Source organism: Bradyrhizobium sp. OK095 (assembly GCF_900109945.1).
Lineage (GTDB): Bacteria > Pseudomonadota > Alphaproteobacteria > Rhizobiales > Xanthobacteraceae > Bradyrhizobium.
Window position 1 is genome coordinate 282,726 of sequence record NZ_FOBX01000007.1, and the last position, 55,999, is coordinate 338,724.

Genomic DNA, 55,999 nt, shown 5'->3' on the forward strand with positions numbered 1-55,999 from the left:
CCCGGCGCTGGCCGCCTGCCCCGACATCTTGGCAATGCCTAGAACGCCGCTGACCTCGTTGGGATTGCCGTTTCCGACAAACAGCGAGCCGAGGAACTTGAAGGTGCTGGTGATGATGAACCAGACCTGCTCGACCCCGATCTTCAGCGCCTCGCCGACACCGACCGGAGCGGTCGAGGTCTCACCGGCCTGCGACTTGTGCTCGACACCGAGCACACCGACACGGTGGCTGTTGCCGAACGGATCCTTGCGCTCGAGCAGCGCCGGCGTCGCGGTCAGCGCGACGATGGCGCCGTCCCGCTTCACCTCGAACGCAAGCGCCGCACCAGCGTTCATGGCAACGATTCGCTGCATGTCGGCAAAGCTCTCGATCGGCTTGCCATCGATCTGGACCACGACGTCCCCGATCTTGAAGCCGGCCGTAGCCGCAGCGCCGTCGACAACGACGCCGTCGACGCGCGCGATCGTGCTCGGCTTGCCGTAGTACAGCGCCATGCCGGCGAAAATCAGCGCGCCCAGGATGAAATTGGCGATCGGGCCGGCGGCGACGATGGCGGCGCGCGGGCCGACCTTCTTGTGGTGGAAGCTGCCGGCACGCTCTTCGGCCGTCATGGCCGCGAGCGTCTCGGAGGACGGGGTCGAGGCCTCGCTCTCGTCGCCGAAGAACTTGACGTAGCCGCCAAGCGGGATCGCCGAGATCTTCCAGCGGGTGCCGTGGCGGTCGTTGAAACCGACCAGCTCAGGTCCGAAGCCGAGCGAAAACGTTAACACGCGAACGCCCGCCCAGCGTGCGACCAGGAAATGGCCGAGCTCATGGAAGAACACGACGATCGTCAGGACGAACAGGAAGGGAACCGCGTAGCCGAGCAATCCATGGCTCAACGTATTGAAACTATGGACGAAAAAGTCAATCATCGAATTCCCTCATCCAGCGCCGCAAGGCCCTGGCCCCGAACCATCTAGGATGCCTTTAAGGCAATTTGAGGCAATAGGGCGGCAGCTCTATTTCGCGAAACATGGTCAACGGCGATTGCATCATCCGCGGAGGTCATGGGGGCCTGGTTCCCGCCCCGGATCCAGTCCTCGAGCGTCGCCTCCACCAGCCGGGCGATGGCGCCGAACCGGATCTTGCCGGCGATGAAGGCGGCAACCGCGACCTCGTTGGCGGCGTTGTAGACGGTGGTCGCCCCCTTCCCGGTCCGGAGCGAATCGTAGGCCAACCGCAGTCCTGGGAACCGCTCGAAATCCGGTGTCTCGAAGGTCAGCTGGCCGATCTTGGCAAGGTCGAGCTTGGCCGCCGGTCCCTTGATCCGGTCCGGCCAGCCGAGGCAATGGGCGATCGGCGTGCGCATGTCGGGCGAGCCGAGCTGGGCCATCACCGAGCGATCGGAGAATTCCACCATGCCGTGGATGATCGACTGCGGATGCACGAGCACGTCGATCTCGTCGGGCGAGAGCGCGAACAGATAGGACGCCTCGATCACCTCGAGGCCCTTGTTCATCATTGAGGCGGAATCGATCGTGATCTTCTGGCCCATGCTCCAGTTCGGGTGCTTCAGGGCCTGCTCGAGGGTCGCCTTCTCGATGTCGGCGGGCTTCCAGGTGCGGAACGGACCGCCCGAGGCCGTGATGATGACGCGGACCAGCTCGTCACGATTGCCCGATGCCAGCGCCTGGAACAGCGCGTTGTGCTCGGAATCGGCCGGCAGGATGCAGGCGCCCGCTTTCGCCGCGCGCTGCATGAAGAAATCACCGGCGCAAACCAGGCATTCCTTGTTGGCGAGCGCGACATGCGCGCCGCGATCGACCGCTGCCAGCGCGGGCTTCAGTCCGGCCGCGCCGCTGACCGCCGCCATCACCCAATCGGCGGGACGCGCACCGGCCTCGATCACCGCGCTTTCGCCGGCGCCGCATTCTGTGCTCGTTCCCGCAAGTGCCGCCTTGAGGTCGGCGAATTTGGAGGCGTCGGCGATCGCGACGAAGCGCGCGGAAAACTCCCTTGCGAGCTTTGCCAGCGCCTCGACATTGCTGTTCGCCGTCAAGGCTTCGACGCGGTAGCGCTCGGGCGAGGCGCGCAGCAGATCCATCGTGCTGTCGCCGATCGAGCCGGTGGCGCCGAGAACCGTGACGCTGCGGACGGTCGACGCCGCAGCCTTGTTGTTACGCAATGGGACCGCGCTCATATCCTCACCAAACCATAAGACCGCTTCCGGCGCTATGCACACCATGGCGGAGGAAGCCGATAATCCATGCCACCAGGATGGCGGCGACAAAACCGTCCAGACGGTCCAATAATCCGCCATGGCCGGGAATTAAGTGACTGGAATCCTTGACATCGAAGCGCCGCTTCACCGCGGATTCGAACAGATCACCGCAGGCCGAGACCACCGACAGGATAGCGCTGACGAGCAGAAGCGGAACCAACTTTCCGATCCCGCAAGCGGCAAAGCCGGCGGCAACCGCAAGGCTCGCCGTGAAGCCTCCGAGCGCTCCGGACCAGGTCTTCTTCGGGCTCACACGCGGCCACAATTTCGGTCCGCCAATGCTGCGGCCGGCGAAATACCCCCCGATATCGGTCGCCCAGACCACCAGCAGCACGAACATCAGCGCCGCAAAACCGCTGATGAGATCCTTTCGCACCAGGATCGAGGCCAGCAGCGCCGCCGACGCATAGGCAAAGCCGGTGGCTGCCCAGACGAACTTGCCGCGCGCGATCAGCGTCACGATCGCGCCACCGACGCAGCCGACGACGACGGAGGTCTTGAGCGCGCCGAAGGCGACGGAGGCCCCCATCATGGCGATGACGACCGTCCCTGCCCCGGTCAGCGCGGCCGAGCCTGCGCCCACCACCATCAGCCATTCCGCGAACAGCCCGATCGAGACCAAGGTCACGACAAGCGCCCACAGCCAGCCACCGGCGTAAGCGGTCGCAATGGTCAGCGGCGCCAGCACCAGCGCTGCGAGGACCCGCATCACCAGATTGCTCGGGGCAGGCTTGGCGCCCGCCGGTGCGACGTCGGGTTCGCTCACGAGGCGGTTTTCGCGACCAGGCCGCCGAAACGGCGTTCACGCCTGGCAAATTCGGCGATCGCGCTTTCCAGCGTCGCCTTGTCGAAATCGGGCCAGTGGATCGGCACGAAGACGAGCTCGCTATAAGCAGCCTGCCACATCAGGAAATTGGACAGCCGCTGCTCGCCGCTGGTGCGGATGATGAGATCGGGGTCTGGAATGTCGGGCGCATCGAGATGCGCCCCCAGCGTGTCGGCGTCGATCGAAGCAGGATCGCGCCTGCCCTCGGCGACCTCGCGCGCGAGCTTCTGCGCCGCTTTCGCGATCTCCTGCCGCGAGCCGTAATTGAAGGCGACGACGAGCGTCAGGCGCGTGTTGTCGCGCGTCAATTCCTCGGCCTCGTTGAGCAGCGCGCAGATGTCACCCTCGAGCCCATCGCGCTCGCCGATGATGCGGACCTTGACGCCGTCACGATGCAGGCTCGCCAGATCGTTGCGGATGAAGCGGCGGAGCAAGCCGAAAAGATCGCCGATCTCGCTCGCCGGGCGCGACCAGTTTTCCGAGCTGAACGAGAAGATGGTGAGATAGCGGATGCCGAGCTCGTGCGAGGCGCGCACCACGCGGCGCAGCGCCTCGACGCCGCGGCGATGCCCTTCCGCACGCGGCAGACCGCGCGCGGCCGCCCAACGCCCATTGCCATCCATGATGATGGCGACATGCGCAGGCGCGTCGGACCGGTCGGGTCCTTCCGTTGCGGGCGCGGTGGCGTTGGACATGATGGCGGCCTTAGACGGTCAGGATTTCTTTTTCCTTGGTGGCCAGCAGCTGGTCGATCTCTGTGATGGTGCTGTCGGTCGCCTTCTGCACCTCGTCGGCGTGACGCTTCTGATCGTCCTCCGACATCTCGTGATTCTTCTCGAGCTTCTTGAGCATATCGAGGCCGTCGCGGCGGACATGGCGCACGGCGACCTTGGCGGCTTCGGCGTATTTGTGCGCGACCTTCACCAGTTCCTTGCGGCGTTCCTCGTTGAGCTCGGGAATGCGCAGGCGCAGCACCTGGCCTTCGGTCGCCGGCGACAGGCCGAGATTGGAATCGACGATCGCCTTCTCCACCGGCTTGACCATCGTCTTGTCCCAAACCTGCACCGAGATCATGCGCGGCTCCGGCACGCTGACGGTGGCAAGCTGGTTCAGCGGCATGTGGCTGCCATAAGCTTCGACCTGGACCGGGTCGAGCATCGAGGCCGAGGCGCGGCCCGTGCGCAAACCGCCAAGCTCGTGCTTGAGCGATGCGACGGCACCCTGCATGCGACGCTTCACCTCGTTGAGGTCGAAATTACCCGTGGGCATCACGTTTCTCCTTCAAAATCCCGGCGACCTCTCCGCGCCCCGCCTTTTGGGGCGCGCCAGGTGAGCCGTCAGCCGGCGACGATGGTTCCGTGGCCGACGCCACGCAGTACAGCGCCGATCGAGCCCGGCTCCGCGATCGAGAACACGATGATAGGCAGCGACGTCTCGCGGGCAAGCGCGAAGGCGGTCGCATCCATCACCTTGTAGCCGCCCTCGATCGCCTGCGAATGCGTCAGGCGGTCGAATCGCGTGGCGGTCGGATCCTTCTTCGGGTCGGCCGAGTAGACGCCGTCGACATTGGTGGCCTTCAGCACCACCTGGGCACCGATCTCGGCCGCACGCAGTACCGCGGTGGTGTCGGTGGTGAAGAACGGATTGCCGGTTCCGCCGCCGAGCAACAAGATCCGGCCCTCGGCGAGGTATTTGTGCGCCGCAGTGCGGGTGAACAGCTCGGAAATCTCTGGCATGACGAAGGCCGACAACGCCCTCGCCGGCGCGCCCTTACGCTCGATCGTCGCCTCCAGCGCGAGGCAGTTCATCATGGTGGCAAGCATGCCCATGGTGTCGCCGGTCGTGCGCGACACGCCGCGCGAGGAGACCTCGACACCGCGAAAGATGTTGCCGCCGCCGATCACGACCGCAACCTCGCATCCGAGCTGACGGGCGGCGATCAAATCGTCCGCAACCCGGTCCATGGTCGGCTGATCGATGCCGAAACCCTGCTGTCCCGCGAGATACTCGCCGGACAGCTTGATCACGACGCGACGATAGACCGGATCAGTCATGAGCACTTTTCCTCGTCCGGGCGCCGCTTCCGGCGGCGCGCCGGAAGGAACGTTCCAGCGCTTACTTCTTGCCGCTGGCCGCAGCGACCTCGGCCGCGAAGTCGCTTTCCTGCTTCTCAATTCCCTCACCGAGAGCATAGCGCACAAAGCCGGCGATCTTGATCGCGCCGCCGACCTTGCCTTCGGCTTCCTTCACCGCCTGCGCCACCGACTTGCCGGTGTCGTGGATGAAGGCCTGCTCGAGCAGGCAGACTTCCTTGTAGTAGGTCTTCAGACCGGACTCGACGATCTTCTCGATCACGTTCTCGGGCTTGCCCTGCTGGCGATATTTGTCGGCGAGCACGTCCTTCTCGCGCTTGACGACCGCCGGATCGAGGCCGGTCGGGTCGAGCGCGAGCGGATTGGTGGCCGCGATATGCATGGCGATCTGGCGACCGAGCGTTGCGAGCTCGTCGGCCTTGCCCGGCGATTCCAGCGCCACGATCACGCCCATCTTGCCGGCGCCGTCAATGACGGCACCATGGACGTAGTGCGACACCACGCCCTGGCTCACTTCGAGGGAAGCTGCGCGGCGCAGCGTCATGTTCTCGCCGATGGTGGCGATCGCGTCATTGATCGCGGTCTCGATCGTGACGTCGCCGACCTTGGCGGCCTTGATCTTCTCGACATCGGCGCCGACGTCGAAGGCGACCTGGGCGACCATCTTGACGAGGCCCTGGAACTGGCCGTTGCGCGCGACGAAGTCGGTCTCGGAGTTGACCTCGACTACGACACCCTTGGTGCCCTTGGTCAGCGCGCCGATCAGGCCTTCCGCGGCGACGCGGCCGGACTTCTTGGCGGCCTTCGACAGGCCCTTCTTGCGCAGCCAATCCTGCGCCGCTTCCATGTTGCCGTCGTTTTCGGTCAGCGCGGCCTTGCAGTCCATCATGCCAGCGCCGGTCGACTCGCGCAGCTCCTTGACCATCGCAGCTGTGATCGTTGCCATCGTTGAAAATCCTTTTTGCCTGCCGGTTCGCCGCGGCGCGGCCCGATCGCCCCGCCGCGGTCCATCTCAGGAATTCGCGTCAACTGAATGAAATGGTGGCCGGAGTTGATCCGGCCAACCCATCGCTCTTTTTGACTATTCCGCTTCCGCGGTCAGCGCCTTGGCCTTGGCGACCCACGCATCGGCGCGGCTGGGGAGACCAACCTCTTCGCCGATCTTGTGCGCGGTGGCGTGATCGAGCTCGGCGAGCTGCCAGAAATGGAAAATACCGAGGTCGTTGAACTTCTTCTCGATCTCGCCCGACACGCCCGGGAGCTTCTTGAGGTCGTCGGAGGTGCCGCGCGGACCGGCAAGGCCCTGGAAGCCGCTCGTGGCCGGCAGCTCTTCTGCGACCGGACGAACCGATGCGCCGACGTCGACGCCCGAATCGCCTTGAGCGCGCGAAATGCCATCGATCGCAGCGCGCGCGATCAGGTCGCAATACAGCGCGATGGCGCGGCCGGCGTCGTCATTGCCCGGCACCACATAGGTGATGCCCTTCGGGTCCGAATTGGTGTCGACGATCGCGGCGACCGGGATGTTGAGCCGCTGGGCTTCCTGGATCGCGATGTCTTCCTTGTTGGTGTCGATCACGAAGATCAGGTCGGGCAGACCGCCCATGTCCTTGATGCCACCGAGCGAGCGGTCGAGCTTGTCGCGCTCGCGCTGAAGCGTCAGGCGCTCCTTCTTGGTGTAGGAGGAGGCATCACCGCCGGCGAGCACGTCGTCGAGGTGACGCAGGCGCTTGATCGAGCCCGAGATCGTCTTCCAGTTGGTCAGCGTGCCGCCGAGCCAGCGCGAATTGACGAAGTACTGCGCGCAGCGCTTGGCAGCGTCCGCGACGCCGTCCTGCGCCTGGCGCTTGGTGCCGACGAACAGGATGCGGCCGCCCTTGGCGACGGTGTCACTGACCGCCTGCAAGGCCGTGTGCAGCAGCGGCACGGTCTGGGCGAGGTCGACGATGTGAATGTTGTTGCGGGCGCCGAAAATGAACGGTGCCATTTTCGGATTCCAGCGGTGAGACTGGTGGCCAAAGTGCACGCCGGCTTCGAGAAGCTGACGCATAGTGAAATCGGGTACTGCCATCGTTCTAATTCTCCGGTTGGTTCCTCCGGAAGCGTGTGAGCAAAACGGAGCGTTGTCGCCCCGGCTGCCACCGGACGGCCTTGTGAGCCATGCTTCCGTGTGAGATGGCGCGCTGTATAGCGCCATTTCGGCCAGAAGCAAGGAAATAAGGCCTTTCGGGGCTTTTACCGCCCGCGAAAGGCCCAATCCGGCATTTCCGCCCTGCCCGCTAGCACTTTGGCTGGTTGGGCGGGCATTTTTTTGGGGCCGCAGGGCGTGGTGGTGGCGCGGCCGGCCGCGGCGGCGGGGCTGCAGCCACCCGGGGCGGCGGTGGCGGCGCCGGACGGGCCACAGGCGGTGGCGCGGGCCGAGCAGCTGCGACCGGCGGCCGCGGTGGCGGCGCAGCCATCCGCGGCGGCGGCGGAGGCGTCGGCCTTGCAACCGCCTGCGGACGCGGCGCTGCCGGCACCGGCTTTGCGGCCTGTACGGGCGGAGGTGCGGCCCGCTGATTCTGCGGCTTGATCGGTTCCCGCGCAGCGACCGGCGGCGGCGACGTCGTCGGTTTCACCGAGGTCACGGCCGGCTTGCCCGCCGGAGTGGTGGTGGGCGGGGTCACCGCCGGCTCATGCGCCAGTGATTTCGCATGCGGATCCGGGCCACCGACCGCCGGGGTCTGCGCCGCGGGCGGCTTGGAGCTCAGTGTGGTCGCGGCGTTGGCCGGCGCCGTCGCCGTGTTGGGATGGGCCTGCGGCAGGCCGTTGGCGGGCGCCGTGGCCGTGGGCGCCAGCCGATTCGGCGCAGCTCCGATTGGTGCGGCCGGCGTGTTCTGGGTCCCCGGAACCGGCAGCACGTGGCCAGCCGCCGGCGGTGCCGTCGGCGGCGCGACCGCGGTCGGCGTGGCGTTGACCGGCTTCACGAGCATCGCGGCCGGCTTTGCCGTCGGGTTGCTGACCAACGCCGCCTGGCTCGGCTTGAGCTGCTGGTTCGGATTGGCCTGGATCCCCTGAGCCTGCTGCTTCACGGCCGTCGGCACCTGCGTCATCCCGGACGCGCGCCCGGGCCCGTTCGCTGCAATGGCTGCAGCCGCGGCGGCATTGCCGGCCGGCAACGGAGCCGGCGGCTGGTTGATCACAGTGTTGATGACCGTGGTGTTGTGGATGTTCTGGTAGATGATGTTGTTCGGCGGCGGCGCGACATAGACCGGCGCCCTGACGAACACCGGGATCGGCACGAACACCGGCTGCGGCAGCACGAACAGCCCGACGACGGCGAGCGGCGGAGCCAGCACGATGAAGTCCGGCGGCGGCGGCGGCAGGTAATAGACCGGCGGCGGCGGTGGCGGCGCAAAGCCGAACACGGGATCACCGAACAGCAGCACCGGACGGTCGACATAGACCACCTCCTCCGGGGGCGGTGGCGGCACGTCATAGTCGATCATCGCAAAAGTCGGCGGCGGCTCGACCGGCGCGGTGAGGATGGCGAGACGGCGACGCGCATCGCCCGCATGCGGGCCACGCGAATAGCGGCGCAGATACGACCAGTACGCTTCCGGCGTGTCGGTGCGGTAGGTCCGCCGCCAAGTGATCGCCTCGCGCCGCGCCGCGACGATCGCCATCACGCGCCTGGACATCGGATCATTCGGATAGGCCCCGAGAAACTCCTCATAGGCCGGCAGCGTGTCGCGTTGGAGCGCGGCGGCATAGGCATCCTGCACGCCGAGATCCCGAATCGGCTTGCTCCTGATAGCGGCGACCTGGTCCGGTGCCGTCTCCGGCGGCGCGTCGGGCCCGCGCTCGAAGAACGAGAATGGCGCCGAGATCTTCTGCTCGTTCCAGGGCACCTGCGCGCCCTTGCTGGCTTCGTTGACGCGCAGCCGGAGGCGGTCGAAGACCTCAGCCAGCGGCAGGCCGCCGGTGCGGATCATCTCGGCCAGCGACTGCGCATAGATGCCGTACGGGCCGGGCTCGTCCGGTGCCACCGTGCCGGGCGCGGCATTGAACGCGATCAGCATGTTCGGATCGGGCTCGACCAGCGCCAACCCGCTCGCGATCGGCTGGCCGCCCTCGATGAAGGGCTGCGCGCGCGCGGCATCGAGCACGACGATGTTGGCCTTGAGCGGAATGGAGGCGAGCTGGCGCGCATAGTCGCTGATGCGCAAGCCTTCGGTCGGAATGTCGGTGTCGCGCGCGATGTTGGAATCGACCGGGATGAAATAGTTCTCGCCGGCAAGCTGCACGCCATAGCCGGCCAGATAGATCATCGCGACGGTGCCCGGTCCAGAGGCCTGCGCCTTCTGGATGAAATCGCGAAGACTCTTGCGCAGCGTGTCGCCGTCGAGATCGCGCGCGCCGACCACGTCGAAGCCCGCCGCCTGCAGCGTCTGCGCGATCAGGCCGGCATCGTTGGCGGTGGTCGCCAGCGGCGATTTGGCATAGGCGCCGTTGCCGACCACGAGCGCGATGCGCTTTTCCTGCTGCTGCGCGCGCGCCGGATCTGGCGCGCCTGCGGCGAGGAACAGGATCGGCAGGAGAAAACAGAGGAAGGCCTTGTTGGTCCCACGCATGGCTTGTGCCCGCTTTTGTTGTTGAGGTGCCACCGCGCATGAGACGCGCGGCCGGCTGAATGACACTTGAACGAAAAGCGCCGATTGAGGCGGCGGCATGGCGCCCCCGCCCCTGTCAAACCCCTGTGTCAGGCCTGCGTAAGCCTCGCGACCGCACTGCGGCGCGAGCCCCCTCGGGTCGTTCAGCCCTGCGCGATCAGATCGACCGTGCCCGTCGTGAGCCGATAGATGCCGCCGACGACCTTCAGCTTGCCCTGCTCCACGGCGGCATTGAGGATCGGCGCGGCCGTCTTCAGCTTGGCGATGTTGTCGATCACGTTCTGCCGGATCGCCTTGTTGAGGACGTCCCCGCCCTGCTGCATCGCAGCCTTGGCGGCGGGTGCGATCGCGTCAACCAGCGAGGGAATGTGGCCCGGCGGCGGCTTGTCGTCCTTGATCGCTTTCAGCGTCGCATCGACCGCGCCGCAGGCATCATGGCCGAGAACCAGGATCAGCGGTGCGCCCAACACCGCGACCGCGTATTCCATGCTGGCAATGGTCTCGGTGCCGGCGAAATTTCCGGCAACGCGGCAGACGAAGAGATCGCCGCGGCCGGTGTCGAAGGCGTATTCCGGCGCGATGCGCGAATCTGCGCAGCTCAGCACGGCGGCGAACGGATTCTGTCCGCCGGCCAGTGCCTCGCGCTCGTGCTTGAAATCATGCCGCCGTGATACGCCCGAGACGTAGCGCGCGTTGCCATCCATCAATCGTTTCAACGATGCGTCGGGCGACAGCACGTTCTGCGGCTTGGGCGGCTGCTTGGTTTCCTTTGCCAAGGCGCCGTTGGCGAAAACCCCGCCGGCGAAGGCCATGCCAAACGCAGCGGCGCCAAACAGCATCGCGGACCGCCGTGACGGCGCGATGTCTTGATGCAGAGATTCATGATGCAGAGATTCAGAGCACTTGTCGCACATGTGACGTTTCCCCAGGGACTATGGACGAATGGAAGCGTCGCGATGATAGGTGCGCTGGTATGAAGAAACCACCAATGACGATTGATGCAACTGATGATTGCTGCAACGCGAACGATGCTGCAAAGCCGAAGCGGTCGTTCGCCTCGCGCGCGGCGACTGCATAGAGCTGCGCCCACCTGCATATATTCAAGATCGGCTGCTAGAGCATGATCCGAAAAAAGGGCAGCTATTCTGTCTCACGACAAACGCGCCAGGCGTTTGCGCGGAGATCATGCTCCAACAATGATCCCAAGCACGATGATGATTATTCCAGATATCATCACGGTTTAGATCTGCTGCACGTCCACCACGCCCGCGACCGCCTTGATGGCGCCGGCGATCTGCGGCGAGACCTTGAAGCGGCCGGGCAGCTTCATCTCCACCTCGGTCTCAAGATCGAGCATCATCACCAGCGAGACCTCGCCGTCGCCGTTGGAGCGCGGCGCAATCCCCGGGCTGCCGATCTTCGGCGCGGCACCGTTCGACGCGGCGGCGTCGGGACCGGCGAGGCGCTTGGCGATCGAGTCCAGCGACTTGGTATCGCGCACGAAGATGCGCAGGCCCTTCTGGGTCTTGGCGGCGGCGTCATCGAGCGGCTCGGCATGCAGCACGCGGGCGCGGACATCCTCGCCCTGCAATTCTGCGCCGAGCTGGAGCAGCACGGCCGCACCCGGCTCCAGCACGTCGCGATATTGCGCGAGCCCTTCGGAAAACAGCACCGCCTCAAAGTGACCCGTGGGATCGGAAAGTCCCATGATGCCCATCTTGTTGCCGGTCTTGGTGCGCCGCTCCATGCGCGACACAACGGTGGCCGCGACCTTGCCGGCGGTGGCGCCGGTCTTCACCGCGCGCGAGAACTCGGCCCAGCTCTGCACGCGCAGGCGCTTCAGCACCGTCGCATAATCGTCGAGCGGATGTCCCGACAGGAAGAAGCCGATCGCATCATACTCGCGGCGCAGCCGCTCGGCCGGCAGCCACGGCTCGATCTGCGGCAGCATGATGGTCGGCGCATCCGCCGAGCTGCCGAACATGTCGTTCTGGCCAATGGTCTCGGCCTGATGCGCCCGCTGGCAGGCAGCCAAAATCGAGTCGGCACCGGCGAAGACGCGGGCGCGGTTCGGCTCCAACGTGTCGAAGGCGCCGGCGGCGGCAAGACTTTCGATGATGCGCTTGTTGACCGCGCGCGGATTGACCCGCGCGGCGAAGTCGGCGAGCGAGGTGAACAGCCCCTTCTTCGTCCGCTCCTCGATGATCTGCTCGACGGCCTGAATGCCGACGCCCTTGAGCGCTGCGAGCGCGTAGTAGATCGTCTTGTCGCCGACCTCGAAGGTCGCACCGGAGCGGTTGATGTTGGGCGGCTCGAGCTTGATGCCGAGGCGCTGCGCCTCGGAGCGGAATTCGGAAAGCTTGTCCGTGTTGTTCAGATCGAGCGTCATCGACGCCGCGATGAACTCGACCGGATAATGCGCCTTCATGTAGGCGGTGTGGTAGGACACCAGCGCGTAGGCCGCCGCGTGGCTCTTGTTGAAGCCGTAATCGGCGAACTTCGCCAGCAGCTCGAAGATGGTATCGGCCTGCGCTTTCGGCACGCCGTTCTTCACCGCGCCCGCGACGAAGATCTCGCGCTGCTTCTCCATCTCGGCGCGGATCTTCTTGCCCATGGCGCGGCGCAGCAGGTCGGCGTCGCCGAGCGAATAGCCGGACATCACCTGCGCGATCTGCATCACCTGTTCCTGGTAGATGATGACGCCGAAGGTTTCCTTCAGGATCGGCTCCAGCACGGGATGCAGATATTCCGGCTCCTCGTCGCCATGCTTGCGCAGGCAATAGGTCGGGATGTTCGCCATCGGACCCGGGCGATACAGCGCGACCAGCGCGATGATGTCCTCGAACCGGTCGGGGCGCATGTCGACCAGCGCGCGACGCATGCCCTGGCTTTCAACCTGGAACACGCCGACCACCTCGCCGCGCGCCAGCATCTGGTAGCTTTCGGCATCGTCGATCGGCAGCGTCGCCAGATCGACATGGATGTCGCGCGGCTTGAGCAGTTTGCAGGCGACGTCGAGCACCGTCAGCGTCTTCAGGCCGAGGAAGTCAAATTTGACGAGGCCCGCCGGCTCGACCCATTTCATGTTGAACTGGGTCACCGGCATGTCCGACTTCGGATCGCGGTACATCGGCACGAGTTCGCTCAAGGGGCGATCGCCGATCACGATGCCGGCCGCGTGCGTCGAGGCGTGGCGGGTCAGGCCTTCGAGGCGCTGCGCGATGTCGAAGGCACGCGCCACCACCGGGTCTTCATCGCGAAACGCCTGCAGCTTCGGCTCGCTCTCGATCGCGGCAGCCAGCGTGACGGGCGCGGCCGGATTCTGCGGCACCAGTTTCGTCAGCTTGTCGACCTGCCCGTAAGGCATCTGCAGCACGCGGCCGACGTCGCGCAGCACTCCGCGCGCCTGCAGCGTACCGAAGGTGATGATCTGCGCGACCTGGTCGCGACCGTAGCGCTCCTGGACGTACTTGATCACCTCGCCGCGGCGGTCCTGGCAGAAATCGATGTCGAAGTCCGGCATCGAGACGCGTTCGGGATTGAGGAAGCGCTCGAACAGCAGGCCGAACTTGATCGGATCGAGGTCAGTGATGGTCAGCGCCCACGCGACCAGCGAGCCTGCGCCGGAGCCGCGGCCCGGCCCGACCGGAATGCCTTGGCCCTTCGCCCATTTGATGAAGTCGGCCACGATCAGGAAGTAGCCCGCGTACTTCATGCGCATGATCACGTCGAGCTCGAACGCCAGGCGCTTGCTATAATCTTCGTCCGTCATGCCCTGCGACAGGCCGTGCACGCGCAGGCGGTTGGCGAGCCCCTCCTCCGCCTGACGCTTCAGTTCGGCCGCCTCGACGGCGGCAGCATCGGAGCTTGCGGCGGCGCCGACCGTGAAGAACGGCAGGATCGGCTTGCGCGTCATCGGGCGGAACGAGCAGCGCTCGGCGATCTCCACCGTGGACGCCAGCGCCTCTGGAATGTCGGCGAACAGCACCGCCATTTCCGCACGCGTCTTGAAACGGTGATCGGGCGTAAGCTGCAAGCGATCGGTCTCGGCGATCAGCCGGCCGCCGGCGATGCACAGCAGCGCATCATGCGCCTCGTAATCGTCGGTCGACGCGAAATACGGCTCGTTGGTCGCGACCAACGGCAGGCCTTTGGCATAGGCGATGTCGATCAGGGCGCTCTCGACGCGCCGCTCCTTGTCGAGATTGTGACGCTGCAATTCGATATAGAGCCGGTCGCCGAACAGATTGGCGAGACGCTCGCAGCGCGCGGCCGCAACCTCAGTCTGGCCGCTCGCAAGCGCGAGCGAGATCGGCCCGTCGGGGCCGCCGGTCAGTACGATCAGGCCTTCGGTCTCTCCGTCGAACCAATCGAACTTGATGAACGGCGCGTGGCTGTCGGGCGATTCGAGGAACGCGCGGGAATTCAACCGCATCAGACTGCGGTAACCGCGCTCCTGCGCGGCCAGCAGCACCACCCGCGAGGGCGGAAGCGCGTTGCGCGCGTTGGGATCCTGGTCGCCGAAATCGATCGCAAGCTCGCAGCCGACGATCGGCTGGATGCCGGAGCCCGCCATCTTGTCGGAGAACTCCAGCGCGCCGAACAGATTGTCGGTGTCGGTCAGCGCCAGGGCCGGCTGGTGATCTTTCTTCGCAAGCTCGGCGAGCTTGGCGATCTTGATCGAGCCCTTGAGCAGCGAATAGGCCGAGTGAACGTGAAGGTGGACAAATCCGGCGCTCGGCATGGTCGGCTGACGGCCTCTTGCAGATGTGATGGAGCGGTCGCCGGCTCCAGGAGATCACGGGGACACCCCCTCCCGGCCGACTCGCCTCACAATGGTGGGGCGTCACGCTGCGAGAGTCCACGCCGGAGCGGTTGATCAGCCGCGTCGTCCCGCTTTTCCCCAACCGGGCCAGCATGGAGCTGCGGAATCAGAGCTGGGGTATGACTTGCGCCCAGATTGCGATCATCCCGACGAACAGTGCGATCGACGCCAGGGCTGCGGCTTCTTCCACGAAAATCCTGAACATGGCTTGCTCCATCACTAGAACGTATGAAGAACATTGTTCTCATTTCGTTCTCGGGAGTCAAGCGCTCTCGCGCACCTCAAAATGCGATGGTTAACTCGCTGAATTCACGCATAAAAAAGCCCCGGCGCAAAGGCCGGGGCTTTTCGCAACCGCTTCTTGCGAAGCGATCAGTCTCAGTAACGGCCGATGATCGGGCCGCCGAACTTGTAGTTCAGGCGGACGAGACCCATGTCGACATCCTGCTTGATGCTGTCGGTCTTCAGACCCGCGAAGGTGACGTCCTTGTCGGACAGGAAGATGTGGTTGTACTCCACACCCACCGACCAGTTCGGCGCAAAACCGTATTCGAGGCCGGCGCCGACGGTGCCGCCCCAGCGGGTGTCGCTGTTCGAAGCGAGCAGACCGCCAGTGGCGGTGCTGAACGCCTCGTTCTTGACACCGACGACGGCCGCGCCGCCCTTGGCGTACACGAGCACGTTGTTCCAGGCGTAGCCGACCTGACCGGTGATCAGACCGAACGAGTCGATCTTCGTCCGGTTGCGCTGAGCCAGCAGCGAGCTGGTGTTGTCGCCGGTGAAGTCAGCCCAGTTGCCCTGACCTTCGACGCCGAACACCCACTGGCCAGCCTGCCAGCGATAGCCGACCTGGCCACCGACCGTGCCGCCGGTCGCATCGTGCGAGCCTTCGCGGCCCACGCCAGAGAGATCCCAGGTGGTGCGAGCCGAAGCGCCGCCGCCGTTGATGCCGATGTAGAAGCCGCTCCAGTCATAGACCGTGGCGATCATCGCAGGCGCCTTGGTGTAAGGCCGCGCAGCGAGGTCGGCAGCAAGCGCCGGTGCAGTCGCGCCGAGCGCGACGAGGCTCACAGCAGCAAGCAACAGATTCTTGTTCATTTGATTCCCGTTCCAGTTTCGTCGTTAGGCCCCCGGGCCGTGGCGTCGTCATAACAGCGCGCGACGGAATTGCTGTAACCTCGACGCAACAGTCACAGCCAAAGGCCCCGAGCTTCATGAATGAAGATTTAGAAAGACGCACTGGAAACCCTTTGAAACAAGAGTTTTCAGCAATTCCAATGTCGATTACACGAGATACACTGCATGCGCGCGTAACATCGTCGCGCGCACGATCGTGTGATTGGAGAAATTGAAATGCGTGCATTGTTTACCCTCCCCATTGTCGCCACACTTTCGCTCGCAATCGCCACATTCGCGCTGACGCTGAGCACAAGCACGCCTGCACGCGCATTCGGTTCGCATCACGCGTTCTGCCTCACCGGCGATGAATGGCCGGGCTTGAGCAATTGCACGTTCGACACTTATGCGCAGTGTCAGGCGAGTGCCTCGGGACGCGCGCTCAGCTGCATCGCAAATCCGTATTTCGCAGGTGAGAGCGATGATCCCTACGCCTATCAGAATCGTCCGCGCGCGCAGTCGCCGGGCTACTATTTGCCGCGCTGAGATGCGCAGCGCCCATCTCGCGCTCGTCGCGATCGGCCTGCTCTTCGCGGGAGGATCCACGCACGCGCAGACCTATGATCCGAGCTATCCCGTCTGCATGCAAATCTACGGCCCCGTCGGCTATTTCGATTGCCGCTACACCTCGCTCGAGCAGTGCAGATTTCTCGCCACGGGCCGTTCGGCGAGTTGCGCCGTGAATCCGTATTTTGCGCAGAAGAAACTCCCCCGCCGGTCGAAGCGCGCCGATTAGCCGACGCGACGAACGCGACGGTCCGTCGTTTCGAGAAAGCACGACTCGACGTTCCGCAACCCGCGATCGCCGTTCATATGACAATTCGCGGATGCTATCTCCCGCTCACTCTCGGCAACAGAGACGAGAGAACTGGAGAATGATTATGCCTGTCACGAACACAGGAATCGGTCGGCGAGACTTCATCGCCTCGTCGCTGATCGGTACCATTGGTCTCAACCTTCCGCTCGCAGTGAGTGTGTCACCCGCACAGGCCGCAGAACGCGCTGCAAGCCTGGCGGGCGACGCCAGCATCCGCGAATTCCGCATCGACATCCCCGACTCCGCCCTCGACGATTTGCGCCGGCGCATCGGCGCGACACGCTGGCCCGACCGCGAGACGGTGTCCGACACCTCGCAAGGTATGCAGCTCGCGCGGTTGCAGGCGCTCTGCGGTTACTGGACCGGCTCCTACGACTGGCGCAAGATCGAGAAGCGGCTGAACGCGCTGCCGCAGTTCACCACCGAGATCGATGGCCTCGACATCCATTTCATCCACGTCCGGTCGCGCAATCCCGACGCGCTGCCCATCATCATCACGCATGGCTGGCCGGGCTCGATCCTCGAGATGATCAAGACCATCGGGCCGCTGACCGATCCAACGGCGCACGGCGGCCGCGCGGAAGACGCCTTCCACCTCGTCATCCCCTCGATCCCCGGCTACGGCTTCTCGACCAAGCCGCGCGAACCCGGATGGGGCCCGGATCGCGTGGCGCGCGCCTGGGACGTGCTCATGAAGCGGCTCGGATACACACGATATGTCTCGCAAGGCGGCGACCACGGCTCTGTCATCTCCGACGCGCTCGCGCGGCAGAAGCCCGCCGGTCTCATGGGTATCCACGTCAATATGCCGCCGACGATCCCTGCCGAATACGTCAAGGGCATCAACGCCGGCGACCCGCCGCCTGCCGGCCTGCCCGAGCCGGAACGCGTGGCCTTCGAGACCCTGAGCAAGTTCTTTGCGCGCAGCGCCGCCTACGGCGCGATGATGGTGACGCGTCCGCAGACGATCGGTTACGGGCTCTGCGACTCGCCCGCGACGCTCGCGGCCTTCATGTACGAGAAGATCGCCGAGTGGACGGACAGCGGCGGCGAACCCGAGCGCGTGTTGACCAAGGACGAAATCCTGGATGCCATCTCGCTTTATTGGCTGACCAACACCGGCGCCTCGGCCAGCCGCTTCTACTGGGAAAACAACAACAACAATTTCAGCGCCGCAGCTCAGAAAACCGCAGAGATCACGGTCCCGGTCGCGGTCACTGTGTTCCCCGCCGAGATCTATCGTGCACCGAAAACGTGGACACAGCGCGCCTATCCGACGCTGCACTACTTCAACGAGGTCGAAAAGGGCGGCCATTTCGCAGCATGGGAGCAGCCGGAGCTGTTTGCCGCCGAGATGCGCGCGGCGTTCAAGACGCTGCGCTGAGGACCTCGATCCGTGAAGGGGCGGCGCCGTCATGGCGCCGCTCGCAGCATGACTTGGCTCCGCGCCAGTCGGGATGCTGATATGCGGCGTGCCTCGCACCGCGTCTGCCCGGTTGACGCGGACTGATCCGCGTTTAAGTACGACAGACAAATCTTGCAGGGGTGGCGACGTTCACTGGGCTGGTTCCCGATGACGCCACCAATGCAGGACACATGACGATCTCGCCTCCCGCGACCTCACGCCGAGCAAAATCGACTTCGGCCTCGGCGCCCCCTCAGCTCGCCGTCGTCCTGTTCTCGCTCGCGATGGGCGGCTTTGCGATCGGAACCACCGAATTCGCATCGATGAGCCTGCTGCCGTTCTTCGCCGCCGACATGAAGATCGACGAGCCGACCGCGGGATACGCGATCAGCGCCTACGCGCTCGGCGTCGTGCTGGGCGCGCCCCTGATCGCCGTGCTCGGCGCGCGCTTTGCCCGGCGCACACAGCTGCTGGTGCTGATGGCCGTGTTCGCGATCGGCAATGCGCTCACCGCGCTTGCACCTGGCTTTGGCTGGATGATCGCAGCGCGCTTTCTGTCAGGCTTGCCGCATGGCGCCTATTTCGGCATCGCCGCGCTGGTCGCAGCCTCGCTGGTTCCGCAACAGCGCCGCTCGCAGGCGATCGGCCAGATCATGCTTGGCCTGACCACTGCCACCATCGTCGGCGTGCCCCTGGCCAATTGGATCGGCCAGGCCGTCGGCTGGCGCGCGAGCTTTGGCCTCGTGTCGGTGCTGGCGCTGCTCACGGTGCTGCTATGCGCCCTGTTCGCGCCGCGCGACCGGGCCGGCGAGTCGGATCCGCTGCGCGAGCTCGGCGCTTTGAAGAGCGGCCGCGTCTGGATTACGCTCGCGATCGGCGCCATCGGCTTCGGCGGCATGTTCGCCGTCTACACTTATCTGGCGACGACGCTGATCGAGGTCACCAAGGTGAACGCGGAAGTCATCCCGTTCTTCCTGGCTGTGTTCGGCGTCGGCGCCACGCTCGGCAATCTGTTCGTGCCGCGTTTTGCCGACCGCGCGCTGATGCCGACGGCGGGCATCATCCTGTTGTTTTCCGCAGTCGCGCTGCTGGTGTTCCCGCTGGCCGCCGGCAATCCCTGGCTGCTGGCGATCGACATTTTCGCGATCGGCACCGGCGTCTCGATCGGCGCCATCCTCCAGACGCGCCTCATGGACGTCGCCGGCGACGCGCAGGCGCTTGCCGCCGCGCTGAACCATTCGGCGTTCAACACCGCCAATGCGCTCGGCCCGTTCCTCGGCGGGCTCGCCATTCGGGAAGGCCTCGGCTGGACCTCCACCGGCCCCGTCGGCGCTGCGCTTGCGCTACTGGGCTTCCTGATCTGGATCATCGCCTGGCGCGATGCCGGACCTGCTCCGGTCGACATCACTTCGCCGCACGAGGCGGGTCCGCTCGCACCACGATTGGCGCCGGTCCGCCGTTCCGCTTCTGCGAGGGATCCGGTGGCATGACGTCAGCGCGGGTCGCGCGACGCGTAGGACTTAACCGGCCAGCGTGACGATCAAAGGCCCGTTCCGGGTTGCGATCACGGTGTGCTCGTACTGAACGGTCGGCGCTTCGGGACTGCTGTAGAGCGTCCACGGATCATCGCCATCCTGCGCCCACTCGGCGCCCAGGGACAGGAACGGCTCGACGGTGAACACCAGGCCGTCGCTCATGACGCGGCGTTCGGAGCGGTCGGGCCATGTTGCGATCTCCGTCGGCTCCTCATGGAGCGACAGGCCGACACCGTGGCTGGCGAGATTCCTGACCAGGCTATAACCGTTCTTCTGCGCAAAGGTCCCGATGGCCTTGCCGATGCCGGCGATCGGTCTGCCGGCTCCGACCTGCTGCAGACCCGTCCACATCGCCCGCCGGCCGTCCCTGCAAAGGCGTTCGATCGCGCGCGTCACCGGCGGAACGGCGAACGAGGCACCCGTGTCCGCAAAGACGCCGTTCTTCTCGGCTGAAACGTCGATGTTGACGAGGTCGCCGCGCAGGATCTGCCGGTCACCCGGGATGCCATGAGCGATCTCCTCGTTCACGCTGATGCAGGTCGCCCCGGGGAAGTCATAGGACAGCTCCGGCGCCGAACGGGCGCCTGCGGCCTCCAGGAGCTTTCGTCCGATCTGGTCCAGCTCGCCTGTGGTGATGCCCGGCTCGAGCGCCTTCCCCATCGCCTCCAGGGTATTGGCGACGATGCGGCCGATCTCCTTGAGGCGCGTGAGATCGTTGTCATCAGAGATCGTCATATCAGGGCTCTTTCCGAAAGGACCGGACATAGCGCTTGCGAGCCCGGCTTGCAAACGAGAGGGCCGATCTTGAATCGTCTACTGCCAGGGTGGCGCGGCCAGCGATGGCGCGATCTCGATAGCCCCCTCCTCACCACGCCGCGCCATGCCGTCACAGAGCAACAAGGCAGCGTCATCCAGGGGGCGATGCGGTTCGTCCGCCGCACGCCATGTATCCCATGCCGAGGTCTCGATCCCCGCGAGTGCGAGCAGATCGCGCGCCAGATTGACGCGGGCAAAGAACAGACCGGTCGTCGTCCCGTGACCGAGCTGCGCCGGATCGATGGCGCCGCTGCGGCATCGCTTCCACGCCTCGATGCCCGTGATGAACTCGGTGCGAGGCACATCCGTCGGATCGAAATCGAACTTGAGGAGGCTGCGGTGCAACTCGTCGAGCTCCGCATCGACCAGCACCCAGCGCTGCTCATCCCGGGCCCAATATTCGCAAACCCAATGATCGTGGTAGGCATGCCCGGTAAAATACGTGCCGAAGCCACAGCGTATCCGAGCAGGCATGCCGTAATGCCGCAGCACGGCGCACATCATCAGTGAAAAGTCCCGGCACGTCGCCAATGCCCTCGACGTGCCCGGTCTGGCGATCCTCAACGGCCTCGGGTCGATCGTCAGGAGTTGCTCCAGGCGCCGGGCCACGGGCAACGTGGCTCGGCTTTGACCGGAGAAGTCGGCGGGGTCCAATCCCTGCCTCTCGATCCATGCTTCGTGGATCAGGAGGCCCTGCAAGGCGCGGCACAACGCTGCAATGTCCAGCGGCAAGCCGCCGATCAAGGCGGCGCAAGCGCCGGGATCGGTGAACACGCTGTGGCTGGCGTAACGATCGCGCGTTGTAGGTTCGGACACGGATCACTCCAACGCCAGGACGGTCCAGCACCAGGTGCAGGGTCTGAAAACCCTGCCGGTCCCCCCTCGCGTGAAGCCAGCCGGCAAGTCCGGGACAAGCAACCCTGCCCGTCCCGGCGCCGGCCAAATAAACACGCACCCGGCGCCACCGCAAGTTGTGAAAGCGCCGATCGTCGTATAGCGTCAGTCTCGGTTATGCACTGCGTGGTAGTCGACCGTTTCATGCCCGTCCGTATCCTGCTTCTTATTGCCTCACTCTCGCTTCCCGCCGCATTGCGCGCAGAAACGCCGGCCGGGAAAACCGGATTTGCATCGAAGCTCACGATCTATCTTGCCAAGGGAGCGCCCGATGCGTGCGGGCCGGGCTGCGACCGCTGGATCGCCATCGAGGGCCAGATCGATCAGGAGGCCGCGCCGCGCATTCGCCGCTTCCTCGCCGGCGTCAAGGACACGCAGCGTCCGATCTATTTTCATTCGCCCGGCGGCAATGTGGACCAATCCTACGCGATCGGCCGGCTGCTGCGCAGCCGCAAGGCGGTCGCCCGCGTCGGCCGGACGATCGTGACGGCATGCGCCTCAGGCACGCAGGAGGACGCCGCCTGCCTGAAGGTGAAGAGCACAAGTGGTGAGGTCGAGGCCGAACTCACCACCTACCACGCCATGTGCAACTCGGCCTGCGGCTTTCTGTTGATCGGGGCGACGTCGCGCGAGGTGGCTCCCGACGCCGCAGTAGCGGTGCATAATTCCAGGCTGACGCTCCTATTCCACGGAAATCCGCCTCCGCAGGTGGTTGCAGAGGCCCGGCGGCGCCGGATAGCGAGCGGCGAGCGCGACCGCACCGCCTTCATTGCGGCGATGGGGATCAGCCGCGAGCTCGATGACCTCATCCGGACCGTGAAGTTCGAAAACCTGCACGTGCTGACGCGGCCGGAGCTCTATCGTTTCGGCATCGACACGCGGCCGCTTGCCGAGACGAGGTGGAAGCTGGAGAAGGAAGCGCGGCCGTTCGTCCGCAAGGTCGCGGTGCTGAAGCAGGAGAACGGCACCTCGTTCCGCATGATGGAGTGGCGGCTGTCTTGCGAAAACAGGACGCGCGTGCCGCTGACCTTCGCGGGCGAGATCGACGAGACCGCCGCCGGCAAGAGCACGATCCTGATGACGGCGGATGCCGAGGCGGGCAAGGAGGCCGGAGGATCTCCGGTGCGGTCCGGCAAGTACGAGGTCTGGCGCGGCAGCACCGACTCCGGCACGGTCAAGGCAATGCTGGCGTCCCGCGTCTTGCATGTCCGCGAAACCACGACGCTCCAGGACGACAAGACGGACACGACGAAATTCGACATCGATTTGACGGGCCTGGCAGCGGCGTGGACGCAGCTCAAATCATCGTGCGCCTTGTCGACGCTCAACCCGATCAGCCCCTGGCCCGCGACGCTGCCGAACGTCGGCACAACGCCCCCGGCCGTGCCGGCGCCGTAAGTACGATCCTGCGCCCCTTGCGATTTAAGGACCAATCGGTCTATATATATCGACAATGAAGCGCCAAGCCCCAGTACAGTCGCCCCGTGGCCGCCCCCGAAGCTTCGACATGGACGCCGCTGTCGAGCGCGCGATGGGCGTGTTCTGGTCACGCGGCTATCACGGCACGGCGCTCCCGGACCTTCTTCATGCGACCAAGCTCTCGCGCGGCAGCCTTTACGCTGCCTTCGGTGACAAGCACTCGCTCTTCCTGCGTGCGCTTGATCGTTACATTGTCGATGCCGTGACGCGGATGGATCTCGAACTTACGTCCCCAAGAGAACCGATCGACGGCCTGCGGGCCTTCCTGGCCGGCTATGTTGACCGCACCAGCGGTGCCAATGGCCGGCGCGGTTGCCTGCTGGTGGCGACCGCCATGGAGCTGGCTGGCCAGGACGCCGAGGTCGGCCGTCGCGTCGCAGGTTTCTTCAAGGCCATGGAGACCAGGGTCGCGGACGCATTATCCCGTGCGAAGACGATGGGTAAATTGGCCGATGGTGTCGAACCTTCGAGTGCCGCCAAGATTCTCGTCTGTTTCGTCGAGGGGCTGCGCGTGATCGGCAAGACGGCGCCGGCCCGGACCACATCACAAGCTACCGCTGACGCGCTTCTCGACTGCTTCACGAGGTAACGACCCCGTGGACGCGCCCTGCGCGATCGGCGCGCCGATATTTGGACTGATCGGTCTTGAAAGGAAAGATGCCATGTCTGCCATCCAGATCTTCTGCGCGGTGGCCGTCCCCCTGCTCTGGGGTTATCAGTTCGTGGCGATCAAGGTGGGCGTCACCGAGTTTCCGCCGCTCTTCTTCCTCGCGCTGCGATTCCTCGCCATCGCGCTATTGCTGGTTCCGTTCGTCGAAAGGCCTACGCGCCGGCAGATCGGTCCAATCGCGGCGATTTCGGTCTTCCTGGGTGGGCTGAACTTCGGCCTGTTCTATGTCGGCCTTGGGCTCGGCTCGGGAAGCATGTCGGCCGTCGCCTATCAGCTCGCCACGCCCTTCACTGTCCTGCTCGCCTGGCCACTGCTCGCGGAGCGACCGTCTCTCACCACGTCCGCCGGCGTGGTGCTTGCGTTCATCGGCGTGGTCGTGTTGGCGGCGGAGCCCGGCCTGTCGGCAAGACCGCTTCCGCTGCTGCTTGTGGTCGGGGCCGCCTTCGCATTCGCGGTGTCCAACGTCTTGACGAAGCGCTACGGCCCTTTCGATCCCCTGATGCTGATGGGCTGGTCGTCGCTGCTGACGGTGCCGCAAGTCATGCTGATGTCGTTACTCCTTGAATACGGTCAAGCGGCGAGCCTCGCCACTGCGGACGGACGTGGCTGGCTGGCACTCGCCTACACGATCTTCATCGGCGGAATCGTCGGGTTTGGCCTTTGGTTCTGGCTGATCGCCCGCTGCTCCATGGGCCGCGTCGCACCCTTCGGCCTGCTGCTGCCGGTGTTCGCGCTGACGTCGAGCGTGCTGTTCCTCGGCGACCGCATGACGCCCAAGCTGATTGCCGGCGGGCTGCTCGCGATCTCCGGAGTCGCCATGACACAAGTGAGACCGAGCGTTCGGAAAAGCTAGACCGGCGAGTAGATCGAACCGGAGATTGCTGATCCACCGGCCCTTCGCGAACGTATACGGTATGACGCGAACTTCGGAGAGCTCGATGATTTATGTGACCGGCTATGTCACCGCGCTGATTGCCTTCGGCGCAATCGATGCCGTTTGGCTTCGTTTCATGGGGCCTGCGCTCTATCGCCCGACACTTGGAGATATCCTTCTGACCGATGTCCGGGTCGCTCCCGCGCTCGTGTTCTACGCGATCTATCCCGTGGGACTTCTCGTCTTCGCCGTCATGCCCGGGTTGAAATCGGGTTCCACGGTCACGGCTGCCGGATTGGCGGCGCTGTTCGGAGCCCTCGCCTACGCCACCTACGACCTGACCAACTTTGCGACCTTGCGCAATTGGACACTCCAGATCACCGTGCTCGACATCGCTTATGGCGCGGCAGCCTCAGCTTTTGCAGCCTTCGTCAGCCTTCTCGTCGTTCGCGCCGTGTCGAACGCCTGACCACTCAGGCGAGAGGCGAAGGCGACAGCCGATAATGGCTGACGCCCCATTCTTCGCCACCGGCGTGACCGAACAGGCCAATCGTGGCCAGAAAGAATAGGCGCCATCGCCGCTGCCACAGACGCGCGTCCTTGCCGTAGACCTGTTTCAGCACCTCATGGATTTCAGTGCGGTTGCGGTCGTAATTCGCCAGCCAGTCGCGAGCCGTCTTTGCATAATGCCCGCCGTTCCATTGCCACGCGGTGTCCACGTTGAAGAGATCCCCATACTCCCGGATCAGCCCATGGCTCGGCATGATGCCGCCGGTGAAGAAATGCTGGGCGATCCAGTCCGCACGGTTCTCTCGCGAGAACCGGTACGAGCCCGACTTGTGCGTGAAGATGTGCAGGAACAGCAGGCCGTCGGGACGTAGCGCGGCGCGCATGCGCGCCAGCAGCGGCCGCCAATTGGCCATATGCTCGAACATCTCCACGGATACGATCCGGTCGAATTCGCCCTGGGGTACGAACTCGTTCATGTCGGCCGTAATCACGGAGAGATTGCCGATGTTCGCTGCAGCGGCCTGACGCAGGATGAACTCCCGCTGCGACGCTGAATTCGACACGGAAATGATGCGTGAATTCGGGTAGCGCCGCGCCATCCACAGGGACAACGAGCCCCAGCCGCAACCCAGCTCGAGAATGTCCTGCCCGTCCTCGAGTTTCGCGTGTCCGGCCGTGATCCCCAGCGCGCGCTCTTCAGCCTGCGCCAGCGTATCGCCCTCCTCGCCGTAGAAGCAGCAGGAGTATTTTCGCTGCGGGCCCAGGATCATCTCGAAGAAGCGCGCCGGAATCTCGTAATGCTGGGCATTCGCCTCGGCGGTGTTGACCGCGATCGGCAACGCCGCAATTTCGCGCGAGAAGCCTGCATCCGAACCGCCCGAGAATTGCGCAAGGTCGCGCCGCGTGCGTTCGACCAGGCGGCTGATGACTGCCGCACTGACGCTATCGGGCCACGGAAGCGTTTCGCCCAGTCGGATCGCCGTCTCTGTCAGTGTCAAACTAGCCTCCCGCAGACATCTTCGGTGGACCGGGAAAGAACACGTTCGTGGTCATCTGATACTTGCGAAAGGCATCGCCGCGATCGGCCAGCATGTGCTCTTCCAGCGGCGGAATGCCCGAGACATAGACCAGCAGCCAGTACATGCAGAGCGGCGCAACAAGCGCGAAATAACCGAAGGGCTCGTGTCCCGTGAGGTCGATGGCCAGAACGGGATAGGCAAGCCAGCCCAGCCATTCGAAGAAGTAGTTGGGGTGACGCGACATCCGCCAAAGCCCGACGTCGCAGATCTTTCCCTTGTTGGCCAGGTCATGGCGAAATCGCCGAAGCTGCTCGTCAGCGGTCGCCTCGCCTGCGATGGCCACGACAAAAATCAGCACCGCGATCGCGGCCTGCGCCGGAGGCACCGAACCCGGAACATTGGCCGCGAGCCACATCGCAAGCCCGAGCGGAATACTGACGAGCGCTTGCTTCTGCAACAGCCAGAACATGTTTGGCGATGCGTCCGCTCCCCAGTCCCGGATGAGCTTGGCATAGCGCGGATCGTCCGTGATTCCGCGCGTGCGGCGCGCGATGTGCAATCCAAGCCGGAGCGACCAGATCACCGCCATCGCCGCGACAATGAGGCTCTGAAGACGCAGCGGCATTGCCATCACCGCGCCGACGAAGCCGACCAGGCCAAGCCCGAACGTCCAGATGGTGTCGACCCACCCCGAATTTCGCGACCCGCGCCAGACCAGCCAGGCGACGCCCATGATGATCGAAAGCGCCGCCGAAACGCCGACCAGACCGAGGATGAATGTTGAAGCCGTCATTCGGGATCTCGAGCAAGAGGTGATGGATTCACAACCGAACGAACGGCTGCATCAGTTTTCCAAGCCAGCCGCGCAGCTCGAGATCGCCCTGCATGGCCACCAGGCAAATGCACGTGTTCCCCTCCTCGACGAACGGCGTGTGGTCGACGGTGTTGTCCGCGGCGTCGAAATCGCCGGGACCGTAGCGGCCCAGATCGTGGCTGAACGCGCCCTGCAGTACACAGGTCCATTCGACTCCGGAATGGCCATGGTGAGGCAGCGACGATCCCGGCGCGGCCTTCAACATGAAAACGCGCGTGCCCTCGCTCTCGGGCACCTCGACCTTCCTCCAGTGGACACCGGGGCCGATCCATCGCCAGCGTCCGACCTCATAGGGAGCAAGCACCGCGGGACAATCCGGTGCCGCCTCGCGGACGACCATCGACGGTGGCGCGGCCTCGTCCAGCCGCGCAAGAGCCTCGTCAAGCGCGCCGGCACGGGGGGTAGCCGGCGCCGCCTGCTCGACCAATGCACCACCAACCTGTTCGCACGCCGCGACGATCGCCCGGCAATGGGGGCACAGCGCAACATGGGCGGCCACCACGACGCTGCGCGGCTCGTCGAGCGTGCCCGCCGCAAAGGCCGCCAGCGCTTCCTCATCGGGATGATGCGCAATCGTCATGAGTTCTCACCGAGGAAATCGCGCAAGCGCGCCATGGCCAGCCGCAACCGGGATTTCACCGTGCCAAGGGGAATGCCGAGCTTCTTGGCGATATCGCCATGCGCGTTGCCTTCAAAAAATGACAGCTCCACCACCCGGACCTGGTCCTCCGGCAACCCCTCCAGCGCCGCCCGCACCCGGCTTTCGCGTTCGGCTGCCTCGAACGGCACGTCGGGCGGGTCCTCCGCGGCCGGGAGCATCAGCTCGTACACATGATGAAGCTGCGCGCGCTGATCCTTCCGAAACCGGTCGATCCGAAGGTTGCGGGCAATGGTGAAGATCCAGGCGGACACTGCGGCCCGCTGGGGATCATAGCCGTCGGCCTTGCGCCAGACGGTGATCAATGTCTCCTGCGCCAGATCCTCGGCGATCTCGCCGGCCGCTCCGCCCCTCATCAGCATGGTCTTGATGCGGGGCGCATAGAAATTGAACAGCTGCTTGAAGGCCTCGCGATCCCGGCGCGCCGCGATGGCACGAACGAAATTGGCGGCTTTTTGCGGCGTAATGGACTCAGCCTCGTGGCGCATCATGGCTTCCGGCCGACCGTCCCATCGTCGCCGTCTCTCCCCCGGTCCCGGCCGATGCCTGCCGTACCCTAGCCTAGCTGCTGTACCGGTGGTTTGCATACATCCAGATACGTCCACCGCCCGTCTTTGGATCACCGCGGATAGATGTGATCCAAAGCCATTTCTCGTCCGTATCTGTCATCGGAACCCAAGTGCCCGTCGACGGGGCCAACCATGAGGACCGGGCGGGATGCGGAGCGACAACGGATCGCGAAAGCGGATCGCGGTGATTGGAACCGGCATCTCCGGGATGTCTGCGGCATGGCTCCTGAGCCAGCGCCATGACGTGACGATCTATGAGCGGGACGGACGGCTCGGCGGTCATTCCAATACCGTCGAAGTCCGCACCCCCGATGGGATCGTCCCGGTCGATACCGGGTTCATCGTCTACAACGAGAAGACCTATCCCAATCTCACGGCGCTGTTCGCCCACCTCAAAGTGCCGACGCTCGCCTCCGACATGTCGTTCGCCGTCTCCCTCGAAGACGGCGAGCTGGAATATTCGGGGACCAGCCTGAACGGGCTGTTTGCCCAGCGCAGCAATTTGTTTCGCCCGAGGTTCTGGTCGATGCTCAACGACCTCTGGCGCTTCTATCGCGAAGCACCGCGGGATCTGTCGTCGCTCGACGATCTCTCCTCCCTCGAGCAATATCTCGACGCCGGCTGTTACGGCGAGGTCTTTCGCAGCGACCATCTGTTGCCGATGGCCGCCGCGATCTGGTCGGCCTCGCCCAGCCAGATGCTGCAATATCCGGCAGCTTCGTTCATTCGCTTCCACGACAATCACGGGCTGCTTCAGCTGCGCAACCGGCCACCATGGCGGACGGTCGCCGGTGGCAGCCGCACCTATGTCGACGCGCTGACGCATCGGTTCAGCGACGGCATCCGTCTTGCCCGAGGTGTCGCGGCAATCCGGCGCCATCAGGACGGAGTCGAGGTCAGGGATCGCGGCGGCCATTCCGACCATTTCGATGACGTCGTCATCGCGGCGCATGCCGATCAGGCGCTTGCGCTGCTGGAGCAGCCAACGGCAGAGGAGCGAAGCCTGCTCGGGGCATTCCGCTACAGCCAAAACCGCGCCGTTCTCCACGGCGATCCGGTGCTGATGCCGCAGCGCAAGGCGGCCTGGGCGAGCTGGAATTATATTGGCGGCAGAGCCAGCACGGAGCATCCAACCGTGACCTACTGGATGAACGCTCTCCAGCAATTGCCGACGGCGCAAAATCTGTTCGTGACGCTCAACCCCGTGGTCGAGCCAGAGCAGGCCCTGCACGAGGAACATTACGATCATCCGATCTTCGATGCCGCGGCCATGAGCGCGCAGCGTCGTCTATGGTCCTTGCAGGGCCAGGATCGCATCTGGTTCTGCGGCTCCTATTTCGGCGCCGGTTTTCACGAGGATGGGCTCCAGTCCGGGCTCGCCGCTGCCGAAGCCCTCGGCCGTGTCAGGCGGCCGTGGCACGTTGAAAACGAGTCCGGCCGAATCTACGTCGACGAGGCGAATAGTCATCAGATCAAACGACTTGCCGCATGAAAATGTCTTCGTGCCTATACACCGGCCAGGTTGTTCATCGTCGCTTGCTGCCCCGGAAGCATCAGCTCCGCTATCGGGTGTTCTGGATGTTGCTCGATCTGAACGAAATCGACAGCCTCTCCAGGCAGCTCAGCTTCTTCTCACGCAACCGGTTCAATCTCGCCAGCTTCCACGATTCCGACCACGGCGATGGCGGTGGCGCCTCGCTTCTGGACCAGGCGCAGGCGCTGCTGCGACAGGCCGGATGCCGGGCGGAGCAGCTCACCATCAAGCTGCTCTGCATGCCGCGCCTCCTCGGTTACGGCTTCAATCCGCTGAGCGTCTATTTTTGCTCGCGGCATGATGGCTCGCTCGAGGCGATCATCTACGAGGTTCACAACACCTTTGGCGAGCGGCACAGCTACGTCATGCCGGTCGGCGGCTCCGCGACAGAGATCATCGAGCAGCATTGCCCCAAATCGTTCTACGTCTCGCCGTTCCTCGGCATGGACATGTCTTACGGCTTTCGCGTTCTTCCTCCCGCCGCGCAGGTGGAGGTTTCCATTCGTGGTCAGGAGAACGACAGGACAGTCATCGTGGCATCGCTTTCGGGGACGCGTCACCCATTGACCGACAGCGCCCTGATCAAGGCTTTTGCCAGCCATCCGTTGCTGACAATGAAGGTCATCGCGGGCATCCATTGGCATGCGTTGCGGATGATCCTCAAAGGTTTCCGCATCCACGGGCGTGAACCGGCAGCGCAGCGCGCGGCAAGAGCTGCCGGCGGTCGAGGAGCGCAGCCGTGAGATCCGATTCCTCATTGATGTCCCCAGTCCCTGATGTCGTGACCGGACTCGCGCGGCTCGTCACCCGCATGATCGGCCGGCTGCTCCCTCAGGTTCAATCCGGCCACTTGCGGTTGGTTCTCCCCAATGGCGGGCAGCTCGATCTGGGCAGACGGGAGAACGGCAACGACGTCACCATCACCTTCCACCACTGGCGGGCCCTGCAGCGCTTGTGGCTATCGGGCGAGGCCGGCTTCTCCGACGGCTATATCGCGGGCGATTGGTCGACCAACAATCTGATGGGAGTGCTGGACTTCCTCATTCGAAACGAGACGGCATTTGCCGGGGTCGCCAGCTCCCGCGCCGCCCGCCTATTCGGCTGGCTCCGGCACCGCGCCAACGAAAATACCAAGACCGGCAGCAGGAAGAATATCGCGGCTCACTATGACCTCGGTAACGAGTTCTACCGCCATTGGCTCGATCAAGGCATGAACTACTCCTCCGCGATCTATGAGCCCGAGCTTTCGCTGGAAGACGCGCAGCGAAACAAGCTTGAACGGGTTTCCCGCTATCTCGACCTCAAGGGAGGCGAACGCGTTCTCGAGATCGGCTGCGGGTGGGGATCGCTGGCTGAACATCTGGTTCGCGGCTACGATGCGGCGGTCACGGGGATCACCCTGTCCCGGTCGCAGCTGGATTTCGCGCGTGAGCGCCTGACGGCGGAAATCGAGGCCGGCAAGGCCGCGGTTCTCTTACAGGACTATCGCGACATCGTCGGACGTTTCGACCGCATCGTCTCGATCGAGATGTTCGAGGCCGTCGGCGAACGGTACTGGCCGCTCTATTTCGAGAAGCTGCGGTCGAGCCTCGTCAAGGGCGGTGTCGCCGTGCTGCAAATCATCACGATCGCACCGTCCCGCTTCGGTGCTTATCGGAACTGCCCGGACTTCATTCAACGTCACATCTTTCCCGGCGGAATGCTGCCGACGGCCGAGATTGTCGAGGCGCATGCGGCCAAAGCCATGCTTGAGGTGACGGGTCGCGAGTCCTTCGGCCTGAGCTATGCCCGCACGCTCAGCGATTGGCGCGATCGCTTCCTCGGGGCGTGGCCGGAAATCGAGGCCCTCGGCTTCGACACCAGGTTTCGCCGCATGTGGGAATATTATCTGGCCTATTGCGAAGCCGGATTTCGACACGACGCCGTCAACGTCAGCATCTTCAAGCTGACGCGTTGAACGGTCCTGAGATTACCGCTGCACCTGTGCGTAGCCCCAGCCGGATCCTTTCCGCGCTATGCTCCGCTCAGAAGCAATGCGATCGCAAGACCAATCGTTGCACATGCCCCAATCAGGAACGCCAAAGTGCGGATGACGGGAATGCCCGCAGCGTAGATGACGTAGTGAATGAGGCGCGCGGCAACGTAGATCTGAGCAGACAGTACGGTCGCCCTGGTGCTGACATCGATGATTGCACCGACCAGCACCAGTGGGGCGAACACGGCAAGGTTCTCGATCGCGTTGAGGTGCGCGCGCCGCGCCCTGTCGACCCAGGGCGCATCCGCGGGATAATCGGGTCCGGGGGTACCGATCGCGCGCAGTACACCGTGCGTTGTCATGCGCGCGACGACATAGGGTACCCACATCAGCGCCGTCGCAGCCGAGATGACGGTCAGGCCGTAAAGTTCGGGCGTATATTTCACGATTAAAGCGTCGCCAACTGTGTCGGTCGAAATCGTGCGGTGGTCAGGATCGCCAGAAGCGCAAAGAGAAGAAACGCCGCCCCCTGGACAACCAGGAACACCGGCTCCGTCTGCGTTGGCGCCCATGATTGCAACAGCGGGATTTTCAGGAAGGCCTGAATGCCCAGAACGAATACGTTCAGGTACAACGAAAGCGTGGCGGTGATCGTGTAGATCGGACGCCAGATGCCCAGCAGGTGCCTGCCATAAAATGCGAACGTCGCGAGCACCAGTAGCACCAGCGAAATCAGCCCGACGATGTGCGACGGCAGGAGCTTGGGGGCCGGGAAAAGGAAGCCTGTAACGCTGGTCAGTATCGTGGTGGCCAGAAAGATCGCCGTGGAAACGCGGGATGGATCGGACTTCAACCAGCCGATCGCTGCGATCAGGCCGGCGACGATACCGATCAGACTGATAAGGACGTGCAGTAGCGTGAAAATGACCAGACTCATGCCCATCATGATGATGCCCCAACGATTGCGTTCGAACGGAATTTGCGGCCGGGCGACGCGGAGCCCAGCCGCGTGGATTCGAGCGTCGTTATTTCGCGGGCTCCAGCAGCCCCAGCGGCCAGAGCGGGCCGACCGGAATGAGCTGGAACGTCATCATGTCGGCCTGGCCCAGCGGCAGCTTTTCCAGCAGCGTATGCGCCTCGGCCGGATCGGTTACGTTCATCAGGAATACTGCGCCGGACCCATCGTTCTTGGCGAACCACTGATCGATCTTTCCAGCCAGCATCAGGCGCATCGTGTCGTACGCTTCCGACGGCATGACCTTGGGAATCGTCGTGGGTGTTGCCTTGGCCGTCCAGGTGCCGATCGCGAGCACCTTTGTCGTGAGGGTCTTGGCCGCGACCATCTCGGCCGAGCCGGGCGCTTTATTCTCTGACATTTTTATCAAGTCCTTTTCCGAGTTGGTGACATGCTGACGTTGTGATGCGCCAGTCGGGTATTCCGACCGCGAAGCGGCCCGGACGTTCGACCCGGCGAGCAAGACCGCTGTCGCGACCGCGGCCAATCCGAGGACCGCCCGGCGATATCGGGCAGTCGGGGCGTGTTGATTGGTGAGAAATTTCATCCTTCATCCTCCTCAAGACAGCATCAACTCGGCGACACGCGCCGGCATGTCCGACTGCAGCCAATGTCCCGCCGGCACTGGATGGAACGACGCATTCCTGAAATGAGCGGCTCGCTCCCTGCCCATCGCCATTCCGAGATAGGGATCGAACTCTCCCCAGATGACCTTGACCGGAAGATCGAGCGCCTCGACCAGATGCAGGCGCGTGCTGTTTCGCTTCAGCTCCTCGTGGAACTGCGCGCTCATCTGCACGAAGGCGGCACCGGAACCCGGTTGCCGCACGAAATTGTCCGCGATCAGCGGAGGCATGAACTGCGCGAAATGCAGTTTCTGCTCCGGCGGAAGCAGCTCAGCGAATTTCGCCCCCTGCCAGTCAAGCAACCAGCCGAACTGCGCGGGACTTTGCGCGACGGCGAGCGCCAGCGCCTTCAGCGCAGGATCGGCGAACAGCACGATCATCTCGGGCCAGACGTTCAGCGGCGAATTGTCGTAGGCCGAATTGAGAATGCAGAGCGAAGCGACCTTGTAGGGATGTTCGACCGCGAAATTGATCGCGGCAGCACCTGATGAATCATGGGCAACGGGAACGACCTGGCCCAGCCCCAGGGCCTGGATCACCGCCGAGAGATCGCCAAGCTGCTGCGCGAAGCTGTAGGACGCAGCCGTCTTGTCGGATGCGCCGAAACCCAGGAAATCGAATGCGACGACGCGCCGGCCGGCGGCCGTCAGATAGGGAATGAGATCGTCGTAGATGTGGAGATTGTCCGGGAAGCCGTGCATGAGAACGAAGGTCGGCCCCGTTCCGTCGTAGTCGCGCGCGTAAATTGATCCCTGTTCGCGCTGGATTCGATGCTCGGTGAAAGCCGGTTTGCGGTCCATGGCACCCTCGTTGTGGCGGCGTCCTGTGGTCGGGCCGCTGCATTTCTAGGACGAGGATCTGCCAAGCGAAGCCAATTGGATTGGACATTCGCGACGCTGTCTTTGTTAAAAAACCGACCTTCAGGCACGGGTTCGCAAACGCATGGTCGCAGATGACATCAGCGATGCATCTGGCGCCATCGTCCGGGGCTGTCGCCCTCGAGTTTCGTGAAAACCCGCGTGAAGTGGCTCTGATCGACGAACCCGCACGTCGCGGCGATGTCTGCAAGGCCTGCCCTGCCTCCGAGCAGCAGCGCCTTGGCCCGTTCCACCCGCTTTCGCACCAGCCATTGATGCGGCGTGATCCCGGTGGTCCGACGGAATGCCCGGGCGAAATAGCCGGGCGACAATGCACATTCGCGCGCAAGCTCGGCGATGGTGGGGTCACCGCCGAGATGCGTCGTGATGAAATCCAGCACGCGGCGAAGTTGCCAGGGCGACAATCCCCCTGCAACCGGTGCGTCCGGCACTGTGCCGTTGCCATAGGCCTTGATGACGTGGGCGTAAAAGGCGAGCGCAATGTGGTCGATGAACAGGGCGCTGCGTTCGCTTGCGTGTTCGACCTGATCCACCAGGGCGTTGGCCAAACCGTACATCACCCTGTCATAGGCGCCCTGCCCGGATAAAATCAGCCCCTTCGTGCGGGGAATGCCCTGATCGAAGGCAAGTTCGTCCAGCGAAGCCTGCGAGATATAGAACCGGATGTTGTCGAACGGCGCGTGGATTTCGGAAACCGGATTGCTGCGCAGATCGAACAGGAATGTGGCGCCCGGCTCAACCGACTTCGTCAGATGATGCTGCCCGTCGATCCAGAGGTCCACGGCGACCGGCAAAAGCGGCACGTGGAACGAAAACGCGTGTTCGGACGGAACGTTCTTTGCCGGGCCTTGCATCGCACGCGGGCTCGCCAGACGCGTGAAACCGATCGGCGCGACGGACGCGGTCCGTGCCAGAATGGTCGGAGGCAGATCGATCTTGAACCGATCCCCGATGATCGCGCTATCGTAGCTGCCGCTTGCGAGACCCTGCATCGCGCCTACTCCATTGCGGCTCGGCCCGGCACCGTATCGCAACCAGCAACAGCATACACGGCCGCATGCGCCGCGTTTGAACGAAAAACGGGCATTCCCGAAAGCGCCGCTGTTGCGGTGACACCACTGCCTCGTCAGCCTTCGCCCTCACACCGATGTATAAATCACAAGCTTCAGCGCGGGATCGTCATTGGCCTGGAAACTCGTGTGCTCGAAATGCAGCACGCCGAGGGTCGGATGCGACATGGTCTTGAGGCCTGACCAGGTGCCGCGGATTTCGTGGGCTTCCCACCATTTGACGAATTCCGGACTGCCCTGCCGCAGCCGCGTCAGCAATTCGGCGAAGGCGGGATCGCCGGCCCAGACGTCATGGGTGGCGCGGAACATCGCGACCATGCGCTTGGCGACATCAGCCCAGCCGGCGCCGTAGGCCTTTCGCGTCTGCCTGTTGGTCATCATCAGCAGCATCGTGTTGCGATCCTCCTCCGGCAATCGACCGAACGCAAAGACCTGCTCGGCGGCTTCGTTCCAGGCCAGCACGTCCCAGCGCCGCCCGGTGATGTAGGCCGGATGCGGCAGGCTCTCGACCAGCCGCTGGATCGGCGGCGGCACGATCTCGCGCGTGAACGCGCGCTTGTCGCCGTCGCGCGCCAAGGCCTTCAGATGCGCGTGCTCGGTCTTGCTGAGGCGCAGCGCGCGGGCCAGTGCGTCCACGGTGGTGACCGAGGGGCTGACGGTGCGGCCCTGCTCGAGGCGGATGTACCAGTCGACCCCGATGCCGGCGAGCTGGGCGACCTCCTCGCGGCGCAGCCCCGCGGTGCGGCGCCGGCTGCCCGCCGGCAGCCCGACCGTCTTGGGCGTCAGCTTTTCGCGGCGGGACCGCAGGAAGTCGCCGAATTCGACGCGGCGTGGGTCGGCCATGGTGTCACTCCCGCGATGGAGGGCCTGGATAATACTAGGATAATACCAGGCCTTCTTGCCCTTTGAAAGGCCGCGCATATTCGCTTCACCCGACCATGAGGTGAACACCATGAAAGCCGCCGTACTCAAATCCTTTGGATCGCCGCTCGTCATCGAGGACGTTCCGGAGCCTGTCATCGGCACCGGTGAAGTCGTCGTCGACGTCGTCGCCACCCGTGTGCTGTCCTACACCAACGAAGTTTTCAGCGGCGAGCGCAAATACTTGCTGGACCTGCCGGTCATCCCCTGCGGCGGCGGCATCGGCCGCGTGCGGGCGATCGGACCGGATGCGACCAAGCTCACGATCGGCGATTGGGTGTTGTGCGATCCGACCGTTCGTTCGCGTGACGATACCGTCTCGCCCGACATCACGTTGCAAGGCATCAGCGCGCGCGGCGAGGGCGGCATGCGGCTGCAGAAATATTTCCATGACGGCTCGTTTGCCGAGCAGATGCGCCTGCCGACCGAGAACGTGAAGCGTCTCGGCGAAATGACCTCCGCCGAAGCCACCCAGTGGTGCGCGCTGGGGACGATGCTCGTGCCCTATGGCGGCTTTCTCGCTGCAAAATTGCAGCCGGGAGAGATCGTGCTGGTGAGCGGCGCCACCGGCAATTTCGGCAGCGCGGCCGTGGCTGTCGCGCTCGCGATGGGCGCGGCCTGCGTGGTGGCACCGGGCCGCAACGACAAGATTTTGGCCGATCTCGTCCGCCGTTTTGGCGATCGCGTGAGGCCGGTGAAGCTCACCGGCAACGAGGACGACGACCGCGAGGCGATGAAGCGCGCGTCACCTGGGCCAATCGATTGCGCGTTCGACATCATGCCGCCCTCGGTGAGCACGACAGTCGTGCGTGCGGCCATCATGACGGTGCGCCCGTATGGACGCGTCGTGCTGATGGGCGGCGTCGGCATGCTCGGCGGGGCGGGCCTCGAGCTGCCCTACAACTGGATCATGCGCGATTGCATCACGATCCACGGCGTCTGGATGTACCCGCCGGATGCGGCGACGCGCCTGATCGCGCTGGTGCGATCAGGCCTGCTGCGGCTGGATCACATCGAAGCGACGGAGTTCGACCTCGACCACGCCAATGAAGCCGTTGCGCATGCCGCCGCCAATGCCGGTCCATTCAAAATGACGGTGATCAGGCCGTAATTGCCCTGCCCGCTGCGGCGATGTGCCGTCGCAGCGGATTTGCCCGATCAATCAAATAGCTGGAAGGCTTCACCCCGCTCATAGCCGCCGGTGTCCGGCTACTGTGCATGGGGTTGTTTTTACAGTTTTGTTTATTCGAGCTCGATGACCTGTCCGTTCGACAGCGACACGCGCCGGTCCATGCGGCCGGCGAGCTCCATGTTGTGGGTCGCGATCAGCATCGACACCTGCGTCGCCTTGACCAGCTGCATCAGGGCCTGGAACACGTGGTCGGCGGTGTGCGGATCGAGATTGCCGGTCGGCTCGTCCGCAAACAGCACGCGCGGCGCATTCGCAACCGCGCGCGCGATCGCGACGCGCTGCTGCTCGCCGCCCGACAGCTCCGCCGGGCGATGGGTGATGCGGTCGCCGAGGCCGAGATAGCCGAGGATCTCCTTGGCGCGCTTGACGCTCTCGGACTTCTTCAGGCCGCGGATCATCTGCGGCATCATGACGTTCTCCAGCGCCGAGAACTCCGGCAGCAGCCGATGCGACTGGTAGACGAAGCCGATATCGGTGCGGCGAAGCTGGGTGCGCTCGATGTCGGGCAGTTGCGAGGTCGGCGCGCCGTTGACATAGACCTCGCCGGAATCGGGCGCCTCGAGCAAGCCTGCGATGTGCAGCAGCGTCGACTTGCCCGAGCCTGATGGCGCCACCAGCGCAACGGATTGCCCGGCCCACAGCGCGAGCTTGGCGCCGTCCAGAATCGTCAGCGGCACCTCGCCCTGCAAGTACTGCCGCTTTATCTCGTGGAGATAAATGACCGGTACATCTTCAGCCCCATGCTGGCTCTCCATCAGCCCCTCATTCATACCGGAGCGCTTCGACGGGATCGAGGCGCGCGGCGCGCCACGACGGGTAGAGCGTCGCCAGGAACGACAGCGTCAGCGCCATGATGACGACGGCCGAGGTCTCGCCGACGTCGATCTCGGCGGGCAGTTTCGACAGGAAGTAGAGCTCCGGCGAGAATATCTCGGTGCTGGTGAGCCAGGACAGGAATTGCCGGATCGATTCGATGTTGAGACAGATCACCAGCCCGACGAGGAAGCCGACCAGCGTGCCGACCACGCCGATCGAGGCACCCGTGATCAGGAAGATCCGCATGATCGAGCCCTGCGATGCGCCCATCGTGCGCAGGATGGCGATGTCGCTGCCCTTGTCCTTCACCAGCATGATCAGGCCGGAGACGATGTTGAGCGCCGCGACCAGCACGATCATGGTCAGGATCAGGAACATCACGTTGCGCTCGACCTGGAGCGCGTTGAAGAACGTCGAGTTGCGCTGCCGCCAGTCGACCAGGAATACCGGGCGGCCCGCGGCTTCCGTCACCGCCTGACGAAACTGCAAGATGCGATCGGGGTTGGTGGTGAACACCTCGATCGAGGTGACATCGTTGCTGCGGTTGAAATAGGCCTGCGCCTCCGCAAGCGGCATGAACACGAAGCCGAGATCGTATTCGGACATGCCGATCTCGAACACGGCGACGATCTTGTACGGTTTTATGCGCGGCGTGGTGCCCATCGGCGTGACCGCGCCCTTCGGCGCCACCAGCGTGATGCTGTCGCCGGCATGCAGCGACAGCTGGTCGGCGAGGCGGCGGCCGATCGCGACCCCCTGCCCGTCGTCAAAGCCTTCGAGCGAGCCCTGCTTGATGTTCTTGGCGATGGAGGTGAGGTTGTTGAGGTCGTCGGAGCGGATGCCGCGCACCAGCACGCCCGAGGCGTTCCACGGCGAGGACGCCAGTGCCTGGCCGTCGACCACGGGGGCCGCAAGGCGGATGCCCTGAACCTGGCTGAGGCGGTCGGCGACGTCCTTCCAGTCCGTCAGCGGCGATTCCAGCGGCTGCACCAGGATATGGCCGTTCAGCCCCAGGATCTTGTCGAGCAGCTCCTTCCGGAAGCCGTTCATCACCGCCATCACGATGATCAACGTCGCCACGCCCAGCATGATGCCGAGGAAGGAGAACCCGGCGATGACCGAGATGAATCCCTCCTTGCGGCGCGCCCGCAAATAGCGCGACGACAGCATCCACTCGAAGGGCGCAAAAGGCGCGGTCTGTACAGTCTCGGTCATGGGTTCATCCATTGCTTGATAATCCCATGATTCGGGGTCAATTGTGGCCGGATTGCCGGCCCATTACCGCGCGATGAACACTATTCAGCCGATCAGGCGCGCAACCACGTCCGCAGGCGACATCGATTCGCGTGAGCCGTCGGCTCGCCGCTTCAGCTCGACCTTGCCGTCGGCGAGGCCCTTCGGGCCGATCATGATCTGCCAGGGGATGCCGATCAGGTCCGCGGCGGCGAATTTGGCACCGGCGCGCTGGTCGGTATCGTCATAGAGCACGTCGACGCCCTTGGCGGCGAGCTCGGCATAGAGCTTTTCGCAGGCCGTATCGACCGCGGCATCGCCCTGCTTGAGATTGAGGATCGACACGCGGAACGGGGCCACGGCCTCCGGCCATTTGATGCCGGCATCGTCATGGCAGGCCTCGATGATGGCCCCGAGAAGACGGGAGACGCCGACGCCGTAGGAGCCGCCATGGATCGGCACGTCGACGCCGTCGGGGCCGGCCACCAGCGCCTTCATGGCGTCGGAATATTTCGTGCCGAAATAGAAGATCTGGCCGACCTCGATGCCGCGGGTGTTCACCCGCTTGTCTTCGGGCACTTCCTGCTCGAACCGCGCGGCGTCGTGGACGTCCTCGGTGGCAGCATAGACCGAAGTCCACTGCTTGATGATCGGCGTCAGGTCGCCCTCATAATCGACGTCCTCGCCCGGCACCGGCAGATCCAGCACGTCGCGATTGATGAACACGCCGGATTCCCCGGTTTCGGCGAGCACGATGAACTCATGGCTGAGATCGCCGCCGATCGGGCCGGTCTCGGCGCGCATCGGGATCGCCTTCAGCCCCATCCGCGCGAAGGTGCGCAGATATGCGACGAACATCTTGTTGTAGGCGACGCGCGCCGCCGCCTCGTTGAGGTCGAACGAGTAGGCGTCCTTCATCAGAAACTCGCGGCCGCGCATCACGCCGAAACGTGGACGCTGCTCGTCGCGGAATTTCCATTGGATATGATAGAGATTGAGCGGCAGGCTCTTGTAGGACTTCACGTAGGCGCGAAAGATCTCGGTGATCATTTCCTCGTTGGTCGGCCCGTACAACAGCTCGCGCTTGTGGCGGTCGGCGATGCGGAGCATCTCCGGACCATAGGCGTCATAGCGGCCGCTCTCGCGCCAGAGATCGGCGAGCTGGAGCGTCGGCATCAACAGTTCCAGCGCTCCGGCGCGGTCCTGCTCCTCGCGCACAATCTGCTCGATCTTCTTGAGCACTCGAAAGCCGAGCGGCAGCCAGGCATAGATGCCGGCCGCTTCCTGCCGGATCATGCCGGCCCGCAGCATCAGCCGATGCGAGACGATCTCCGCCTCTTTCGGATTTTCCTTCAAGATGGGCAGAAAGAACCGCGACAACCGCATGGCAATACTCGAGGAATCAGTGATGGCCAGCAGTGAAAGCGGATTGAGAGCAAAAACACAAGACCGGGAATGAGGAAAAGCCGCTAACACAGCGAAATTCCTGTCATTTTTCCGTTGCCTTCAGGTTCGACTTGAATGCTGCACGCCTTAAGGCGGGGCCACCTCAAGCTCGTCCTCGAGCGTGATCTTCTCGAAATCCGTGACCAGCGCATCGATCCGCAGATGCCAGCGGCCGGCGAAGGGCAACTCGACCTTGCGCACATGCCAGTAGCCATCAGGCCCGAGCGAGGCGCCCAGCTCGATCGGCTCGATGCCGCGCTCGGGCAGGCTCAGGGCGAGCGTCACCTCCTTGGCCGAAAGCGGCGCCGCATCGCCGGTCATGAGTTGGAGCACGAAGTCATCGACGCCCGCCTTGCCCGGCGAGACCAGCACCTGGAACATCGCCTTGTCGGTGTGGATGTGGATCGCCAGCGGCGTTTCGGGAACGATCGTCCGCGGCGGCGGCGTGAAGCGCCAGCCGGCGACGACGGCAAGGATGGCGAGTGCAATCGCACCTTCCAGCAGGATCGAGCGCTTCAGCGCGGGCTTCGCATTCTCGTCGCGGGCCAGGGCCGGCGTCAGCCGGAACCGATTGAGCGCGGCGAGCGCCAGCAATCCCGTGACCAAGACAAGCTTGATCGAGAGGATGAATCCATATCGGGTCTCGACCAGCGCTGCCGGCCTTTCGAGCTGGACGATCGCAAGTGCAAGGCCGGTCAAGGCCAGCACGCCGACCGCCAGCGCGGCGATGCGGGAAAAGCGGTTCACGACGGGGAGCGTCGCGCTCGTCGGTTTCGACACCAGCGCGACCAGTGGCGCGAGGGCGCCGATCCAGATGGTGACGCCGAGGCCGTGGAGAAAGATCGCCGGCCGCGTCAAGGCCTCCGGCGGGGCCGTTGCAGCATGCCCGGTCATGGCGAGCGACAGACCGACGCCGACGAACGCGACCATCGCAAGCGCGCGCGCATACCATGCGCTGCGCAGCGCCACCAACGCGAGCAGCATCGCTGCGATGGCAACCAGTAGCGCGGGCCCGGCGCTGGTCGCGAACGCGACCTTCCAGGGGGCTATCGTCGCGAGCGCCGCTGGCGGCAGCCCGAGGAGATCGAGGCCCAGCACGCCAAGGGACGCTATAGCACCCGGAATTCCGATGGCGAGCGCCAAGCGCGGAACGGTCATCCCGGTCATCGACCAGGCGATCCAGCGCGCAAAGAACACCCCGCCGATTCCGACGAACAGGCCGAGGTAGAGACCGATCCGCGCCAGCCAGATCAGCGCGTTCAACCCTCCATCCGCCATGACCGGAGGCTTTGTTGCGGTCGGCATGCCGACCGAGAAGATCACCGAGCCCGAGACCGGGTGGCCGTCCCCAGAGATCACGCGATAGCTGACCACCGCCGTTCCCTGCGGCAGATCCGGCGGCATCACAACCGAGATTGTCTCGCCCGCTGCGTTGACCCGCGCATCGTCCCGCGCCCTGCCCGCGCCATCAATCAGCACAATTGCGCCCGGCGTCACCGTCTCGTTGAAACGCAGCTCCACGGCCTTCGGCGCGCTTGCGAGCATGCTGCCGCTCGCCGGCTCGACCGAGACAAGCGCCGCATGCGCCGAGGCGCCGGTCGCAAAGCCGATAACGAGGAGCAGCGTCGCGAGCGCGGCAAGCAGGCGCATCAGGGCTTTGGCAACAGCTTCACGCCGGGGGCCGGCGACTTGCCCTCATGCGAATGCCCTGCCCCTTCCGCCGGAATCTCGATCCAGCGGCTGACGCCGGTCTCACATTCCTGGACGACGGGAAAATAAAGCGTCGTGTTCGGCTTGAGCGCATCGGTCAGCACCGTGTGCATGACGAACTCGTCATAGTTCTTGTCCGGCAGCTTGCCGCCGGACCACGCCACCTCCTTGACGCCGGAGGAGAGCTTGTTGCCGTGATAATCGTACTCAGCGGCATATTTGCCCTCGACCACATCGACGCTCCAGCCCGCCTTCGGCATCGGCTTCACCGCGATCACCCCCTCCGGGATCTGCACGCGGATCTTCACCGTAGGCGAGCCGGCGCAGCCGTGCGGCACGGCGAACACGGCCTTGTAGGACGCGCCGACCGTCGCCTGCTTGCCCTCCAGAAAGACGTGCGCCGCCGCGGGCGAAGCGGCAAGCGCGGCAATCAGCATCAGGCAGGATCGCTTCGACATGATTGACCTCCTGAAAGCCCAGATCGGCTTCATCACATCTTCATTCCCGAATGATCCGGCATTTTTTTCATCATCATGCCGCCGCCACCTGGCGCCTGCGCGCCGACGCCCTGGACATCAAGAGAGACAGCGACCTTGCCGGCCTTTTCGAACTCGAGCATGACCGGCACCTTCTCGCCTTCCTTGAACGCGCCCTTCAGTTCCTGGAGCATCAAATGATAGCCACCGGGCGCAAGCTTCACCGTCTTGCCGGGATCGATCACGAGCCCTTTGTCGAGCGGGCGCATCTTCATCACGCCATTGTCCATCGTCATCTCATGGACCTCGGCCTTTCCCGCGATATCGGCGGACACGCTGACCAACTTGTCCGCCGCCGTCCCCTTGTTCTCGATGGTCAGATAGCCGCCCGCGACCTTGGCCCCACCCGGCGTCGCCCGGCTCCACGCCTGCGAGATGACGAGATCGCCGGCCTTGATGTCGTCGGCCGCCGCCGGTGCCGCGCAGAGCGCGAGAGCGAACGCCGCGAACATTGTATCTTTCAACATTTTCTTCATATCGGTCTTCCCCGTTGCAGATTGAATTTCAGTGTGTGGCGAGCTGTTGGCCCGACCATTTTTCGAGATCGGCGATCTCGGCCGAGCCTTCGATCGTCGTGATGGTCCCGTCCCGCGAGATGAGCATGGTACGGGGAATGTCGCCCTGCCAGGCGGGATCGATCTCGAACCGCAAACGCTCCACAAAGCCGTCGCTGAAGATGAAGTTCTCGGTCGACGACAACCCCGCTTTATCAAGCATCGATTGCGTCGCAGCCGGAAGGTTCGGCACGAGATCGGCGCTGATCGTGATCACGTCAATCCCGGGATGATCCTTCGCAAACTGCCCGAGCAGCGGCAGCTCGACCTTGCATGGCCCGCAGGTCACCCCCCAGAAATGCACCAGCGTCGGACGCCCCGCATGGCCCTTAAGCACGCTTTGCCAGGTACCGCGCTCAAACGGTTTCAGGGCCGGCGCAGCGCCGAGCATAGTCACCGATGCGATCAGGATACCGAGGCCCACAATGCCGGCAAATCGACGTCTCATGGCTGGTCCTCGATTGCTGTCAGCCGATAGCCATCCGCTTTCGTCATCCACGACAGGTAGGTCTGCCGGCCATTGGAAACGAGCAAAGGGTGGTCGGATGTGTCAGTCGTGCTCGATATCGTCTTCGGCGGCGACCAGGTCTCGCCATCGTCGCGGGAGATGGTCATCTGGACCGAGGTTTTCTCGCCATCGAACTCCTTCCAGACCATCACTGTTCCCGCCACGCCCGCGAGCACGTAGGGGCGCGTCGGGTTGCGGCCCGGCTGCCCAAGCAGCATGGGCGCAGAGAAGGTACGGCCCTCGTCGCGCGAGTGTGCGTAGAACAATCCCTTCCGCGCCTTGCCGTTCGTGTACCAGGCGACGTGATAGGTCCCGTTCGGCGCAACGGTGAGGCTCGGCCCATGGTGCGGGCAGGCATTGATCTGCCAGTCGTCGTTGCTGACCCGATGGACTTCGCCCGGCGTCGCGACGTCGGTGAAGGTCATGACCGCGTGATCGCGCACGCCGCCGTCGAAAATGTTCCTGAAGATCACGGCCGCCCGCCCGGGCGCCACGAATGTCAGCCCCAACCGGCAGCATTCGCAAGTGTTGTCGCGCGCGAGACCCGCCTCTGTGTAGGTGGCACCGCCATCGCGCGACGAGGCAAAGAACAGCCCTGCGCCCTCGTACTTCTGTCCCGCCTCTTTCGCGGGAACACGATTGCGCTTGTCGAGCCAGGCCGCAAAAATCGTTCCGTCCTGATCGAGCGCCAGCGCCTCGAACCGCTGGCTCTCGTTGTTTGCGGTGATGGCCTTCAGCTCCGCAAAGCTCTTCCCGCCATCGCCGGATCGCGAGTAGAGCACCTGTCCGTTAAACGCCTCGTCCCTGAAGATCGAGAATGCGAGGGCAATGCCGCCCTTGCGATCAACGACGATCTTCGGCCGGGCATCCGGCCCCCAATCAAGATTCAGCCGCTTCGCCGTGACCTGGATGGGAGCCGAGAAACTGCGCCCCGCATCCTGCGAGCTCGCAACCGAGACCTGCCCGCCCGCCATCCAGACCAGCCACAACGTTCCGTCCGGACCGAAGGCAGGCGTCACCTTGGTTGCGCGGCGCAGCGTCGGCTCTTCGCAGGCCGCTTCGGATGCATGCTGACCGTGCATCTGCGCCAGCGCCGTGCCCGGCAAGAGCGCGAGAGCAACTATCCCGAGCAAGCCAATTCGGACCATGGCCCTATTCCCTTCGCGAGCCCGGATCATTTGAATGCCACTTTCATACCCGCAACGAACAAGCGCGGCGAGCCCGCATAGATCGATCCCGTCGTGTTTGCGAGCACGCTCGCGGGATTTTGAAGACCCGCCGCCGTCACCGTATTGGCGATGTTATTTGCCGACGCGACGTAGGTGCGGTCGAACACGTTCCTGACTTCGAGAAACAGGTTCAGGGATCTGAACGTGTCGGACACCAGATCGGTCTTGTAGTGGACGTTCACATTAACCAGCTCATAACCCGGCGCCTTCAGCAGATTTGCATTGTCCATGTAGAAGGAGTCCTTCCACTGGACCTCGACGAAGCTTCCGAGGCCTGCCAGAGGCCCGGCAAATTCGTCATAACCAACCCGGGCCGTCAGCTCGTTCGGCGAGATGCCGGGGATCTTGTTGCCGGCCCGATTGAAGCCGAACACCGAAACATTGGTGATGTTCTCGACATACTCAGTGTAGACCTCGTCGAGATAGGTGTACGCCGCCATGAGCCGCCAGCCCGGATAGAACTTCCAGTTGGCGGCGAGCTCGATGCCGCGATGCTCCGATCGCGGTGCATTGAACGTGTAGGATATGCCGGTGATCGGTGTCGCCTGGCTGACGATCTCGTTGCGGAAGAACTCGTAAAAGCCGGTCGCGCTGAGCTTGAGCGTGTTGTTCGGCGTCCAGTCAAAACCGAGATCGTACCCAAGATTTTTCTGAGTCTGGAGCTGGGTGTTGTTGCCCGACAATCCCGTCGGAAGGACGAAGAGATTCGAAACCTGCGGCGTGCCGTACCCCGTGGCGACCCGCCCGCGGAACAGCCACTCATTGTTGAGATTGTAGAGCAGCGCCAGCTCTGGTGCAGCATTTTGAAACTGACGGTCCCCTGTCGTGAGCGCCGTCGTGGTGATGCCGGTTGGGCCAGCATACGCATATGCCGTGTTGATGCCCTTCAGGAGGGTCGTCTCCCAGCCGATGCCGGCAACCGCCGTCAGCGCCGACGTGAGCCTCAGCTCCTCCCTGGCACGAACGCCATAATTGGTCGTTTCGCTGTAGAGATTGCTCGACAGTCTGCCGAGCGTCGCGTTGCCTCCCGGCATCACGTTTCGCGTGTCGCTCGACGCCGTCAGCGTGTTGTAGAAGGCACCGAAGAACGCAGTCGACTCCATGCCGAGAATCTCGCCCCGCTTGGTGACGTCGCTCATGAAATTGTACGAGGGAAAATCTCCGATCGCGCTGGTCGTGCCGGTCGGCTGGCTGATGCTCCGGTCATCGAAGACGAATTGGTTTCGCCAGGTCGTGGTGTTGTCGAAATCGTGCTCCCATCGGCCGCCGACGATGGTCCGGCGGTCGTTGCGGCCGAGCCCGGCCTGCACGGCCGTTTCCTTGTCGGTTCCGGCGGTCGTGTTGAAGCCGTTGTTGTTCAGCGTGACCGTGCCGCATCCGGCTGCGGCCGAGACGCCCGTCGCGCAACCCTGCTGGAAGGGATTTTGATAATACTGGTTCAGCGACTGCCGAATCGGCAGCCGCGCGCTGAGGTCGTTGTTGATGATCTTGACCGTGAAGCGGTCATCGGGCGTCGCCTTGAGCGTGCCGAGGAAGTTGACGGTCTGCGTATTGAACCAGCTGTTGCCGATATAGCCGTCGCCCCGCGTGTCGCTTGCGAACAGCGAACCCTCGAAATTGCCGACCTTCTTGCCGGCCGCAAGATAGTTGTTGAGATAGCCGTAGCTGCCGCCGTCGACGCCATATTCGACGCCGTCGATTGTGCCGCCCGGCCGCGTCCGGAAATTGAGCGCGCCGCCGGTCGCGTAATTGCCGTAGAGCGCCGAAGAAGGGCCGCGGACGACGTCGATCGCACCATAGGCGTGGGGATCGATCAGGTCGCTGCGTGACAGGCCGTCCGGCTGCGTCACTGGAAAGCCGTCGTCGAAGATCACGAGATTTCGGATACCAAAGCCGTTCCGGGCGTTGGATCCGCGAATCGAGATGCCGAAATCGCGCGGGCCGTTCCCCTGCTTGATCGAAATGCCCGGGCTGTCCCGCAGGACGTCACTGACCGAAAACGAGGGCCGGTTTTCGAACTGGCTGCGGTCGATGGTCGTCGCGGTCTGGCCGGCCGGTGCCTGATTGAGACCGTCTCGCGCTGCGCCAGCGGCAATGCCCCTGTTCTGGGCCGGCGCGCTGGCGCTCGCGTTCGGCACAACGGGCCTCGCCGCTCGGCCCGTCGAAGCGGATCGCTGGCGCGGAGACCGGGTTACAGGTTTGGCACGGGCGGCCTGCGGCGCCTCAACGGTCACCGCGGGAAGCACGGTATTGCTGCTTTGAGCGAAGACTCCGCTCGACGTCGCAAGCAGCGCGGCCTGAACGGCAACGAGGCTCACACCACGGCGGGCATGATAATTCAACATGGGGCATTCCTGACGCCGGGCTTTCTCTCCGGCTATGCGACAGCATCAATCGCCGGCGGGCGGGCCGCGACGACAGTGGGGGTCGTCAGGAAATGTGTGGAGGCGCGCGCGCCTGGGCGTTTGAGCCCTTAGGGGCGGAAACAGTCGAGGCATCCGCCTGATGCCACACCACGCGTTCGGCGTGGCGGAAGGGAATGGCGAGCGCAAGCTGCGGCGGCGAATCGAGCGAGGCAGCCGCCTGCGCCAGACAGCACAGCGCACAGGCACCGGTATGCGCGGTCGGTGTGCCGGTGTGATCGTTCAGACCACCCTGCTCGCTCGCGCTGTGGCAGATGACGGGGGCGGACAGCGGATCGGCCACAGCCTGGCTGGCCGCCAGACAGGCGGCAATCGGCGCCAGCACCTGCATCGCCAAAGCGAGCAGGACCAGAGGTAGGAATTTTTGCAGCCGTGCGCGCATCCACCGAACCATTCGTTCGTGCGCTAACTAAACACCTCGCCCGGTCCTGAGTCGAGGTCGGTTCCGCTGGCTTCTTGGCCCAGCGCAAATTTCTCGAAAACTGTGGTCCGGTCGCTCCACTTGAGGGGACGTCCGGCATTTGAGGCAGTCCGGCAACCCTGTCTCGTCCACAGATTTCTTATATTTGTCATATGTTTACCTGGTAAACAGCCCGATCATTTCGTTCGCTGCTCTTATTTTGAACAATCGTTGCCGAAAATGATGACAAGTGAGAAAAGTTGATCTAGCATCCCCCTTGCTCAGGCTGAACCGCGAGGTCGAAGTCTGGTGGTCCAAGTCTCGGGAGGAGCCCCTGGCGCGCTGAACGCAGCGTCGCCCCGTCAATCAAGAGCAAATCTTAGAATCGGGGATAATAGGGTCGACACAATTTTCGAGCGGGGCTAGGGCCCCGCTCTTTTTTTGTCTGCGTGGCATCGATGCTGATGAGCGATTCATCTAATCCAATCGAAGAGAGCTTCGAACTTGCGGCCGCGCGCTGCGCGGATATCACGCCGCTCGTTTACCAACGGCTGTTCGAACAGCATCCGGAAACACAGACGATGTTCCGTTCGCAAGGCAGCGAGCTCGTGAAGGGCTCGATGCTTGCGCTGACGATCGAGGCGATTCTCGATTTCGCGGGCGAGCGTCGCGGGCATTTCCGGCTGATCGCCTGCGAAGTGTTGTCGCATGATGCCTATGGCACGCCGCGCGAGCTGTTCATCGCCTTCTTCGCCGTGATCAGGGATTCGCTGCGCGAGCTGCTCGGTGATGAATGGTCGCCGGACATCGCGCAGGCCTGGGATACATTGCTCATCGAGATCGACACCTTCGCCGGCATCGCAGCGTAACGCTTCGCGCTGCACCAACGCGCCCCTCGGCGAAACGCAACGCGATTGCAGATTGGGTGGCGTGAACTCTTCGATTGTGAGACACTTTCCGACATCGGTCGCGCAAGCAATGACGCGCCGAGATAAAAGACATGGGAGCGAGCGATGTCCGGGACGAAAGATTTCTCGACGACGAGGCGCGATCTTCTTCAGGCGGCAGCGGCCGCCGGCGCCGGGGCTGCCCTCTTCGGCAGCATGGGCATAAACCCGGCATTGGCCGCCGAAGTCGGACGCAGCGAGAAGCCGCTGAAGGCGGCGTTCTCCAACGCAGGCCTTCAGGCGACCTGGTGCGCGCAGGGCAAGCAGGCCGCGGAATTCTGGGGCAAGCTGTTCAACGTCGAAGTGACCTGGTTCGACGGCCAGCTCGATGCGGTGAAGCAGCGCGCGGCGATCGACAACATGGCCTCGCAGAAATGGGACTTTGTCGCGATCCAGGCGTTCGGCATTGGCACCCTCACCCAACCCGTGCAGAAGATGATCGACGCCGGCACGCCCGTGATCGACATGGACACGCTGATTGCGCCGCTCGACCAGCTCAACGTCCACTCCTTCCTCGCCCCGGACAATGAGTTCATGGGCGCCTCGGTGACGCAGGCGCTGTGCAACGCCATGGGCGGCAAGGGCAAGATCATCATGACGCAAGGCGCCCTCGGCCACACCGGCGCGCAAGGCCGCGCCAAAGGCTTCAACAACGTCGTCAAGCAATTCCCGGCGATCGAGGTGCTCGACACCCAGCCGGCCGACTGGGACGTGTCGAAGACCGCCCGCCTCTGGGAAACCTATCTGACAAAATATCCGCAGATCGACGCGGCGTTCTTCCACAATGACGACATGGCGCTCGCCGCCGCCAACATCATGAAGGCGCGGGGCCGCACCAACATCCTGATCGGCGGTGTCGACGCCATGCCGCCGGCGATCCAGGCGGTGAGCGAAGGCCGGATGTTTGCGACCGTGCGCAATCCGTCCTGCCGCATCCATGGCGGCGCGATCATCGCCGGCGTCTCGGCCGTGGTCGGCGGCGAGAAGAGTGGACAGGGCATCCCGAAGAACGTCGTCACCGACGGCCCGGTCGTGACCAAGGCCAACGCCGCGGGGATGCAGTGGATGCAGGATCACTTCCTGATCTGAGCCTCCATGCGCGAGGATCGTTCGCCCATCCTGGAACTGCAGGGCATCACGAAGAGTTTTGGCGGCGTCGAAGCGCTTCGTGGTGTCGACTTCGCGCTTTCCCCCGGCGAGATCCACGGTCTCGTCGGCGAGAACGGCGCGGGAAAAAGCACGCTGATGAAGATCATCGCTGGCGTGCATACCGAATTCTCAGGACGCTTCCTGATCGACGGCCAGGAGACGCATTTCCGCTCGGCGCGCGATGCGCATGCGGCTGGGATCGCCATGGTGCATCAGGAGCTGTCTGTGGCGCCCGATCTCACGGTCGCCGAGAACGTGTTCCTCGGCAACCAGCCGACCAACGCCCTCGGCCTCGTGCAATGGCGACGCATGGCGCGCGAGGCCGGCGAGCAGCTCGCCCGCTTCGGCATCGACGTCGATCCGATGTCACGGCTCGGCGACCTCCCGATCGGATTGCAGCAGCTGATCGAGATCGCGCGCGTGCTGTTCTCCGGCGCGCGCATCGTCATCCTGGACGAGCCGACCTCCGCCCTCTCCCCGCCCGAGGTCGAGCGCCTGTTCGCAACGCTCCGGCGGCTGCGTGAGCAAGGCACGGCCATCGTCTTCATCTCGCATTTCATCGAGGACATCCTGCGCGTGTCCGACACGGTGACCGTGTTCCGCAACGGGCGGAAGGTCGCGGAAACAGCAAGCGCCGCAACCAGCAAGGGCGCATTGATCGAGGCCATGATCGGTCGCGGCGGCGAAGCGCTCGAGCACAGCTATAGCGACGATCTGATGCTGCCGCGGCCCGCGGACGGTTCGGTCATTCTGAAGGTCGATCAGCTCTCACTGGCGCGCAGCCTGAAGGACGTCTCCTTCGAGGCACGCGCCGGTGAGGTGCTCGGCATCTACGGTTTCATGGGCTGCGGCCAGCAGGAGCTGTCGCGCATCCTGTTCGGCAAGCTGAAGCCGGATGGCGGCACGCTTGCCGTCGAAGGCAGGGCAAGAACTTTTGCGAGCACGGCGGCGGCGAGACGCGCGGGCGTGGCGCTGGTGCCGGAGAGCCGGCGCGCCATGCTGTTCCACCAGGAGCCGGTGTACAAGAACATCTCGATCAGCATTTTGGATCGCATCTCGTCGCTGCTGCTCAAGCCGACGCAGGAGCGCGACATTGCCCAGCGCCAGGTCGAGCAGCTTCAGATCAGGCCGCCGGTGGTCGGCCTCGACCTCGGCATGCTCTCCGGCGGCAACCAGCAGAAGGTCGCGCTGGCAAAATGGCTGACCTATCCGCCAAAGCTGCTGGTGCTGTGCGAGCCGACCCGCGGCATGGATGTCGGCGCCAAGAACGACGTCATCAACATCATTCGCGACCTCCGCGCCAAGGGGCTCGCCATCATCGTGCTGTCGACCGAGCCGGAAACGGTGCTGTCGCTGGCCGACCGCATCCTCGTGCTCAAGCGCGGTGCAGTGGTGCGGGAATTCAAGAACGAGCCGGTCAGCAAGGACCGCCTGCTGGAAGCGGCGTGACGGAGAAGCACATGAGCAGTGAGACGGCTTTGGCGGCGGGGCAGCGGGCGCGAGGCCTTGCGCCGTTCCTGCGTTCGCAGATGCGCAACATCGCGCCGTTCCTGACCTTGATCTTTCTCTCCGGCTTCTTCGCCCTCGCCAGCCCCTCCTTCGCGACGCTCGACAATCTCGGCAACATCCTGACGCAAGTGTCGGTGACGGGCATCATCGCGGTCGGCCTCACCTTCGTGATCCTCTGCGCCGAGATCGACCTCTCGGTCGCCAGCATCGCCAACGTCACCGGCATCGCCGTCGCCTATTTCACGCTGCAGGAATCCTACGTCAACATTCCCAACATTCCCCTCCCCGGTGCAGCTGCGTTCCTGCTGGCGATCCTGCTGTGCGCGGCTCTCGGCCTCGTCAACGCGCTCGGGCTGACCGTAATCGGCATCCCCTCCTTCATCATGACCTTGGCGATGATGCAGATCGCGGCCGGCATCTCCGCGCTGCTGGTACGCGGCCAGATTGCCTACAAGGTGCCTGACATGATCACGACGCTCGGCTCCGGTTCGATCGGCGGCATCCCCTGGATCGTCATCGTCGCCGCCATCATGCTGCTCGGCGGCCATCTGGTGCTGACCTACACGCGCTTCGGCCGCTACGTCTACATGGTCGGCGGCAACCGCGAGGCGGCCGAATATTCCGGCCTCAACGTCAAGCTCATCTTAGGCAGCGTCATGGTGATCTCGGCGGTCTGCTCCGGCATCGGCGGCATGCTCGGCGTCGCCCATTTCGGCAGCGCGCAGCAGAACGAGTTCGACACCTATCTGCTCGACTCCATCGCCGCCGTCGTCGTCGGCGGCACCAGCCTGTTCGGCGGCCGCGGCGGCATCGGCAACACCATCGTCGGCCTGTTCGTGCTCGGCGTCCTCAACAACGGCCTCGACCACGTCAACATCGACAGTTTTTTAAAAATCCTGATCCGCGGCCTGATCCTGCTGGCGGCGCTGATCATCAACGTCTACGCCCAGCGGCTGAGGGAAAAAGCGGCGGAGTAGACGGTCCTCAAAACGGAAACGCGAAAACAACCCCATGCACAGTAGCCCGGACCAGCGAAATCAACGGCTTGAGGGCGACGTCGCGAAATTGCTGATTTTTCGAATTCCATTTGACACGTCGGGCAAAACAGGAGCATGATGGCATCATGGCGACTGCTCCGAAAGGCGGTGCCTGCCCCCGTCATTGCTAGCGCAGCCGGCCGCCACCCTTCGAGGGCAGTTGAAGAAGCGGCCACCTCAGGGGAACGGTTCTAATCCGCCGCCAACCGCGAGAAGCGGAAATTGCAGTGGCTGGCACCGCCCGCCAACGTTTGTGTCCGCTGCAGGCGAATGCCTCGCGTGGCATAGGCGTCGAAATCCAGCCCGCAGATGTTCGGCAGGATGTCCTTGTCGCCATGGCGCGCCGCGAGCTTGCAGAAGCCGCAGGCCTTGTAGTCGATGCCGAACTCGAAGCTGTCGCCCGGACCGGGCTCGACGAAATCGTACACGAAGTCTTCCGGAAACTCTTTCTGATGGCTTTCAGTAACGCTTGTTGCCGCCTGTTCGCGCATCAAAGTCCGGTTCTCCGTCGACATGAATTGACGCCCCGCGGCGAGACGCTCCGCTTCAGGCGCGGCCAGCAATTGCGCCTTGTAGGTCTCCCGCTCGATCTCGCCGATCACGGGCACCGGCACGCCGTGGCGCCCCAGCACCCGGCTGATGGCCATAAACCCTGTCAGACGCATGAAGAAATCGCTCATGCGACTTGTCGCGCCGCCGACATAGGGCATCTGGATGAGGATGATCTCGAATTCGTCCATCACCTCCTGCCTGATGCCGTCGATATCCGACAGATGCGCGCGCTCACGCAGCATCGCCTCGGCAATGTCGAGCCGCTCGCGCATGGCGGCCTCCATTGCGCCGCGATGCGCCTCGTAGAACGAATGAATGATCTCAGCCATTGGACACCTGATATGATTGACTCAAAGACGCCAGCTTCACTCCGCGGCGATCGCCTCGATCTCCAGCAAACATTTACTGTCGACGGTCTCGACGACCACGACCGTCAGCGCAGGCTCGTGGTCCCCGAGCATCGCGCGGCGAATGGTGCGGTTGGCCACGAGCTGATTGCGGTCGGTCAGGAACGTGGTCACCTTGACCAGATGCCCGACGCCAAGGCCGGCGGCAGCGAGCACGTTCTTGACGTTGCGCCAGGCCTGCTCGCATTGTGCCTCGAAGCCCTCAGGTACGGTGCCGTCGGGATTTTCGGGCACCTGGCCGCTGATGAACAGCAGGCGGCGATGCTCCTTCACTTCAAGTCCCATGCAGTAGCCGCCGGCGGGCGGGTGGACCGTTGAGGGATTGTGGCTGACGATGTGAGCTGGGGGCATGAGGTGTCTCCGGATTGCGGGCCGACCGTATCCGGCGGCGGCGTCCCGGCGCAAAGCATCATTCCTGCGGTTCAGCGCAAGAAAATCTATTGCAAGGCCGCGGCCCATCGGTGTCAAACTACGGTGCGATGACCTACGCCCTTCCCCCGCTCAACGCGCTCCGCGCCTTTGAGGCCGCCGCGCGGCATCTCAGCTTCAAGCTCGCCGCGCACGAGCTGCACGTGACCCCCGCCGCCGTCGGGCAGCAGGTGAAAGCGCTGGAAGCGCGCCTCGGCGTGCAGCTATTCGAGCGGCTGCATAAGCAACTCATCCTGACCGCGGCGGGTCAGGCCTACCTGCCCGGGATATCCGATGGCTTTCGTTGCATCGCGGATGCAACCTCGCAATTGAGACCGTCAGGTACGGTGCTGCTGCAACTGGGGGCCCATGGCAGCTTCGATTTGCGTCGGCTCGATCTGGCGGCGTTTCGGGGCGCGCATGCGGAGATCGGCCTGCGGGTGTTGCAGCCGGCCGGCCTGCACGAGCTGGTGGAAGGCAAGGTCGACTTGCTGATCGCCCGGGGGCTCGGCCACCATCCGGGCTATCGCTGCGACCGGGTCGATAAGGGATCAGGCTTGGGCGATTGGCTCATTGCGCCTGAAGGCACCTCGGATTGCCCCGAAATCGTCAGCTTCCGCGACTGGCTGCGCGCCCTGCCGGCCGAGACCTCGCTCGCCAACCGCCGCCCGCGTCTGGTCGGCGGCGTCGGGAGTTGAGGCGGCCGTGAGGCAGTCAGAATTCGGCGGCTAAAGCCCGGACGTGACGACGCTTCTAACCGTCATCCCCGCGCAACCGCGAAGCGGTTGTCGCTGGAGGTGCGAGGCAGGCGATGCGAACGCATCGCCTGCGGAGCCTCGAAGGATGAACGGCCGAGATGCAGCCGGGCCGTCGCCCTTCGAGAGCCGCTGAAGAAGCGGCCAACTCAGGGTGACGGGGATGTGACCGAGTACGCAATTTAGTTCTGTCATTGCGAGCGTAGCGAAGCAATCCAGGCTGTCATCGCGGAGAGCCTCTCACCATTGATTCATCGATAGCAGTTATTGTTCGCGATCAAAGATCGTGTGCGTGTCGCTGGTCGGGTGGCCTACCTCAAGAGCGTGGAGCCTGACACGCAGTCGCTCACCGGGCAGTGCTAGGCGCATGGGTTAACCGGGAGCCTCCTGGAGAGTGCGAGATTGCCATGTTGCGACAAACGATAAAACGCGACGCGGTCGACGAAATCCTCCTCCGAGTCGGAGTGTTTCAGCTGCTCATTGTGGTCGCCACGATCACCACGGTTATTATCTACGCGGTCGCCACGGGCGCCGCTGCGCTCATCAAGCAGTCTTCGCTGGTTGCCGCCTCGATCTCTGGGATATTGGGATGGATCACCGCGAGCGGGCTATCGATCCTTTGACGGGCTCGGCGGATATAGCGACCTCATCCAGCCGGCCCACACCATCTCACTCGCAGCCCGCTGGCTTATCCTCGCGCTCAAGAAACGCAGCTAATACGATCAGCGGCCTTAGGCCGTGAACCCATAAAGTGCGACGAGCGAATGGCTTGCCACGAATAGAATTGGGAACGCGCGCGGCTTTACGACTCGTCCGCAGCCCTAGTGCGGCGACCGAATAGCACAATGAAGCTAGCCATGATTTGCGCGGCGATGCCAATGGCAAAGGGCACCGTATAACTTGCAGTGATGTCCCGGATAGTACCGAGGATGGCCGGTGCTAGAGCGAATACGGCTTGATTGATCGCTACCACAAGCGCGACGACTGTTCCGACATCGGGTGATCGGAACTCCTTTTGGGCAATCAACGCTGGAAACGAAACGACGTTTCCGACGCCGAGACCGAATAGCGCGCAACCGACCAGCACCGCGCTCGGCGTATCCGAGATGCAAATGAAACCGACTCCGACGCTCTGGACGAGGAAATTCCCGCAAGCTGCGATCCGGCGATCATGATCTCCGATGAGCCAGCCGAGCAGCGTCCGTCCGGCAAC

The 55,999-nt window shown here is 64.0% G+C and carries 55 protein-coding genes (2 of these 55 only partly in view); 18 read left to right on the forward strand and 37 right to left on the reverse strand.

Features of this window, described 5'->3' with window-relative positions; genetic code table 11:
• The 12 genes from rseP to BMW89_RS20360 form a co-directional block, all read right to left on the reverse strand.
• Nucleotides 1-915, reverse strand: partial view of an RIP metalloprotease RseP gene (rseP, locus tag BMW89_RS20305; RefSeq protein ID WP_092028762.1) — the 5' portion only. The gene continues 237 nt to the left of window position 1, outside the view; 915 of the gene's 1,152 nt are visible here — the first part of the coding sequence; the start codon lies at nt 913-915; its stop codon lies off the left edge, out of view.
• 44 nt (nt 916-959) lie between these two features.
• Complete coding sequence (gene dxr, locus BMW89_RS20310) at nt 960-2,183, reverse strand: 1-deoxy-D-xylulose-5-phosphate reductoisomerase (RefSeq protein WP_092028763.1); 1,224 nt, start codon at nt 2,181-2,183, stop codon at nt 960-962.
• Between the two features lie 4 nt (nt 2,184-2,187).
• Nucleotides 2,188-3,030: a phosphatidate cytidylyltransferase gene (locus tag BMW89_RS20315; RefSeq protein ID WP_092028764.1), complete on the reverse strand. Its 843-nt coding sequence runs from the start codon at nt 3,028-3,030 to the stop codon at nt 2,188-2,190.
• Nucleotides 3,027-3,785, reverse strand: coding sequence for an isoprenyl transferase (locus tag BMW89_RS20320; RefSeq protein ID WP_092028765.1), 759 nt, complete (start codon nt 3,783-3,785; stop codon nt 3,027-3,029). The genes BMW89_RS20315 and BMW89_RS20320 overlap by 4 nt, the downstream gene beginning before the upstream one ends.
• Nucleotides 3,786-3,795: 10 nt before the next feature.
• On the reverse strand, nt 3,796-4,359 hold the full coding sequence (gene frr, locus BMW89_RS20325) for a ribosome recycling factor (protein ID WP_092028766.1): 564 nt from the start codon (nt 4,357-4,359) through the stop codon (nt 3,796-3,798).
• Nucleotides 4,360-4,427: 68 nt separating this feature from the next.
• Nucleotides 4,428-5,144, reverse strand: coding sequence for a UMP kinase (pyrH, locus tag BMW89_RS20330; RefSeq protein ID WP_092028767.1), 717 nt, complete (start codon nt 5,142-5,144; stop codon nt 4,428-4,430).
• A gap of 61 nt (nt 5,145-5,205) precedes the next feature.
• Entirely contained in the window at nt 5,206-6,129 is a 924-nt protein-coding gene (gene tsf / locus BMW89_RS20335) for a translation elongation factor Ts (protein ID WP_092028768.1), read from the reverse strand.
• A 135-nt stretch (nt 6,130-6,264) separates the two neighbouring features.
• Complete coding sequence (locus BMW89_RS20340) at nt 6,265-7,254, reverse strand: 30S ribosomal protein S2 (RefSeq protein ID WP_092028769.1); 990 nt, start codon at nt 7,252-7,254, stop codon at nt 6,265-6,267.
• Nucleotides 7,255-7,462: 208 nt separating this feature from the next.
• On the reverse strand, nt 7,463-9,796 hold the full coding sequence (locus BMW89_RS20345) for a caspase family protein (RefSeq protein WP_092028770.1): 2,334 nt from the start codon (nt 9,794-9,796) through the stop codon (nt 7,463-7,465).
• Between the two features lie 182 nt (nt 9,797-9,978).
• Nucleotides 9,979-10,749 (reverse strand): carbonic anhydrase, encoded by a 771-nt coding sequence (locus tag BMW89_RS20350; protein ID WP_092028771.1) that lies wholly within the window; start codon nt 10,747-10,749, stop codon nt 9,979-9,981.
• Nucleotides 10,750-11,075: 326 nt separating this feature from the next.
• Nucleotides 11,076-14,579, reverse strand: a complete 3,504-nt coding sequence (gene dnaE / locus BMW89_RS20355; protein ID WP_092028772.1) for a DNA polymerase III subunit alpha — start codon at nt 14,577-14,579, stop codon at nt 11,076-11,078.
• 459 nt (nt 14,580-15,038) lie between these two features.
• Nucleotides 15,039-15,758: an outer membrane protein gene (locus tag BMW89_RS20360; protein WP_092028773.1), complete on the reverse strand. Its 720-nt coding sequence runs from the start codon at nt 15,756-15,758 to the stop codon at nt 15,039-15,041.
• A gap of 255 nt (nt 15,759-16,013) precedes the next feature.
• On the opposite strand from BMW89_RS20360, the gene BMW89_RS20365 reads away from it, so the two are divergent.
• The 4 genes from BMW89_RS20365 to BMW89_RS20380 all read left to right on the forward strand — a co-directional run bounded on the left by BMW89_RS20365 (nt 16,014) and on the right by BMW89_RS20380 (nt 19,548).
• Complete coding sequence (locus BMW89_RS20365) at nt 16,014-16,322, forward strand: DUF3551 domain-containing protein (RefSeq protein WP_177196194.1); 309 nt, start codon at nt 16,014-16,016, stop codon at nt 16,320-16,322.
• A 1-nt stretch (nt 16,323) separates the two neighbouring features.
• Nucleotides 16,324-16,572 carry a DUF3551 domain-containing protein gene (locus BMW89_RS20370; RefSeq protein ID WP_092028774.1) on the forward strand — a complete coding sequence of 83 codons (249 nt, stop codon included), beginning with the start codon at nt 16,324-16,326 and terminating at the stop codon, nt 16,570-16,572.
• Between the two features lie 145 nt (nt 16,573-16,717).
• A complete protein-coding gene (locus BMW89_RS20375) occupies nt 16,718-18,037 on the forward strand; it encodes an epoxide hydrolase family protein (RefSeq protein ID WP_092028775.1) in 1,320 nt (439 codons plus the stop codon).
• A gap of 212 nt (nt 18,038-18,249) precedes the next feature.
• Nucleotides 18,250-19,548, forward strand: a complete 1,299-nt coding sequence (locus BMW89_RS20380) for an MFS transporter (RefSeq protein WP_177196195.1) — start codon at nt 18,250-18,252, stop codon at nt 19,546-19,548.
• A gap of 30 nt (nt 19,549-19,578) precedes the next feature.
• On the opposite strand, the gene map is transcribed toward BMW89_RS20380, so the two are convergent.
• Together map and BMW89_RS20390 are read right to left on the reverse strand one after the other, a co-directional pair.
• Nucleotides 19,579-20,328 carry a type I methionyl aminopeptidase gene (map, locus tag BMW89_RS20385; protein ID WP_092028777.1) on the reverse strand — a complete coding sequence of 250 codons (750 nt, stop codon included), beginning with the start codon at nt 20,326-20,328 and terminating at the stop codon, nt 19,579-19,581.
• Nucleotides 20,329-20,406: 78 nt separating this feature from the next.
• Nucleotides 20,407-21,183 carry a transglutaminase domain-containing protein gene (locus BMW89_RS20390; RefSeq protein ID WP_177196196.1) on the reverse strand — a complete coding sequence of 259 codons (777 nt, stop codon included), beginning with the start codon at nt 21,181-21,183 and terminating at the stop codon, nt 20,407-20,409.
• Nucleotides 21,184-21,447: 264 nt separating this feature from the next.
• On the opposite strand from BMW89_RS20390, the gene BMW89_RS20395 reads away from it, so the two are divergent.
• The 4 genes from BMW89_RS20395 to BMW89_RS20410 all read left to right on the forward strand — a co-directional run bounded on the left by BMW89_RS20395 (nt 21,448) and on the right by BMW89_RS20410 (nt 24,795).
• Nucleotides 21,448-22,701, forward strand: a complete 1,254-nt coding sequence (locus BMW89_RS20395; RefSeq protein WP_177196197.1) for a hypothetical protein — start codon at nt 21,448-21,450, stop codon at nt 22,699-22,701.
• A 109-nt stretch (nt 22,702-22,810) separates the two neighbouring features.
• A complete protein-coding gene (locus tag BMW89_RS20400) occupies nt 22,811-23,371 on the forward strand; it encodes a TetR/AcrR family transcriptional regulator (protein ID WP_210187575.1) in 561 nt (186 codons plus the stop codon).
• A gap of 73 nt (nt 23,372-23,444) precedes the next feature.
• Nucleotides 23,445-24,305, forward strand: coding sequence for a DMT family transporter (locus tag BMW89_RS20405; protein ID WP_092028935.1), 861 nt, complete (start codon nt 23,445-23,447; stop codon nt 24,303-24,305).
• Between the two features lie 85 nt (nt 24,306-24,390).
• Complete coding sequence (locus BMW89_RS20410; protein WP_092028936.1) at nt 24,391-24,795, forward strand: DUF2177 family protein; 405 nt, start codon at nt 24,391-24,393, stop codon at nt 24,793-24,795.
• A 4-nt stretch (nt 24,796-24,799) separates the two neighbouring features.
• Here the strand turns inward: BMW89_RS20410 and BMW89_RS20415 are convergent, their stop codons facing one another.
• The 4 genes from BMW89_RS20415 to BMW89_RS20430 are packed head-to-tail and all read right to left on the reverse strand — an operon-like array spanning nt 24,800 to nt 27,878.
• A complete protein-coding gene (locus BMW89_RS20415; protein WP_092028780.1) occupies nt 24,800-25,834 on the reverse strand; it encodes an SAM-dependent methyltransferase in 1,035 nt (344 codons plus the stop codon).
• Between the two features lies 1 nt (nt 25,835).
• Nucleotides 25,836-26,648: a DUF1295 domain-containing protein gene (locus BMW89_RS20420; protein WP_092028781.1), complete on the reverse strand. Its 813-nt coding sequence runs from the start codon at nt 26,646-26,648 to the stop codon at nt 25,836-25,838.
• A 28-nt stretch (nt 26,649-26,676) separates the two neighbouring features.
• The gene (locus BMW89_RS20425; RefSeq protein ID WP_092028782.1) at nt 26,677-27,309 is read right to left on the reverse strand and encodes a ChrR family anti-sigma-E factor; all 633 of its coding nucleotides are present in this window, start codon (nt 27,307-27,309) and stop codon (nt 26,677-26,679) included.
• Nucleotides 27,306-27,878, reverse strand: coding sequence for a sigma-70 family RNA polymerase sigma factor (locus BMW89_RS20430; RefSeq protein WP_244547637.1), 573 nt, complete (start codon nt 27,876-27,878; stop codon nt 27,306-27,308). The genes BMW89_RS20425 and BMW89_RS20430 overlap by 4 nt, the downstream gene beginning before the upstream one ends.
• 226 nt (nt 27,879-28,104) lie before the next feature.
• Here BMW89_RS20430 and BMW89_RS20435 point away from each other — a divergent pair, with 226 nt between their 5' ends.
• The 3 genes from BMW89_RS20435 to BMW89_RS20445 all read left to right on the forward strand — a co-directional run bounded on the left by BMW89_RS20435 (nt 28,105) and on the right by BMW89_RS20445 (nt 31,447).
• Complete coding sequence (locus BMW89_RS20435; protein WP_092028783.1) at nt 28,105-29,448, forward strand: NAD(P)/FAD-dependent oxidoreductase; 1,344 nt, start codon at nt 28,105-28,107, stop codon at nt 29,446-29,448.
• A 2-nt stretch (nt 29,449-29,450) separates the two neighbouring features.
• Nucleotides 29,451-30,233, forward strand: a complete 783-nt coding sequence (locus BMW89_RS20440) for a DUF1365 domain-containing protein (RefSeq protein WP_244547642.1) — start codon at nt 29,451-29,453, stop codon at nt 30,231-30,233.
• 68 nt (nt 30,234-30,301) lie between these two features.
• A complete protein-coding gene (locus BMW89_RS20445) occupies nt 30,302-31,447 on the forward strand; it encodes a class I SAM-dependent methyltransferase (RefSeq protein WP_502686396.1) in 1,146 nt (381 codons plus the stop codon).
• Between the two features lie 56 nt (nt 31,448-31,503).
• Here BMW89_RS20445 and BMW89_RS20450 read toward each other — a convergent pair whose 3' ends face one another.
• The 6 genes from BMW89_RS20450 to BMW89_RS20475 form a co-directional block, all read right to left on the reverse strand.
• The gene (locus tag BMW89_RS20450) at nt 31,504-31,911 is read right to left on the reverse strand and encodes an MAPEG family protein (RefSeq protein WP_092028786.1); all 408 of its coding nucleotides are present in this window, start codon (nt 31,909-31,911) and stop codon (nt 31,504-31,506) included.
• A 2-nt stretch (nt 31,912-31,913) separates the two neighbouring features.
• Entirely contained in the window at nt 31,914-32,414 is a 501-nt protein-coding gene (locus BMW89_RS20455; protein WP_092028787.1) for a hypothetical protein, read from the reverse strand.
• Between the two features lie 76 nt (nt 32,415-32,490).
• Nucleotides 32,491-33,027 (reverse strand): hypothetical protein, encoded by a 537-nt coding sequence (locus BMW89_RS20460; RefSeq protein WP_244547638.1) that lies wholly within the window; start codon nt 33,025-33,027, stop codon nt 32,491-32,493.
• Between the two features lie 12 nt (nt 33,028-33,039).
• Nucleotides 33,040-33,906 (reverse strand): alpha/beta fold hydrolase, encoded by an 867-nt coding sequence (locus BMW89_RS20465; protein WP_092028789.1) that lies wholly within the window; start codon nt 33,904-33,906, stop codon nt 33,040-33,042.
• Nucleotides 33,907-34,064: 158 nt separating this feature from the next.
• Nucleotides 34,065-34,766, reverse strand: coding sequence for a helix-turn-helix domain-containing protein (locus BMW89_RS20470; protein WP_177196198.1), 702 nt, complete (start codon nt 34,764-34,766; stop codon nt 34,065-34,067).
• A 357-nt stretch (nt 34,767-35,123) separates the two neighbouring features.
• A complete protein-coding gene (locus tag BMW89_RS20475; protein WP_092028791.1) occupies nt 35,124-35,897 on the reverse strand; it encodes a helix-turn-helix transcriptional regulator in 774 nt (257 codons plus the stop codon).
• Between the two features lie 109 nt (nt 35,898-36,006).
• Between BMW89_RS20475 and BMW89_RS20480 the strand changes: the two genes are divergently transcribed.
• Nucleotides 36,007-37,086 (forward strand): zinc-binding dehydrogenase, encoded by a 1,080-nt coding sequence (locus BMW89_RS20480; RefSeq protein WP_177196199.1) that lies wholly within the window; start codon nt 36,007-36,009, stop codon nt 37,084-37,086.
• Between the two features lie 131 nt (nt 37,087-37,217).
• Here the strand turns inward: BMW89_RS20480 and BMW89_RS20485 are convergent, their stop codons facing one another.
• From BMW89_RS20485 to BMW89_RS20530, 10 genes are all read right to left on the reverse strand, one after another.
• Nucleotides 37,218-37,922 (reverse strand): ABC transporter ATP-binding protein, encoded by a 705-nt coding sequence (locus BMW89_RS20485; RefSeq protein ID WP_092028938.1) that lies wholly within the window; start codon nt 37,920-37,922, stop codon nt 37,218-37,220.
• Nucleotides 37,923-37,929: 7 nt separating this feature from the next.
• Entirely contained in the window at nt 37,930-39,210 is a 1,281-nt protein-coding gene (locus BMW89_RS20490) for a lipoprotein-releasing ABC transporter permease subunit (RefSeq protein WP_092028793.1), read from the reverse strand.
• Nucleotides 39,211-39,282: 72 nt separating this feature from the next.
• Nucleotides 39,283-40,602, reverse strand: a complete 1,320-nt coding sequence (proS, locus tag BMW89_RS20495; protein WP_092028794.1) for a proline--tRNA ligase — start codon at nt 40,600-40,602, stop codon at nt 39,283-39,285.
• 147 nt (nt 40,603-40,749) lie between these two features.
• Nucleotides 40,750-42,312, reverse strand: coding sequence for a copper resistance CopC/CopD family protein (locus tag BMW89_RS20500; RefSeq protein ID WP_092028795.1), 1,563 nt, complete (start codon nt 42,310-42,312; stop codon nt 40,750-40,752).
• Nucleotides 42,312-42,830, reverse strand: a complete 519-nt coding sequence (locus BMW89_RS20505; RefSeq protein ID WP_092028939.1) for a YcnI family protein — start codon at nt 42,828-42,830, stop codon at nt 42,312-42,314. Before BMW89_RS20505 ends, BMW89_RS20500 begins: the two co-directional genes overlap by 1 nt.
• Nucleotides 42,831-42,862: 32 nt before the next feature.
• Nucleotides 42,863-43,384, reverse strand: coding sequence for a copper chaperone PCu(A)C (locus BMW89_RS20510; protein WP_092028796.1), 522 nt, complete (start codon nt 43,382-43,384; stop codon nt 42,863-42,865).
• Nucleotides 43,385-43,412: 28 nt separating this feature from the next.
• Nucleotides 43,413-43,910, reverse strand: coding sequence for a TlpA family protein disulfide reductase (locus tag BMW89_RS20515; RefSeq protein ID WP_092028797.1), 498 nt, complete (start codon nt 43,908-43,910; stop codon nt 43,413-43,415).
• Nucleotides 43,907-45,118: a sialidase family protein gene (locus tag BMW89_RS20520; RefSeq protein ID WP_092028798.1), complete on the reverse strand. Its 1,212-nt coding sequence runs from the start codon at nt 45,116-45,118 to the stop codon at nt 43,907-43,909. Before BMW89_RS20520 ends, BMW89_RS20515 begins: the two co-directional genes overlap by 4 nt.
• A 26-nt stretch (nt 45,119-45,144) precedes the next feature.
• The gene (locus tag BMW89_RS20525; protein WP_092028799.1) at nt 45,145-47,544 is read right to left on the reverse strand and encodes a TonB-dependent receptor family protein; all 2,400 of its coding nucleotides are present in this window, start codon (nt 47,542-47,544) and stop codon (nt 45,145-45,147) included.
• An 85-nt stretch (nt 47,545-47,629) separates the two neighbouring features.
• Complete coding sequence (locus tag BMW89_RS20530; protein WP_177196200.1) at nt 47,630-48,004, reverse strand: DUF2946 family protein; 375 nt, start codon at nt 48,002-48,004, stop codon at nt 47,630-47,632.
• 482 nt (nt 48,005-48,486) lie between these two features.
• On the opposite strand from BMW89_RS20530, the gene BMW89_RS20535 reads away from it, so the two are divergent.
• The 4 genes from BMW89_RS20535 (at nt 48,487) to BMW89_RS20550 (ending at nt 52,604) form a co-directional block, all read left to right on the forward strand.
• Nucleotides 48,487-48,891, forward strand: a complete 405-nt coding sequence (locus tag BMW89_RS20535) for a globin (protein ID WP_177196201.1) — start codon at nt 48,487-48,489, stop codon at nt 48,889-48,891.
• 144 nt (nt 48,892-49,035) lie between these two features.
• Nucleotides 49,036-50,058 (forward strand): sugar ABC transporter substrate-binding protein, encoded by a 1,023-nt coding sequence (locus tag BMW89_RS20540; protein ID WP_092028802.1) that lies wholly within the window; start codon nt 49,036-49,038, stop codon nt 50,056-50,058.
• 6 nt (nt 50,059-50,064) lie between these two features.
• A complete protein-coding gene (locus BMW89_RS20545; RefSeq protein WP_092028803.1) occupies nt 50,065-51,567 on the forward strand; it encodes a sugar ABC transporter ATP-binding protein in 1,503 nt (500 codons plus the stop codon).
• A gap of 11 nt (nt 51,568-51,578) precedes the next feature.
• Nucleotides 51,579-52,604, forward strand: coding sequence for an ABC transporter permease (locus BMW89_RS20550; RefSeq protein ID WP_092028804.1), 1,026 nt, complete (start codon nt 51,579-51,581; stop codon nt 52,602-52,604).
• A 251-nt stretch (nt 52,605-52,855) separates the two neighbouring features.
• Here BMW89_RS20550 and BMW89_RS20555 read toward each other — a convergent pair whose 3' ends face one another.
• Nucleotides 52,856-53,545, reverse strand: a complete 690-nt coding sequence (locus tag BMW89_RS20555) for an L-2-amino-thiazoline-4-carboxylic acid hydrolase (protein ID WP_092028805.1) — start codon at nt 53,543-53,545, stop codon at nt 52,856-52,858.
• Between the two features lie 36 nt (nt 53,546-53,581).
• Nucleotides 53,582-53,974, reverse strand: coding sequence for a RidA family protein (locus BMW89_RS20560; protein ID WP_177196202.1), 393 nt, complete (start codon nt 53,972-53,974; stop codon nt 53,582-53,584).
• Between the two features lie 128 nt (nt 53,975-54,102).
• On the opposite strand from BMW89_RS20560, the gene BMW89_RS20565 reads away from it, so the two are divergent.
• Nucleotides 54,103-54,729, forward strand: coding sequence for a LysR family transcriptional regulator (locus tag BMW89_RS20565; RefSeq protein WP_092028940.1), 627 nt, complete (start codon nt 54,103-54,105; stop codon nt 54,727-54,729).
• A gap of 464 nt (nt 54,730-55,193) precedes the next feature.
• On the forward strand, nt 55,194-55,409 hold the full coding sequence (locus tag BMW89_RS20570; protein ID WP_092028807.1) for a hypothetical protein: 216 nt from the start codon (nt 55,194-55,196) through the stop codon (nt 55,407-55,409).
• 179 nt (nt 55,410-55,588) lie between these two features.
• Here BMW89_RS20570 and BMW89_RS20575 read toward each other — a convergent pair whose 3' ends face one another.
• On the reverse strand, nt 55,589-55,999 hold the final stretch of the coding sequence (locus BMW89_RS20575) for an MFS transporter (RefSeq protein WP_092028808.1). The gene runs 840 nt beyond the window's last position; the window shows 411 of its 1,251 coding nt (coding positions 841-1,251); the start codon falls outside the window, past its right edge; it ends in the stop codon at nt 55,589-55,591.

Excerpts from the sequence above, each read along its gene's own strand:
- BMW89_RS20500 (WP_092028795.1), bottom strand. The coding sequence starts at position 42,312 with ATGCGCCTGCTTGCCGCGCTCGCGACGCTGCTCCTCGTTATCGGCTTT.
- BMW89_RS20350 (WP_092028771.1), bottom strand. The coding sequence starts at position 10,749 with ATGTGCGACAAGTGCTCTGAATCTCTGCATCATGAATCTCTGCATCAA.
- BMW89_RS20530 (WP_177196200.1), bottom strand. The coding sequence starts at position 48,004 with ATGCGCGCACGGCTGCAAAAATTCCTACCTCTGGTCCTGCTCGCTTTG.
- BMW89_RS20570 (WP_092028807.1), top strand. The coding sequence starts at position 55,194 with ATGTTGCGACAAACGATAAAACGCGACGCGGTCGACGAAATCCTCCTC.
- BMW89_RS20550 (WP_092028804.1), top strand. The coding sequence starts at position 51,579 with ATGAGCAGTGAGACGGCTTTGGCGGCGGGGCAGCGGGCGCGAGGCCTT.
- BMW89_RS20375 (WP_092028775.1), top strand. The coding sequence starts at position 16,718 with ATGCCTGTCACGAACACAGGAATCGGTCGGCGAGACTTCATCGCCTCG.
- dxr (WP_092028763.1), bottom strand. The coding sequence starts at position 2,183 with ATGAGCGCGGTCCCATTGCGTAACAACAAGGCTGCGGCGTCGACCGTC.
- BMW89_RS20505 (WP_092028939.1), bottom strand. The coding sequence starts at position 42,830 with ATGTCGAAGCGATCCTGCCTGATGCTGATTGCCGCGCTTGCCGCTTCG.
- BMW89_RS20535 (WP_177196201.1), top strand. The coding sequence starts at position 48,487 with ATGAGCGATTCATCTAATCCAATCGAAGAGAGCTTCGAACTTGCGGCC.
- BMW89_RS20365 (WP_177196194.1), top strand. The coding sequence starts at position 16,014 with ATGCGTGCATTGTTTACCCTCCCCATTGTCGCCACACTTTCGCTCGCA.
- BMW89_RS20485 (WP_092028938.1), bottom strand. The coding sequence starts at position 37,922 with ATGGAGAGCCAGCATGGGGCTGAAGATGTACCGGTCATTTATCTCCAC.
- BMW89_RS20560 (WP_177196202.1), bottom strand. The coding sequence starts at position 53,974 with ATGCCCCCAGCTCACATCGTCAGCCACAATCCCTCAACGGTCCACCCG.
- BMW89_RS20540 (WP_092028802.1), top strand. The coding sequence starts at position 49,036 with ATGTCCGGGACGAAAGATTTCTCGACGACGAGGCGCGATCTTCTTCAG.
- BMW89_RS20510 (WP_092028796.1), bottom strand. The coding sequence starts at position 43,384 with ATGAAGAAAATGTTGAAAGATACAATGTTCGCGGCGTTCGCTCTCGCG.
- BMW89_RS20320 (WP_092028765.1), bottom strand. The coding sequence starts at position 3,785 with ATGTCCAACGCCACCGCGCCCGCAACGGAAGGACCCGACCGGTCCGAC.
- pyrH (WP_092028767.1), bottom strand. The coding sequence starts at position 5,144 with ATGACTGATCCGGTCTATCGTCGCGTCGTGATCAAGCTGTCCGGCGAG.
- BMW89_RS20515 (WP_092028797.1), bottom strand. The coding sequence starts at position 43,910 with ATGAGACGTCGATTTGCCGGCATTGTGGGCCTCGGTATCCTGATCGCA.
- BMW89_RS20440 (WP_244547642.1), top strand. The coding sequence starts at position 29,451 with ATGTCTTCGTGCCTATACACCGGCCAGGTTGTTCATCGTCGCTTGCTG.
- BMW89_RS20565 (WP_092028940.1), top strand. The coding sequence starts at position 54,103 with ATGACCTACGCCCTTCCCCCGCTCAACGCGCTCCGCGCCTTTGAGGCC.
- BMW89_RS20410 (WP_092028936.1), top strand. The coding sequence starts at position 24,391 with ATGATTTATGTGACCGGCTATGTCACCGCGCTGATTGCCTTCGGCGCA.
- BMW89_RS20360 (WP_092028773.1), bottom strand. The coding sequence starts at position 15,758 with ATGAACAAGAATCTGTTGCTTGCTGCTGTGAGCCTCGTCGCGCTCGGC.
- BMW89_RS20465 (WP_092028789.1), bottom strand. The coding sequence starts at position 33,906 with ATGGACCGCAAACCGGCTTTCACCGAGCATCGAATCCAGCGCGAACAG.
- BMW89_RS20525 (WP_092028799.1), bottom strand. The coding sequence starts at position 47,544 with ATGTTGAATTATCATGCCCGCCGTGGTGTGAGCCTCGTTGCCGTTCAG.
- BMW89_RS20480 (WP_177196199.1), top strand. The coding sequence starts at position 36,007 with ATGAAAGCCGCCGTACTCAAATCCTTTGGATCGCCGCTCGTCATCGAG.
- proS (WP_092028794.1), bottom strand. The coding sequence starts at position 40,602 with ATGCGGTTGTCGCGGTTCTTTCTGCCCATCTTGAAGGAAAATCCGAAA.
- BMW89_RS20345 (WP_092028770.1), bottom strand. The coding sequence starts at position 9,796 with ATGCGTGGGACCAACAAGGCCTTCCTCTGTTTTCTCCTGCCGATCCTG.
- BMW89_RS20420 (WP_092028781.1), bottom strand. The coding sequence starts at position 26,648 with ATGACGGCTTCAACATTCATCCTCGGTCTGGTCGGCGTTTCGGCGGCG.
- BMW89_RS20520 (WP_092028798.1), bottom strand. The coding sequence starts at position 45,118 with ATGGTCCGAATTGGCTTGCTCGGGATAGTTGCTCTCGCGCTCTTGCCG.
- BMW89_RS20435 (WP_092028783.1), top strand. The coding sequence starts at position 28,105 with ATGCGGAGCGACAACGGATCGCGAAAGCGGATCGCGGTGATTGGAACC.
- BMW89_RS20405 (WP_092028935.1), top strand. The coding sequence starts at position 23,445 with ATGTCTGCCATCCAGATCTTCTGCGCGGTGGCCGTCCCCCTGCTCTGG.
- BMW89_RS20340 (WP_092028769.1), bottom strand. The coding sequence starts at position 7,254 with ATGGCAGTACCCGATTTCACTATGCGTCAGCTTCTCGAAGCCGGCGTG.
- BMW89_RS20380 (WP_177196195.1), top strand. The coding sequence starts at position 18,250 with ATGACGATCTCGCCTCCCGCGACCTCACGCCGAGCAAAATCGACTTCG.
- BMW89_RS20460 (WP_244547638.1), bottom strand. The coding sequence starts at position 33,027 with ATGAAATTTCTCACCAATCAACACGCCCCGACTGCCCGATATCGCCGG.
- map (WP_092028777.1), bottom strand. The coding sequence starts at position 20,328 with ATGACGATCTCTGATGACAACGATCTCACGCGCCTCAAGGAGATCGGC.
- BMW89_RS20490 (WP_092028793.1), bottom strand. The coding sequence starts at position 39,210 with ATGGATGAACCCATGACCGAGACTGTACAGACCGCGCCTTTTGCGCCC.
- frr (WP_092028766.1), bottom strand. The coding sequence starts at position 4,359 with ATGCCCACGGGTAATTTCGACCTCAACGAGGTGAAGCGTCGCATGCAG.
- BMW89_RS20370 (WP_092028774.1), top strand. The coding sequence starts at position 16,324 with ATGCGCAGCGCCCATCTCGCGCTCGTCGCGATCGGCCTGCTCTTCGCG.
- BMW89_RS20475 (WP_092028791.1), bottom strand. The coding sequence starts at position 35,897 with ATGGCCGACCCACGCCGCGTCGAATTCGGCGACTTCCTGCGGTCCCGC.
- BMW89_RS20430 (WP_244547637.1), bottom strand. The coding sequence starts at position 27,878 with ATGATGCGCCACGAGGCTGAGTCCATTACGCCGCAAAAAGCCGCCAAT.
- BMW89_RS20395 (WP_177196197.1), top strand. The coding sequence starts at position 21,448 with ATGCCCGTCCGTATCCTGCTTCTTATTGCCTCACTCTCGCTTCCCGCC.
- dnaE (WP_092028772.1), bottom strand. The coding sequence starts at position 14,579 with ATGCCGAGCGCCGGATTTGTCCACCTTCACGTTCACTCGGCCTATTCG.
- BMW89_RS20445 (WP_502686396.1), top strand. The coding sequence starts at position 30,302 with ATGATCGGCCGGCTGCTCCCTCAGGTTCAATCCGGCCACTTGCGGTTG.
- BMW89_RS20555 (WP_092028805.1), bottom strand. The coding sequence starts at position 53,545 with ATGGCTGAGATCATTCATTCGTTCTACGAGGCGCATCGCGGCGCAATG.
- BMW89_RS20545 (WP_092028803.1), top strand. The coding sequence starts at position 50,065 with ATGCGCGAGGATCGTTCGCCCATCCTGGAACTGCAGGGCATCACGAAG.
- BMW89_RS20425 (WP_092028782.1), bottom strand. The coding sequence starts at position 27,309 with ATGACGATTGCGCATCATCCCGATGAGGAAGCGCTGGCGGCCTTTGCG.
- BMW89_RS20400 (WP_210187575.1), top strand. The coding sequence starts at position 22,811 with ATGGACGCCGCTGTCGAGCGCGCGATGGGCGTGTTCTGGTCACGCGGC.
- tsf (WP_092028768.1), bottom strand. The coding sequence starts at position 6,129 with ATGGCAACGATCACAGCTGCGATGGTCAAGGAGCTGCGCGAGTCGACC.